Below are 56,187 nucleotides of genomic sequence, written 5' to 3'. Positions count from 1 at the left end.
ACCGGGGGCCCCGGGGCGGGGGGGGGGGGGGGGGGGGGCGGGGGGGGGGGGGGGGGGGGGGGGGGCGGGGTGGTGCACCGCCCGGCCGCCCCGCCGTGGGCGGAACCGCCGCGCCGTTACGCCGAGTACGTGACGCGGTCACGGCCGTGGCCGTAGGGGCGCCTATCATCGCGCCATGGCCACCGCTGAGCTGATCCGCATCGTGTCCCGCTCCTCACCCATGGCACTCGCCCAGGTCGACCGGGTCCGCGCCGAACTCGCCGAGCTGCACCCGGGGTTGCGCACCGAGGTGGTGCCGGTCACCACCTCCGGCGACCGCTGGACCGGGGACCTCGCCGCCCTGGGCGGCAAGGGCGCGTTCACCAAGGAGGTGGACGCCGCGCTGCTCGCCGGGGAGGCCGACGTCGCCGTGCACTGCCTCAAGGACGTGCCCGCCGACCGCCCGCTGCCCGCCGGCACCGTCTTCGCCGCCTACCTGCGCCGCGACGACATCCGCGACGCACTCGTCCACCCCGGCGGCCTGACCCTGGCCCAACTCCCGCCCGGCGCCCGGATCGGCACCTCCTCCGTCCGCCGGATCGCCCAGCTCGCCGCCTCCCACCCGCACCTGGAGTGCGTGCCGATCCGCGGCAACGCCAACAGCCGGCTCGCCAAGCTGGCCGCCGGGGACGTCGACGCGCTGCTGCTCGCCGTCTCCGGGCTGGAGCGGATCGGCGAGCGGGCCAGGATCACCGAGGTCCTGCCGGTCGAGGAGATGTGCCCGCCGATCGGTGCCGGCATCCTCGTGCTGCAGTGCCGCGAGGACGACGCGGCGACCATCGAGGCCGTCACCGGGCTCGGCCACCACGACACCTGGCGCGAGGCGGCGGCCGAGCGGATGTTCCTGCACGTGCTGCAGGGCCACTGCAACAGCCCGATCTCCGGCTTCGCCAAGGCGGAGGCGGACGGCCGGCTCTCGCTGCGCGGCCGGGTCTTCACCCCCGACGGCAAGCGGGTGCTGGACGCCCACGAGTGGGCCGGCGCGCTCACCCCGGAGGACCTCGGCACCTCGGTCGCCCTCGCGCTCAAGCGGCAGGGGGCGCACGAGCTGATCTTCTCGATCCCGCACTGAGGCCCGTGCGGGCCGCTCCTCGCCCCGAGTGCCTTTCCTTCGGTTCTTTGCCTTCGTGATCTGGCCCCGCAGGCGTGCTGCTGAGATGATTCCCCGTGCGGGGAACGGCAACTGACATGTGCTCAACTGCCGTCGTCCCCGCGGAACGTGGAACGCGCACGCCGGGGGTGGACGTGGAGGCGTTGAGACCCACCGACCCGAGGACGGTCGGCGGCCGCTACCGGCTGCTGGCCCGGCTCGGCAGCGGTGGGATGGGGACCGTGTACCTGGGGCGCTCGCCCGGCGGGCGGCTCGTCGCGGTCAAGTGCGTGCACTGGGACCTCGCCACCGACCCCCACTTCCGGCTCCGCTTCACCCAGGAGATGGAGGCCGCCCGGCGGGTCGGCGGCTTCCACACCGCCCAGGTGGTCGACGCCGACCCGGACGGCGACCCGCCCTGGCTGGTCACCGCCTACATCCCCGGCCCGTCCCTGGAGTCGGCCGTCGCCGCCCACGGCCCGCTGCCCGAACCCGTCCTGCGGGTGCTCGGCGCCGGACTGGCCGAGGCCCTGGCGGCGATCCACGCGGTCGGACTCGTCCACCGCGACCTCAAGCCCTCCAACGTGCTGCTCAGCGACGACGGGCCGCGGGTCATCGACTTCGGCATCGCCCGCGCCCTCGACGGCGCCTCGATCACCCGCACCCAGACCGTCATCGGCACCCCCGGCTACATGGCGCCGGAACAGATCGCGGGCGAGCCGCTCAGCCCCGCCTGCGACCTGTTCAGCCTCGGCCGGGTGCTCTGCCACGCCGCCGGCAGCGCCCCGTACGGGCACGGCGGCAACCCGCAGGTGCTGCTCTACCGGATCATGCACACCGAGCCCGACCTCGGCGAGGTGCCCGAGGCGCTGCGCCCGCTGGTCGCCGCCTGCCTGGCCCGCCGCCCGGAGGACCGGCCCACCCCCGCCGAGCTGGTGGAGCGGCTCGGGCCGCCCGGGTACGAGGGGCCGACCGGCTCATGGCTGCCGGAGGCGCTGCGGGTGCGGCCCGCCGTCCCGGAGGCACCGCTGCTGGCGCCCGGCCCGGGCCCCGGGGTGGCGCCGCCCGGGCGGGTGCCGTCCACCCGGGTGCCGACCCTGCTGGGCGCGGACCCGTACGGCGCCGGTGGCTGGGTGCGCACCGAGCCCTCGGAGGCGGCGGCCCGGAGGCGCCGGGCGCGGCGGCTCCGGATCGTGCTGCCGAGCGCGCTGGTGCTGATCGCGGCCGCGGTGCTGGTGCCGGTCTACCTGCGGCACGAGGGCGGCGGCGGCACCGGGCTGGACAACGGCGGCTTCGTGGTCGCCAAGGACGACGGCGGTTCGCCGGACTGCGTGACCGGCGGGTCCTCCGGCGCGTCCGGTTCCGCCGGCGGTACGGGCGGTGACGCGAGCGCCTACCAGGGCCCGCCCGCGGCGGTGCCGAACGGCACCCCGCACGCCTCCGGCCTGCTCACCCCCGCCGACCGGGACACCCTGACGCTGGGCCGCTCGCTGACGCTCAGCTGGGACAAGGCCGGCGCGGTGACCAAGGTCTTCACCCGGCGCGGCAGCCTGCCCTGGCAAGCCTCCGGCTGGCTCACCTCCGCCGCCTGCACCTTCAAGCCCACCGAGGCGGGCGTCTACCAGTGGGCCGTGGTCGGCGCCAACGCCTCCAGCGGCAGCATCGGCAGCGGCTGGAGCGCCACCCGCTACCTCAACGTGCAGACCGACCAGGACCAGGCGGCCAACCCGGTCAAGTCCGCCCCTTCGGCCCCCATCCCGGTCTTCCCGAAGGACCAGCAGGTCGTCCCGGTGGGGAAGCCGGTCGAGTTCAGCTGGGCGAGCGCCGGCACCACCTCCACGGTGAACATCCTGACGCCGGGCGCCACCGACTGGGACCACCGGCCCTGGCAGACCGCGCTGAGCATCACGTACACGCCGAAGCTGCCCGGGGTGTACATCTGGACCGTCTTCACCTCGGGGCCGGGCGACTGCACCGGCGGGCCGGCCACCGGCGGGGGCTGCGTCAGCGGCGGGAGCGAGCAGCGCTACCTGGTCGTGCAGTGACGGCCGCTCAGGGCGCCGCCGCCCGGGCCCGGGCCACCCGCCGGACCACCGGCGCCAGCGCCAGCCCCACCGCCGCCCCCAGGACGACCCCCTGCACCCCGTCCCAGACGTTCTGCACGTCGCAGGCCCGCCCGATCGACGGCACCGCGTACTGCACCGCCGACACCGCGAACGGCAGCACCGCCGCGCCCAGCAGCGCCACCACCGCCCGCCGCCTGGTCCCGGCCAGGGCGGCGGCGAAGCCGACCGGGGCGTAGGTCGCCAGCTTGAGCTCGATGTGCCGCACGTGCATCAGCTCGTACGGCGAACGCGGCCGCGCGCCCTGGACGGTGCAGTGCCGCACGGCGTCCGCGGACAGCCGGAACGCCTCCGGCAGCAGCGTCGCCACCAGGACCCCGCCGAGCCCGAGCAGCAGCAGGAAGCCCACCACCCAATGGGCCCGCAGCAACCGCCCCACCGGCCGGTTCAGCAGCGCGGCCGGCACCAGCGAGAGCAGCAGTCCGGGCCAGAACATCGGCATCCCGCCGAGCACCGCACTGATCACGCCTCAAACGGACGCACCGAACGTCCGTCCGGTTCTGGTGCCGCGCCGGTGGCCTCAGTGCCCTTCCAGCAGGGGGAACAGCCGGGTGACGGCGGCGACCGGTCGGGCCCCGGCGGGGCGGGCGGCCGGGTCGGCCTCGCGGTCGCGGTAGCGGGCGAGGATCCGGCGCACCTCCGCGCCGACGGAGGCCAGTTCGGCCGGGGTGAGGTGGACGACGGCGCTGAACGCCTCGTCCCGCTGCCACTCGGCCGGGGCCTCGGAGCGCCGGGCCAGCCAGCGCCGGTGGCTCTCGTCCTCCAGGCCGCGGGCGAGTTCGCCGAACTCCTCCTCGCCCGGCTCCGGGCTCTGTTCCGATCCCCGCTCCGGGCTCTGCTCCGGTCGGGCCCGGGGGAGGCGCCAGGGTCGGGCCCGGCCGTCGAGGGCGGGCGCCTCCTCGATCAGCCCGTAGTGGGCGAGCCGGCGCAGGTGGAAGGAGCAGAGTCCGGAGCTCAGCCCCAGGTGTGCGGCGGCCTCGGTGGAGGTGAGGGTGCCGTGTTCGGCGAGGAGTGCCAACAGGGCGGTGCGCACCGCGTGTTCGGCGAGGGCCTCGGATCTGACGACGTCTTCGGTCACTTTGCAAAGTCTGCTACTTTGCAAAGCTGACAGCAAGTCCATCGAAGGGGAGCACCCGTGTCCGAGCTGCGCGAGCGTCCGACCGTCCTGAGGATCACCGAGATGGGGGAGGAGATCCTCCGCCGCACCTGCCGCACGGCGACCGAGCAGGACTTCGGCAGCGAGTGGCTGGCCCGGCTGGTCGACGACATGTTCGCCACCATGTACGTCGCCGACGGCTGCGGCCTCGCCGCCAACCAGGTGGACGTCGACCTCAGGCTGTTCGTCTACGACTGCACCGACGAGGACGGCGTGCGGCACGTCGGACACGTGCTCAACCCGGTGGTCGAGGCGCAGGAGCCCGGCCGCCGGCTGGTCGAGGACGTCGAAGGCTGCCTGTCCGTGCCCGGTGCCAACACCCAACTCGCCCGCCCCGCCCACGCGGTGGTGCGCGGAGTCGACCAGCACGGCGAACCCGTGGTGATCGAGGGCGCCGGCTACTTCGCCCGCTGCCTCCAGCACGAGACCGACCACCTGAACGGCGGCCTCTACCTCGACCGGCTCTCCGCCCGCGACCGCAAGCGGATGATGAAGCAGACCGCCGACCGCCGCGAGAAGGTCTTCGCCGAGCGCGCCGCCCGGGCCGCGAAGCCTGGTGCGGCGCGGTGAACCACCCTGCTCGCCCCGCCCACTCCGACCACTCCGACCACCCCGCTCACCTCGCCGCCGTCCGCGACTCCTACGACACCGTGGCCGCCGACTACCTGCGCCGCGTCGTGCCGCCGGAGGGCATGGACCCGCTCTCGCGCGCGATGCTCGCCGCCTTCGCGGAACTGGTCCGGGAGGCGGGCGGCTCCGAGGTCGCCGACCTCGGCTGCGGACCGGGGCGGGTGACGGCGTACCTGAACGGGCTGGGGCTCCGCGCCCACGGCGTCGACGTGTCGGGCGCGATGATCGCCCTCGCCCGCGGCGCGTACCCCCGACTGCGCTTCGCCGTCGGCTCGATGGCCGCCCTGGACGCCGCCGACGGCAGTCTCGGCGGCATCCTCGCCTGGTACTCCGTCCACCACACCCCGGAGGCCGAACTACCCGCGCTGCTCGCGGAGTTCCACCGGGTGCTGGCCCCCGGCGGGCACCTGCTGCTGGGCGGGCACACCGGCGACGAGGAGTCCCGGCCGAGCTCGGCGTACGGGCACCCGGTGACCTGGGCCTCCCACCTCGTCCCGGCCGACCGGCTGGTCGCGCTGCTCGCGGGAGCCGGGTTCACCGTCACCACCCGGCTGGAACAGGCCCGGCCGGAGCGCCCGGACCGGGGGTACGTCAGCCTGCTGGCGAGGGCGTGACCCGGGGCGCTCTCGGGGGTGCACCCCGACGGAAGATCAGGGGGCGGCGGCGGTCCGACCCTGATGATCGGGGCGCGGCGGGTCGGCAGACTCGTCGGTGAGCCGGACGCGCCGGCTCGCCGACGACCAGTCTGGAGCTGCAGAACCCGTGAACGCCTCCACACACCGCACCCGTTGGGCCGCCGTCGCCGCGGCCGGAACCCTGGCGGCCGTGCTGACGGTCGGGGCCGGTGCACCCGCCCTCGCCGCCCCGGCCGCTCCCGCCGCGGGCGCGGCCGGGGCCGGAACTCCGGCACCGCTGGACCGGGCGGCCGTCCGGGCGGCACTCGCCGGGCGGCCGGCCGCCGACGTCTCCGCCTCCTTCGTCCGCGTCACCGGCTCCACCGGCCGCTTCGAGGGCAGTTCGGCGGAGGACGGCATGGCGGTGGACCCGCACGGCAGGTTCCGGATCGGGTCGGTCTCCAAGGTCTTCACCACCACCGTCGTCCTCCAACTCGTCGCCGAGGGCCGGATCGACCTGGACGCCGACGTCCGGCGGTACCTGCCGGACTTCCCCTACCAGGGGGTCGAGGTCGGCCAGTTGCTCAACCACACCAGCGGGCTGCCGGACGGCTCCAACGCGCCCTGGGGCGACGGGACGACCACCTGGTTCGAGGCCCACCGGTTCGACTCCTTCACCCCCGAGCAGGTCCTCGCCACCATGCACGGCTACCCGCTGGGCTTCACGCCCGGCACCGAGCAGCAGTACAACGGCATGAACACCTTCGTCGCCGGGCTGGTCGTCCAGGAGGTCACCGGTCGCAGCTTCGCCGACGAGCTGAACGACCGGATCATCCGGCCGCTCGGCCTGCACGACACCGCCCTCCCGGACGCCGACGACCCCTCCCTGCGCCACCCCGCCACCCGCCCCTACCTGACCGTCCCCGACGCCGGCGGCGGCACCCACCGGGCGGACGTGACCGAGCAGAGCGCCTGGCCCTGGGTCGAGGGCGGCATGGTCTCCAGCGCCGACGACCTGGACCGCTTCATGACCGCCCTGTTCCGCGGGCGCCTCCTCCCCGCCGCCCAGCAGGAACTGCTCTTCACCGTCCCCGACGTCCCCGCCACCGCCCACAGCACCCACTGCCCCGGCGGCAAGGCCTGCATGAGCACGGGCCTGGAGCGCCTCCAGGCCCACGGCATCACCGCCTGGGGCAAGACCGGCTCCCGCCCCGGCTCCACCAGCGGGGTCTTCGCCACCCGCGACCTCTCCCGCAAGGTCGTCTACTCCGTCGACCCGACCTCCCTGAACGGCGCCGAGTCGACGTACGTCCTCGGCCTGGTGGCCACCTCCTTCGGCATCAGTTCCGTGTTCTGACGCCCCCGCGCCCTCCTCCCGCAGGGTGAACCGCGGTTGGCTCTCCCGGGGGAGGAGCTCCGGTCGCGCGGTCGAGGCGGGGGAGGGGCGGTGGCGGCGAGGGTGGACGCATGGTGATGAACATCCCGGTCGGTGATACCGAACGCCCAGTGCCCCGTTGGGCCCTGCGCCTGGCCAAGGCCCTGCCCTTCGTCCTCCTGCCGCACTGCCTGTGGCGGCTGCCGTTCGCCTTCGACTTCGCGATGGGCACGGTCGACCCGGACCGCCCGCCCTGGGTCTGGTGGGCGACCCCGTACGTGTTCGGACTGAGCCTGGTCACCGAGGGGCTGGCGCTGCTCACCCTGGGCCTGGTCAGCGGCTGGGGCGAGGTGTTCCCGCGCTGGGTGCCGTTCCTGCGGGGGCGCCGGGTGCCGCCGTTGGGGCCGCTGGTCGCGACGGTGCTGGGCGGGCTGGTGCTGTTCGGACTGTTCGGGCTCCAGCCGCTCGCCTGGGCCGGCGTGGTGGACGAGGTCGGGTTCAGCAACGGCTGGTGGGAGGCGCTGTGCCGGGTCTGCGTCAGCCCGGCGGCGCTGTGGGGGCCGATCACCATCGCCCTCGGTGTCGCGTACTACCGCCGCCGCACCGCCTGAGCGCCCGGTCGGCGCGGGAAGCCGGACCGGCCGGCCTCCCGTGCCGACCGGGTGGGCGTCAGTGCGTCCGGTAGTACTCGCCGACCGCGGTGAAGGCCTCCTTCGGGTCCCAGGGCAGGCCGGGGAACCTGCTGCCCGGGCGGTCCTCGTACACCTTGACGATGCCGTAGCTGGCCAGGTCGAGGTCCTCGCGGGGGTCGCCGTCCGGGCGGTGGACGAAGTCGTACAGCGCGAAGGTGAACACGAAGGCGGCGTCGATGCCGCCCTCGTCGAAGGCCGTCAGCAGCTCGCGGACGTACCCGGCCTGGGCGGGCTCGTCGCGCTCGTACCTGCCGTCGAGGCGCACCGGGCCGTCGGCGTCGTACTCGACGACCTCCAGGCCGAGCGCGCCCCGGTCGCCCGCGCCGCGGTAGGTGGCGGAGCCGAACTCGGTGACGGCGACCGGCTTGCCCTGGGCCGTGAGGTCCCGGACGCCGTCGGCGAAGCGGTCGGCGATCCCGGCGGAGCGGTACAGGTCGAGGGAGATCCGGTCGAAGGGCGTCCAGTCGACCCGCTCCAGCGGGACGGCGGCGTAGGTGACGGGCCCGTCGAAGTGCGCGCGGACGGTGGCCACCGCCTCGCCGAGGAAGGCGTTGACCTCGGCGCTGACCGCCCCGAGGTGCTGGCGCACCTCCTCCGGCCGGGCGAGCAGCGCGACCCGCTCGTCCGTGGTGGCGCCGGGCAGGAAGCCGGGGTTCATCAGGCTCAGTTCGGCACCGGCCACGAACACCACCTCGGCCCCGCCGCGCCGCAGCCGCTCCGCGCGCCCGGCGCAGTCGGCGAACAGCCGCAGCATCTCCTCGGTGGTCAGCTCCAGCGGGTACGGGGAGAACCAGACCTCCAGCCCGAGTCCGGCGGCCAGCCCGGCGGCGAGCTCGATCCGGTCCGGATCACCGCCCATGATCCGGACGGCGGTGCAGTGCAGTTCGTCGCGGATGATCCGCAGCTCGCGTTCGACGGTCTCCGGCTCGAACAGCTTGCGGGAGTACGACCCGTCCCTGACGAAACCGGTGTCGTAGCTGATTCCCTTGGCGCGCATGGTCCCCTGCCTTCATGGCGGATCGGAAACGTACGGAATTTACGGTACGGCCAGTACCGTAGTTGCCGTCGGGGTCGGAGGGCAAGTAAGCATGGGGGCGGTACGGGCGACAGCGAGGGCGGAGCGGGAGCATGGCCGGGCAGACGCGGCGGCGCGGGGCGGCGCTGGAGGAGGCGATCCTGGCGGCCGCGGTCGCGGAGCTCGCCGGGTCCGGGTACGCCGGGCTGACGATGGACAAGGTCGCCGCCCGCGCGGGCACCAACAAGAACGCCATCTACCGGCGCTGGCCGAACCGCCTGGCCCTCGGCATCGCCGCCTACAAGCAGCTCGCCAAGGCCGCCCCGCTCCCCGACACCGGCGAACTGCGCGGTGACGCGCTGGAGTTGCTGCGCCAGGCGAACCGGCACTGGAGCTCCCCGCTCGGCGGAGTGCTGCGCGAACTGCTGGCCGCCGCGGGCGGCGCGAGCGAGTTCCTGGCGCAGTTGCAGGACCAGTCCGGCGACGCCGCGGCCGCCCCCTGGCTCACCGTGCTGGGCCGGGCCGTCGCCCGCGGCGAGGCGGAGCCCGAGGTGCTGCACCCGCGGGTGGCGACGGTGGCGGTGGTGCTGCTGCGCAACGAGTTCGTGGTGCGGGGGGTGCCGAGCGCGCCCGACGACGTGCTGGTGGAGATCGTCGACGAGGTGTACCTGCCGCTGGTGCGGCGCCGGGGCGTGCCCGGTTAGTCGTTCCCGGTGACCAGGGTGTCGGCGAGCCGCTCGGCGACGGTCGGGTCCAGCGGGCCGTGGCCGAGCAGGAAGCGGTACCAGAACACCCCGTAGACCTGGTCCACGATCAGGTCCAGGTCGGCGTGCTCGGCCAGTTCGCCGCGCTCGCGCCCCCGGGCGAGCAGCTCGTGCAGCGCGTCGCGCCGGGTGGCGGTGAAGGCCTGCATCAGTTCGGCCAGGTGCGGGTCGCGGGCGGCCTCGCGGACGAGGGTGCGCAGCGCGGAGGCCGTGGTGCTCTGCTGGGCGGCGTCGAAGGTGGTCTCGACGAAGGCCCGCAGGTCGGTGCGGAGTGCGCCGGTGTCCGGGTGGTCGGTGACGTCCTGGTCGGCGCGGTCGGTGAGGGCGTCCAGCAGGACGGCGCCCTTGGAGGGCCACCAGCGGTAGACGGTCTGCTTGCCGACGCCGGCCGCGCGGGCGATGGCGTCGATGGTGACGGGCGTGCCGTCGGATTCCGCGAGCAGGTGCAGTGCCGCGTCCAGGATCGCCCGGTGGGCCGCCTCGTTGCGGCGGCGGCCGGTGTGCGGCCGGGCGGCCTGGGGGTCGGTCTCGCTCATGGTGGTGTCCCTTTCCTCCGGTCCCCGTTCTTCCTCCCCCACTTGACAAGACTAGCAGTCTCGGCAAACATCATTACCGGAACCGATGGTCTCGACAAGTTCCTGATCAAGCCGGAAGGGCCAGAACCATGAGCACTGCATCGAACCTCTTCACCGGACAGCGCGTCGTCGTCATGGGCGGCAGCTCGGGCATCGGCGAGGCGACCGCGACCGCCTTCGCGGCCGACGGCGCCGAGGTCGTGATCACCGGCCGCGACCGCGCGAAGCTGGACGCCGCCGTCGCCCGGATCGGCGGAAAGACCGAGGGCGCACAGCTGGACGCGACCGACCCGGCCGCCCTCGCCGCCTTCTTCACCGGCGCCGGCACCGTCGACCACCTGGTCGTCGCGGTCAGCGGCGCGGCCGGCAGCGGCCCCTTCGCCCAACTCGACCTCGCCGACCTCGCCCACGGCTTCGACGCCAAGTTCTGGCCGCAGGTGCGCGTCCTCCAGGCCGCCCTGCCGCACCTGCGCGAGGACGGCTCGGTCACCCTGATCACCGCCGCCTCGGCCCGCGCCGCCATCCCCGGCACCGCCGGACTGGCCGCCATCAACGGCGCCCTGGAGGCGATGGTCCCGCCGCTGGCCGTCGAACTCGCCCCGCTGCGGGTCAACGCCGTCTCGCCCGGCGTCATCGACACCCCGTGGTGGGACCGCGTCCCCGCCGAGCAGCGCACCGCGCTCTTCGACGGCCTGGCCGCCACCACCCCGGTCGGCCGGGTCGGCCGCCCCGAGGACGTCGCCCGGGCGATCCAGATGTTCGCCGCCAACACCTTCGTCACCGGCGTGGTGCTCGACTGCACCGGTGGGGCCAACCTGCCGACCGGCCGCTGACCGCTGACCGCTGACCGCTGTACGGCGCGACGGCCCGCCCGGGAGCACCCCGGGCGGGCCGTCCTCGCAGGTCGGGCCTAGGGTTCGAGCATGAACGTACCCGCACTGATCCCGATCCGGCGCGAGCCGGACTGGCGCACGGACACCATCGGCCGCTGGCAGGGCGGCCAGTTCCTGGCCTCGGCCGTCGTGGCCGAGGGCCGACCGTACGCGGTGCTGCACCGTTTCGACCCGGCGGGGCAGCACCTGGAGTCGAGCATCCGGGCCGTCGGCACGGCGGCGGAGGCCCGTCGGCTGCTGGACGAGTGGCTGGACGCCCTGCCCGAGCGCGCGTACGGGGACATCGCGATCGCGCAGTTCTCCGTGGAGGTCGACGGCGTGCTCTTCGGGCTCCTCCTCGACGAGGAGGAAGCCGACGAGGACGACGAGGAGGGCGAGGAGGAAGGGCCCTGGGTCGAGCTCCGCCCCGACGGCCTCGGCTTCCACGCGCCGTGGGACGGCTGCTACGACACCTGAGCCGTCACCGCCCGCGGGCCGTCACCACTCCGCGACCCGGTAGTCCTTGAGGAACACCCCCGACACCGGGTGGCCCGCCTCGCCGCGCACGATCGGGTCGTACACCCGGGCCGCGCCGTCCACGATGTCCAGCGGGGTGCGGAAGCCCCGGGCGGCGATCCGGGTCTTCGCCGGCGCCGGGTTCTCGTCGGTGATCCAGCCGGTGTCGACGGCGCACATGTGCACGCCCCGTGGGGCGAGTTCGGCGGCGCTGGTGCGGGTGAGCATGTTGAGCGCGGCCTTGGCCATGTTGGTGTGCGGGTGGCGCGCGGTCTTGTTGCGGACGGCGAACCGGCCCTCCACCGCCGTGACGTTGACGATGTAGCGGGCGGGGTGCGGGGAGGCCAGCAGCAGCGGCAGCAGCCGGTCGCAGAGCAGGGCCGGGGCCAGCGAGTTGACCAGCTGGGTCTCCAGCAGCTCCGCCGGGTCGAGCGAACCGAGCGTGGCGGACCAGGAGTTGGTCGGTGCCAGGTCGGGCAGCAGCCCGGCCTCGTCGGTGAGGTCCAGCAGGGAGCCCGCCCCGGACGGGAGTTGGGCCGCGACGGCGGACGGCCGGAAGCCGGGAGCGTGGGTGACGGCCCGGCGGTCGGCGCCCGGCAGGGCCGCGGCCTCGCTCGCCGCCAGCAGGGCGTAGGACTCCGGGGGGCGGCGCAGGGTCTGCGCGGCGTTGTTGACCAGGATGTCCAGCGGTCGGCCCTCGGCGCGCAACTGCTCGGTCAGGCCCAGGACTTGGCGCGGGTCACGGAGGTCGATGCCGACCACGGTCAGCCGCTCCCACCACTGCGCGCTGCCCTCGGCGGCGCGGAAGCGGCGGACGGTGTCCTGCGGGAAGCGGCTGGTGACGGTCAGCTCGGCGCCGTCCCGCAGCAGCATCAGCGCGAGCTGGAAGCCGATCTTCACCCGTCCGCCGGTGAGCAGCGCCCGGCGCCCGCGCAGGTCGGTGGAGAGGCCGCGGCGGGCGGTGTTGTCGGCCGCGCAGTCCGGGCACAGCATGTGGTAGAAGCCGTCGACCCGGCGGTACGGCTGCTTGCAGACGTAGCACTTGCGCGCGACGACCAGTTCGCCGACCGGCCCTCCCGGAGCCGTGGCGAGCGCTGTGTCCTCGCGGCGCTGCCGGGCGCCGGTCGCGGTGGCGGCGAGCAGTGCGGCGTCGGCCTGCCGGACGGCGTCCTTGGCCTCCTGGCGGCGGCGCTTGCGGCTCTCCATCACGAAGGAGCTGAGCTGGCGCTCGGCGACCAGCCGGGTGCGGTCGTGCGGGGGGAGGCCGCGCAGCCGGCCCAGGGTGACGCTGAACGCGCTGAGTTCCTCGGGGGTGAGGCCCGCCGCACACGCGGCTTCGCTGGTCGTGGTGGTGGTGATCAGCTGGTGGTGGTCGTCCCGGACCGTCATGTCCGCCCCCTCGTTCCGTACAGGTGGGAGGGACTGTAGTTGACGGTCCGGGACGATGAGATGCCAATTTCTTCCGGCTGCCCGAGCCGCCCGTGCCACCCGAGCTACCCGAGCTGCCCGAGCTGTCCGTGCCGCCCGAGAGTGTCGGCCCGGCCGTGACGCACAGAGGCGCCGACGGCCCCCTGGCCCGTCGGCGCCCCGCGGGGTCGTGGCGTCAGCCCGTGTACTTGCTGAAGATCTTCGCGAACTCGTACGGCTGCTGGGTGATGTTGGTGCACTTGGCCAGCGAGCCGGTGCAGGCGTTGGCGTCCCGGGTGGCGTCCCAGAAGGCGAGCAGGCCGAGGTGGTTCTGCTGGGCGAAGGTCGTCAACTGCTGGGCGGCGGCCTGGTTGTAGATCTGGTGGTCGTCGTTCTCGCCGATCATCGGGGTGACCCCGACCATGGCCCACAGCTGGGCGTCGGTCTTCGCCGGGTAGAGCGCCTTGAGCTGGCCGAAGGTCGCCTGCGCGGCCTGGACGGCGGCGTTGCCGTAGTCGCTGCCGGAGCGGTAGTAGTCCATCGCCATGATGTTCACCAGGTCCAGGTTGACCCCGGCGTCCCGGGCGGACTTGACGATGGCGACGCCGTCGCTGGTCAGGCCCTCGGGCAGGACGGGCAGGGTGAGCGAGACCTTGAGGCCGGGGTGGGCCTGCTGGAGCTTGGCGAGCGCGGCGGAGCGGCGGTCGTTGGAGGCGGTGTCGGCGATCGCCGCGCCCTCGATGTCGTAGTCGACGTAGCGCAGGTTGTAGGCGTTGACCACCGCGTCGTACTCGTTGAACAGCGAGTCCACCGAGGTGCAGGCGGCGGCGAGTTCGGTGCCGCTGGCGCCGCCGAAGGAGAGCTTGACGTCGCCGCCGGCCGCGCGCAGCGCGTCGACCTGGTCCTTGGCCCAACCGGTGCGCGGGTCGTAGGCGTTGAACCAGCTGGCCTTGCAGCCGACGCCGGTGACGAAGCCCATGGTGTAGCCCTTGACGCCGCCGGCCTTGGCCATGTCGGGCATGGACGGGGTGGGCCAGGCGCCCATGTCGATGTACGGGGCGACGGGGAGGGCGACGTTCGGCGGCGGGGTGGTCGGGCCGCCGGTCGGGGTGGAGGTCGGCGGGGTGGTCGGGGGAGTGGTCGGTCCGCCGCCACCGGGGCCGGTGAGGGTGACGTCGTCGGCGAGGTAGGCGCCCTGCCCGTACCAGCCGTGCAGGTAGACGTTGACGCTGGTGGTGCTCGGTCCGGTGGTGAAACTGGCGGACAGCTGCTGCCAGTTGGCGCCGCCCGGGGTCCACACGGCGGGGTCGGTGACGCCGCTGCCGGTGGCGCCGAGGTAGACGTACTGGCCCTGGACCCAGGCGCTCAGGGTGTAGGTGGTGTTGGGCTGGACGCTCACGGTCTGGCCGCACTGCGCGGTGTCGCTCGCGCTCACCGCCCCCTTGAGGGCGTCGGTTCCGCTGTGGGCGCCGGAGGTGACGATGCTTCCGGTGCCGGCGGAACAGCTCCACGGGGCGAGCGTGCCGCTCTCGAAGCCGCCGTTGGCGAGCAGGTTCGCGTCCGCGGCGCCGGCGTTCCCGGCGAGGGCGGCGAGACCGCCGGCCGCGAGCGCGGTGGCGGCGGCGAGGCTCAGCAGGGTGGTCCGGCCGGCGGGGCGGCGGCGGGTGGGGGCGTGCTGGGGCGCGCTGGGCATGGGGGTGCCTCTCGGAGCGTGGGGCCGCCCGCGCCGCGAAGGGGGGAGACGCGGGGCGGGCGGCAGCATGGGGGCTGTTCCGGTGCGGGAGGAGCGCGGTGCTGAGGATCAAACTGGACTAGACCAGCTGTGCACGTCAAGCACTTCCCGGGGTTCGGGAGCCTTCCGAGAGCAGGTTTTAGGGAGGGTTTAAGGAGGGCGGGTCGGCCCGTGACGGCCCGTCAGCCGGTCAGCCGCCGCAGCAGGGCTTGCACTCCTTCACCTGGACGTCGTCGAGCACCGGCCCGAAGGCGCCCCGCACGGTGCTCTCGAAGGTCAGCGTGGTCGAGGAGTTGTACGCGACGAAGCTGAACTGCCGTCCGACGTAGCCCATGGCGGCGCGGGTCTTGCCGGTGACGTCGAAGGAGAAGTCCTGGAAGTCCTGTCCGTCGATCAGCACTCGGCCGGTCCGCAGGGCGGGCCCGCCGCCGGGGTTGCCGGCCAGTGCGTAGCTCACCGAGTAGGTGGCGCCGGGGATCGTGGTGAAGGTCTGGGCGATGGCGCCGCTGTCGGCACCGTTGAGGTCCACCGACTGGTCGCCCTCGGCGGCCTGCCAGAACCCGGCGCCGATCAGGTCGACGCTGCCGCTGGTGACCAGCCACGGGCCGATGCTCTGGCCGGTCACCGGCTCGGTGAAGGTGTTCGGCGCGATCTTGGGGGACTCGAAGCTGCCGTCGTCGAAGCGGCTGAGCGCGCGGTGGCCGGCCGCCTGGGCCGGGGCGGCGAGGCCGGCGGTGGTCAGCGCGGTGGCGGCGGCGAGGGTGAGGGCGAGGGCGGCGGTGCGGGTGCGCGAGAGCGACATGGGTTCCTCCCCGAGGCGGGCGACGTCTTCGGTCGCCTCCGTGGCGGCGGGCCGGGTCGACCGGCCGCGGACCGAGCCTCGACCGTCGCGGCGAGCCGTGCCAAGACCGGACCGGCGGCGCCAGGTGGCGCGATGATCCCGCGACCGGGCCCCCGCGCGCCGGTTTGGCGGGGCGGACGTCCGCCGGGCCCGGGCGGACCGTCCGGGGGCGAACGCCCGGGCCGACGGCCGGGTGCGGGAGCCCGGTGGTGAAACCGGAGGCGCGCGCCCCGTTCGCGCCGCACGGCGGTCCGATGACCGTACCGGAGGCGGGGGTTGACCTCGGAAGGCTTGACCTCGAGTGCACTCCAAGGGGGAAGCTGGCGGCGTTGATCCACTTCGGCTCAGCGGAACCACAGAGCGGAACCACAGAACGGAGCACCGTCATGCGCAGCGCCTTCTTCGGCAGCGGCGGCCCGGAGGTCGGCGTGATCGGCCTCGGCTGCATGGGGATGACCCACGCCTACGACGTCCGGAGCCGGGACGACGAGAGGTCCGTCCGGGTCATCCACCAGGCCCTGGACCTCGGCGTCACCCTGATCGACACCGCCGACGTCTACGGCCCGTACAGCAACGAGGAGGTGGTCGGCGCCGCCCTGGCCGGCCCGCACCGCGAGCGCGCCTTCCTCGCCACCAAGGTGGGCATCGTCCCGGGCGGCGGCGGCCCGAACGTGCGCGACGGCCGGCCCGAGCACGTGCGCCGCTCGATCGACGACAGCCTGCGCCGGCTCGGCACCGACCACGTCGACCTGTACCAGCTGCACCGGGTCGACCCGGCCGTCCCGATCGAGGAGACCTGGGGCGCGCTCGCCGAGGCCGTCCGGGCCGGAAAGGCCCGCCGGATCGGGCTCTCCGAGGTCGGCGTCGAGGAGATCCGGCGCGCCCAGGCGGTGCACCCGGTGGCCTCCGTGCAGTCCGAGCTGTCGCTGTGGACCAGGGACGTGCTGGCCGAGGTGCTGCCGTACACCGAGGAGCAGGGCATCGCCTTCCTGCCCTTCTCGCCGCTCGGCCGGGGCTTCCTGACCGGCAGCATCTCCTCCTTCGACGAGCTGCCCGAGGACGACCTCCGCCGCCGCCTGCCGCGCTTCCAGCAGGACGCGCTCAAGGCCAACCTGGCGCTGGTCGGCAGGGTCCGGGAGATCGCCGAGCGGCTCGGCACCACCCCGGCGCGGGTCGCGCTGGCCTGGGTGCTGGCGCAGGGCCGGTACGTCCTCCCGATCCCGGGCACCAAGACGCCGCGCTACCTGGAGGACAACGTGGGCGCGGCCGCGGTCGAGCTCTCGGCGGCCGACCTGGCCGAGCTGGACGCGCTGCCGGCCCCGGAGGGCGGGCGCTACTGAGCGCCCCGGGCGTCGCCCGCCCCGAGGGCCCGGGCCGTCACCGCTCCATGACCCAGACCAGCTGCCGTCCGGTCTCGCCCGGGGCCCGGACGGCGGCCTCGGTGACCCGGTCCAGCCGGTAGCCGAGCTTGCGCGGGACGGCCGCGCTGGCGGTGTTCGCCCGGTCGCAGCGGATCTCCACCCGGGCGATCCCGGGCAGCGCCAGCGCGGCCTGGGTCAGCGCCCCGGCCGCGGCGGTGGCGATGCCGCGGCCGACGTGCCGGGCCGCGACCCAGTAGCCGATCTCCAGCGCGCCCGGGCCGAGCCGCGCGTGCAGCCCGAGGGCGGCGACCACCCGGCCGGGGGCCTCGTCCAGGTCGGCGAGGTACATGAAGTCCGTCCCGGCCTCCCAGGCGGCGGTGCCGGCCCTGGTCCGTTCGGCGGTCCGGGCCCGGGTGGGGACCTCGGCCGCCCAGTCCAGCCAGGGCCGCAGGTGCTCCAGGTTGGCCCGGACCGCCCGGTGCAGCGCGGGTGCGTGGGCGCTGCGGCGGCGGTGCAGGCAGAGGCCGCCGGGCAGCCGCAGCAGTTCGGGCGGCCGCCCGGTGGTCACCTCGGGTGCCGCCCGGACGGGCTCGCAGGACTGCGGCAGTGCGGGGCTCATGGCGGCGATTATGTCCTTGGCCCGGACCTGCCACATCCGGACGGGGGCGCATCCCGTCCCGCCGACCGGCGGGGGCGGGCGGGAGCGGGAGAGGGGCGGGAGGAGGCGGCCTCCGGCGCGTCAGAGCCGGACCATCACCTCGTCCAGCTCCTTGCGCCGCAGGTCCGGCACCCGCGCCCCCTCGGCGGGGTAGCCGACCGGGATCACGTACGCGGCCCGCTCCTCCGCCGGGCGCCCGCACACCTCGTTGAGGAACCGCATCGGGCTCGGCGTGTGGGTCAGTGTGGCCAGCCCGGCCTGGTGCAGCGAGGCCAGCAGCAGTCCGACCGCGATCCCCACCGACTCCTTGGTGTAGTACGGGCGCGGCGAGTCGGGGCCCTTGTGCACCTCGAAGACCACGATCACGGCCGGCGCGTCCTCCAGGAACGGCTTGTGCCAGTCGGTGCCGATCGGCGCCAGCGCGGCCAGCCACTCCTCGGACGCCCGGTGGCCGTAGAACTCGCGCTCCTCCGCCTCGGCCGCCTCGCGCAGCAGCCGCTTGCGCTCCGGGTCGGTGATCACCACGAACCGCCAGGGCTGGACGTGGGCGCCGCTGGGCGCGGTGCTCGCGGTGCGGACGGCCCACTCGACCACCCCGTCCGGGATCGGTTCGGTGGAGTAGTCGCGGACGGTCCGGCGCTGCGCCATCACGTCGTGGAATGCCTTGCTGCGGGCCTCGGCCTGGTGGGCCGGCACCGTCATCGGGGTGAGCGGGACGGTCGGGTGGGGCGTCCCTGCCACTGCGCTGTCAACCATGGCCGACAGCACAGCACATGACGGCCGCTCCGGGAAGAGGTAGAGACCAATTCCCGGGGCGGCCGTCCGTGTCTCGAAGGAGCCTAGAGCTCGTGCACCCGGCCGCCCCGGACCTCGATCCGCCGGTTCACCGCCACCGTGTCCAGCATCCGCCGGTCGTGGGTGACCAGCAGCAGGGTGCCGGTGTACGAGCCGAGCGCGGACTCCAGCTGCTCGATCGCGGGCAGGTCCAGGTGGTTGGTGGGCTCGTCCAGCACCAGCAGGTTGACCCCGCGGGCCTGCAGCAGCGCCAGCGCGGCCCGGGTGCGCTCGCCGGGGGAGAGGGTGCCCGCCGGGCGCAGCACGTGCACCGCCTTGAGGCCGAACTTGGCCAGCAGGGTGCGCACCTCCTCCTCGGTGAGCTCCGGCACGGCGGCCGCGAAGGCGTCCGCCAGCGGCTCGCCCCCGAGGAAGAGCCCGCGCGCCTGGTCGACCTCGCCGACCACCACGCCGGAGCCCAGCACGGCACTGCCGGAGTCGAGTGCGAGCCGGCCGAGCAGGGCCGCCAGCAGGGTGGACTTGCCCGCGCCGTTGGCCCCGGTGATCGCGACCCGGTCGGCCCAGTCGATCTGCAGGTCCACCGGGCCGAAGGCGAAGTCGCCGCGCTGGGCGACGGCCGCCCGCAGGGTGGCCACCACCGAGCCGGAGCGCGGCGCGGTGGCGATCTCCATCCGCAGCTCCCACTCCTTGCGCGGCTCCTCGACCACGTCCAGCCGCTCGATCATCCGCTGGGTCTGCCGGGCCTTGGAGGCCTGCTTCTCGGTGGACTCGGTGCGCTTCGCCTTGGCGTTCTTGTCGTTGTCGCCGCCCTTGCGGCGGGCGTTGCGGACCCCGTGCTCCATCCAGTTGCGCTGCATCTGCGCCCGGGCCTCCAGCGAGGACTTGGTGTCGGCGTAGTCCTCGTACTCCTCGCGGGCGTGCCGGCGGGCCACCGCCCGCTCCTCCAGGTACGCCTCGTAGCCGCCGCCGTACAGGTTGACCTGCTGCTGGTGCAGGTCCAGCTCCAGCACCTTGGTCACGGTGCGGGCCAGGAACTCGCGGTCGTGGCTGATCAGCACGGTGCCGGCGCGCAGGCCCTTGACGAAGGCCTCCAGCCGCTCCAGGCCGTCCAGGTCGAGGTCGTTGGTGGGCTCGTCCAGCAGGAACACGTCGTAGCGGGAGAGCAGCAGCGAGGCCAGGCCCGCGCGGGCGGCCTGGCCGCCGGAGAGCGCCGTCATCGGCAGGTCGAGGGAGACCTTGAGGCCGAGCGAGTCGGCCACCTCCTCGGCCCGCTCGTCCAGGTCGGCGCCGCCGAGGTCCAGCCAGCGGTCCAGGCTCGCCGCGTAGGCGTCGTCGGCGCCGGGGCGGCCCTCGACCAGGCCCTCGGTGGCCTCGTCCAGCTCGGCCTGGGCGGCCGCCACGCCGGTGCGCCGGGCCAGGAAGCCGCGCACCGACTCGCCCTCGCGCCGCTCCGGCTCCTGCGGCAGGTGGCCGACGTTGGCGCTCGCCGGGCTGAGCCGCAGCGACCCGCCCTCGGGGGTGTCCAGCCCGGCCAGCAGCCGCAGCAGGGTCGACTTGCCGGCGCCGTTCACGCCGACCAGGCCGATCACGTCGCCGGGGGCGACGACCAGGTCCAGGCCGGTGAAGAGGGTGCGTTCGCCGTGGCCGGCGGCGAGGTCCTTGACTACGAGTGTCGCGCTCATGATGGAGCCGATTGTAGGAGGACCGGGCCCCGAGCCGGAAAAGGCGGCGGGGCCGCGGCTGCCTTCCGGCAGTCGCGGCCCCGCACGGGACCGGGGCGGGTCTCAGCCGCCGATCACTTGGCCTTCTTGGAGAAGTAGTCGAACATGTGCGCCGCGACGTCCTCCAGGTAGGGGCCCGCCTCGTAGGTGTTGGCGCCGTTGCCGACGGAGGTGTCGCTGACCAGGGCCGGCTTGCCGTCCTTGGTGGTGTACCAGCCGCCGCCGCTGCTGCCGCCGGTCATGTTGCAGCCGATCATCAGCATCGCCGGGCGGCTCGGGTCACCGGGCTTCGCGGCCGGCTTGCCGCCGTCGCAGTGCTCCAGCTCGACGCCGTCGAAGGGCTTGCCCTCCGGGAAACCGTAGTTGGCGACGGAGGCGAGCTGGTCGCGCGGGGCGTTGAACCACAGCGGCACGGAGCCGCCGACGGTCTCCTCCAGCGACTTGCCGCTCGGGTCGGGGTTGGTGACCTTGATGATGCCGAAGTCGTACTGGCTCCACGGGCCGCCCTTCTCCGGGTCGGCCTCCTGGGTCCACTGCGGGGAGACCATGCCGGCGGTCGCGCCCCACTCGCCGTACGGCTCGGCGTCGTCCAGCTTGGACTTCTGCTTGTTGCCGTTGCTCAGCACGCCGTTGCTGTTGAAGGCGGGGGCGAAGGTGATGTCGGTGTAGTACTTGTTGCCCTTGCCGCCGTGCAGGCAGTGGCTCGCGGTCCACACCAGGTTGCTCTTGCCCGGGTTGGCCGGGTCGGAGACGACGGTGCCGGAGCAGACGTAGTCCTCGTTGCCGTCCTTGAAGAAGATCTTGCCGTTGACGTGCATGTTCTTCGGGAAGGGGTGCGCCACGGGCTTGGCGGCGACGACCGGGGGCAGCTGGTCCGGGCCGGTCGGCGGCTGGGCGGCGGTGGGCTGGGCCGGGGCCGCGCTCGTCGGCTGGGCGGTCGGCTGCCCGGTGGGCTGGGCCGGCGCCTGCGGCAGCGGCTTCGGCTTGGCGTTCAGCAGCTTCTGCAGGGTCCAGTAGCCCTTGGCCGCCGGGGTGATCACGTTGGCCTGGGCCCATTTGTCCCAGTCGTCGAGCTTCCAGGTCTTCAGCTCTTCGACCGTCGGCAGCTTGATCGGAGCCGCGCCCGGCTTCCCGGAGGCACTGGCCGCGACCGACGGCGCGGAGGTCTGGGCGCCGGCCGGGTCGCTGTTGTCCGGGCCGCAGCCGCTGGCGACCACCATGGTGAGCGCGGCGACGGTGGCGCCGAGGACGGCACGGCTCGGCCTGGATATCGGTGACATGATTTCAAATCCCCCTGTTGACTACCGCCATACGGCCCGGTCCTCGGGTGCGGCCGACCGGGGCCGCAGGTATGGCAGGTGAGGAGTCTGCCATGCGGATAAGGAACTCCTTACAGGCGCCCCCGGCCGGTACGAGGCCGTCACCGGATCGGCACCGGATCGGCACGGGGCCGCGTTCGGCCCGGCGCGCGGGCGGTCCGGAAAACCGGTTGCGACCGTTCGCCGACGTGCCTAGCGTGGTTCGCGTCATCCGCCAGACAAGGAGAAGGCCGTTGCTCTACTGAGGTCCCGGGACACCGCCCCCGCCACGCAGGCCCCGCTGCCGCTGTCGTTCTGACGGCCGCAGTTGTCGCCGCAGTCGCAGTCGCAGCCGTAGTCATAGCTGTAGCTGTGGCCCTTGCCGCGTGGTGTGCGAGTGTGCGACCTCAGTCACGGCCCGTGGCGCGTCATCGCGCCGTCCTGTCCTCCGGCCGTCCCGGTTCCGCACCCGCGGTGTCTCCCCGTGTTGCTCGTCACCCCTTCAGCAACCACCCGGGAGGCCTTGCATGGCACAACCCACCACCGCCGTCCTCTGCACCGACCTCGCGTTCGAGTGGCCCGACGGCAAGTCCGTCCTGGACGGCTTCCACCTCGCCGTCGGCCCCGGCCGCACCGGACTCATCGGCCTCAACGGGGCCGGCAAGTCGACCCTGCTGCGGCTGATCGCCGGCGAACTCACCCCCACCGGCGGCACCGTCCGGGTCGAGGGCGAACTCGGCCACCTGCCGCAGGGCCTCACCCTCGACACCGGCCTGCGGGTCGACGAGGCGCTCGGCATCCGGGCCGCCCGCGAGGCCCTGCACGCCATCGAGTCGGGCGACACCGACCAGCGGCACTTCGACGCCGTCGGCGACGACTGGGACGTCGAGGAGCGCGCCCGCGCCACCCTCGACAAGCTCGGCCTGCGCCGCCTCGGCCTCGACCGCACCACCGGCGAACTCTCCGGCGGCGAGGCGGTGTTGCTGCGACTGGCCGCCCTGCTGCTGAGCCGCCCCGACGTGCTGCTGCTGGACGAGCCCACCAACAACCTCGACCGGGCCGCCCGCGAGCGGCTCTACGAGACGGTGGCCGGCTGGCAGGGCGCCATGGTGATCGTCAGCCACGACCGCGAACTGCTCCGGCACGTCGACCAGATCGCCGACCTCCGGGACGGCGGGGTGACGTGGTACGGCGGCAACTACGACGACTACGAGCGCACCCTCGCCGCCCAGCAGGAGACGGCCGAGCGGCTGCTGCGCAACGCCGAGGCCGACGTCCAGCGCCAGAAGCGGGACTTGGCCGAAGCCCGCACCAGGCTGGACCGCAGCGCCAGCTACGGCAAGAAGCGCGCGGTCACCCGCAACGACCCGCACATCTTCGCCGGGATGCTCAAACGCAAGGGCCAGGAGACGGCCGGCCGGCTCACCGGCATGCACGCCGAACGCCTGGAGGAGGCCAGGGCGCGGCTGACCGCCGCCGAGGAGGCGGTGCGCGACGACGCCGAGATCCGGATCGACCTGCCGCGCACCGAGGTGCCGGCCGGGCGCACCGTGCTCACCCTGCAGAAGGTCCGGCTGCCCTTCGGCGCCACCGTCGACCTCGACCTGCGCGGCCCCGAACGGATCGCCCTGGTCGGGCGCAACGGCTCCGGCAAGACCACTCTGCTGCGCACCATCGCGGGCGAACTCTCCCCGCTGGAGGGGCAGATCACCACCCCGGAGGGGCTGCGCCACCTGCCGCAGCGGCTCGACCTGCTGGACGACGCACTCACCGTCGTGGAGAACGTCAAGCGGTTCGCCCCCGCCGCCGGGGACAACGCGATCCGCGCCCGGCTGGCCCGCTTCCTGTTCCGGGGCGCCCGGGCCGAGCAGCCGGTCGGCACGCTGTCCGGCGGCGAACGCTTCCGGGCGACGCTGGCCGCCCTGCTGCTGGCCGACCCGCCGCCGCAGCTGCTGCTGCTCGACGAGCCGACCAGCAACCTGGACCTCGCCAGCGTCCACCAGCTCACCCAGGCGCTGGCCGCCTACCGGGGCGCGCTGATCGTGGTCAGCCACGACCTGCCCTTCCTGCGCGGCCTGGGCCTGACCAGGTGGCTGGAGCTGGACGGCGAACTGAGGGCGGTGGATCCGATGTAGCGGCTCCTGCTACCGCTGCCGCAGGGGGCCCTGGTCGCCCCGGGCGTCCTCGGCGAGCACCCGGCGGGCCGTGCTCAGGGCGGAGTCCTTGAGCGCGGCCAGCTCCTCGGGGCTGTACACCGGGGTCCGGAGGTCCGGCGCGATGCCCGGGCCGTCGAAGGTGCTGCCACTTCGGGTGAGGTACTTCTCGTTCGGCAGGACGACCGCGAAGTCCGGCGAGAGCGGCTTGATCAGGACGTCCGAGTAGACGCCCTGGGTGTTCTCGCCGATCCGGGTCACGTGCGGGGAGCGGCCCATCAGCGCCTGGGTGAAGGTCTCCGCCGCGCTGGCCGAGATCGAGGAGGTGAGCAGGGCCACCGGCCCGGTGAAGTGCTCGCCGTCCGAGGGCTCCACGGGGACGGGTACGGGCCGGGTGAACTTCGTCGGGTCGGCCGGGTCGTTCCGCGCCACCTTCCGGTAGGCGAGGTACGGGCGGTCGGTGAGCCGGGCGGCGATGTGCAGCCCGAGCGCGTCCGAGCCGCCGCCGTTCAGCCGGACGTCGAGCACCAGCCCGGTGAGCCCGTCCGGGTCGGCGAGCAGGGCGTCCAGCGCCCTGTCCAGCTCGGCGACCTGGCTGCGGTAGTCGCCGCCGGTGTAGCCGTCGAAGCTGCCCACCCGCAGGTAGCCGACGTCGTCGGGAAGCCGGCCCACGCCGAGCTTCCCGGCGGCGAAGAGCTGCTCCGGCCCGGTGAGCTGGGCGGCGACGGCCTCCCCGGCCCGGGTGGTCAGCTCCTTGGTGCGCACCGTCGAGCCGGGCCGCCGTCCGCCGAACACCCCGGTCGGCTGCCCGTCGACGATCCGCGCCAGCCCGGTGTGGGCGTCGCCGAGCGGCCGCAGCATGTCGACGAACACCTCCTGCAACTGGTCGGTGGTCGTCGTCGGCGTGATCCGTCGCCGCTGCTCGTCCCGGACGGCGTGCCAGTCGATCCCCTTGGCCGCGAAGAAGGGGTAGTTCTCCTCGAAGTCCTCCCAGAACCGGTCGAAGACCGCGAGCGGGTCGTTCGGTGCCGGGGTGGTGCACAGGGCCGGCAGGGCGGGGAGCCGGTACAGGTCCTTGGTGCCGACCCCGCCCTCCTCGCGGTCGACCAGCCGGTCACGGCCCTTCGGGGTGAGGGTCACCGCGTTGCTGCCCACGACGTAGCGGACGGTGCCGTCCGGTCCCGGCGGGCCGGCTTGCGTCGCGGTGATCCAGCCGGGCACGCAGCTGTGCGCGGTCACGTCGTAGGTGGTCAGCTTGCCCCCGTCGACGGCGACCACCGTGCCGTAGCCGTCCATCCGCCAGACTCCGGTCGGACTCCCCGGCCGCCCCTCGGCGGCGGCCGCCGTCCCCGCCGCCGGCCCGACCGCCGTGGCGAGCACCAGTGCCGTCGCCAGCGCCGTGGTGGTGGCCGCCGCCCTGGCGACCTTCCGGGACCTCGCCCTCGGCCCCCGCCGTCCCTGTTCGAGGTTCGGCCTCCGCCGACCCCGCTCGATGTTCGACCCCCGCCGACTCTGCTGCATGTCCGGCCTCCGCCGAGTGTCCGGCCTCCCCCGCGGAACCCCTCCGCCACCGTGCCCACGACGCTACGGTCGCCCGCACCGCCCGGTCGTCATCCGACGCGCCGCTCCCGTCCCCTCCTCCGGGCCCACTCGCACGCCCGGTCGAACCACCTCGGGAGGGATGGACGGCAAACCCTTTTGACGGCGGGTGGAAATCCGTCGTGGCGGATCCGAGGCCGGCCGCGTCCGCCTCTCCTACTCCTGCGCCTCTTCCCGCTTCCACCTGTCCGCGACCAGGGTGCCCAGCCGGTCCAGCCCGACGACGGCCGCGCCGAGCACGATGAACTCGACCGTCAGCTGGGCTATCTGGCCCCAGACGTAGCCGTAGCCCTTGGTCGTCGGGTCGAAGAAGAAGTACGGGTAGGGCCTCGGGAAGTCGGCGAACAGCGCGTTGCGGGCGAGCACGATCGCCGCGTAGCCGAGCGGGAAGGCCAGCCAGAGCGGGAGGTTCTTCCAGGTCGACGCATTGCGCGGCTTCAACGCCACCCAGTCGACCAGCACCATCACCGGCGTGACGTAGTGCAGGAAGAAGGAGGACCAGTGCGCCAGCCGGTCCGGCCCGTCGACCAGTCCGGGCAGCGGGCTGGCGCCGTGCTGGAGCAGGACGTGCGAGACCAGTCCGGTGATCAGGATGTACAGCGTGGCGGCCCCGCGCAGCCGGGGCGCGGGCGCGTCCACGGTGTCGCGCTGGAGCATCCAGTACACCGCGCCGATGAAGTAGCCGAGCACGATGACGTTGCTCTGCACGGTGAAGTACACCAGCGACGCGTCCCCGAGGGTCAGGCCGAGGCCGGCCGAGAGCACGATGCCCATGCGCCACCACAGCGCGGGACGGGTCCGGACGGTCATGCGGCCACCAGTTCGTTCCAGGCGATACGGGAGGTATCGGACGTTCGGAGGGGAAGATCGCACTCTACTCGGTGGTACCCGTCGAGGGAACTTGTGTACGAACTTCCGCCGCCGAACCGTCGCGGAACCGCCGCCGAACCGTCGCGGAACCGCCGCCGAACCGTCGCGGAACCGCCGCCGAACCGTCGCGGCCCCGCTTCGGTCACCCCGGCAGGACGAAGCCCGACTCGTAGGCCGCGATCACGGCCTGGGTGCGGTCCCGGGCGCCCAGCTTGGCCAGCACGCTGCCGACGTGGGTCTTCACCGTCTCCTGGCTCACCACCAACTGCCGCGCGATCTCCGCGTTGTTGAGTCCGGTGGCCATCAACCGCAGCACCTGGCCCTCCCGTTCGGTCAGCCGCCCGATCGGCCCCCGGTCCGCGGCGGCCTCCCGGCGGCCGTCCGCACCGTGCCGCAGCGCGAGTTCGCGCACCGCCGCCGGGAACAGCAGCGAGTCACCGCGCGCGACCAGTCGCACCGCCTGCACCATCTCCTCGGCCCGGGCCCGCTTCAACAGGAAGCCGGCCGCGCCCGCGCGCAGCGCGTCGTACACGTGGTCGTCGTGCTCGAAGGTGGTGACCACCAGGATTCGCGGCGGCTCGGCCATCCCGCGGACCAGCTGCTCGGTGGCCCGGATCCCGTCGATGCCGGGCATCCGGACGTCCATCAGCACCACGTCCGGGCGCAGTTCGCGCGCCAGCGGTACGACCTCGGCGCCGTCGGCGGCCTCGCCGACCACGGAGAGGTCCGGTTCGGCGTCGATCACCACCCGCAGGCCCATCCGGACCAGGCGCTCGTCGTCCGCGATCACCACACGGATGGGCCCGCCCTCCGTGCCGCCCCGCGCGCCGTCCCCCGTACCGTTGCCGTCGTTCATCCCCCAGTCCCTCCCAGCGGCAGCCACACGGCCAGCCGCCACGTCGTCCCGTCCTCGCTCGGCCCGACGGCGCTCCCGCCGCGCAGGGCCGCCGCCCGTTCCCCGATCCCGCGCAGCCCGCGCCCGCCGCCGGGGCGGCTCGGGCGGGCCGCGCCCAGCGGGTTGGTCAGTTCGATCTCCAGTCGGCCCGCGTCCAGCGCGACCCGCAGCCCCGCCGGGGCGGGCCCGGCGTGCCGGAGCACATTGGTCAGGCCCTCCTGGACGATCCGGTACGCCTCGCGGGAGACCCCGGCGGGCAGTGCGCCCAGGCCGGGCGCCAGCTCGGCGTCCACCGTCACGCCGGTGCGGGCGAGTTGGCGCAGCAGGTCGTCCAGCCCGGCCAGCGTGGGCCCGGCCGGTCCGGTGCCACCGTCCTCCTCCTCGCGCAACAGCCCCAGCACGGTGTCCAGTTCGGCGACGGCCCCGCGCGCGGTCTCCTCGATCGCGCACAGCGCCTCCGCGGCGAAGTCCGGGTCGGTGCGCAGCACCCGGGCGGCCGCCGAGGCCTGGATGCCGACCGCGCTGAGCGCGTGCCCGACCGAGTCGTGCAGTTCCCGGGCCAGCCGGTTGCGCTGGGCGAGCACGGTGGCACGCCGTTCGGCGGCGGCCAGCCGCTCCTCCGGGGTGGGGCCGAGCAGCCTGGGCGCCCAACGGGCCAGCAGCGCACCGCAGCCGGCGTTGCTGACGACGATCAGCAGCAGAACGGCCAGGCCCAGTGCGGGGCCGGTGAGCATCCAGCCGGGGAAGCGGTCCGTCCAGTAGCCGGAGAGGTCCTCGGACCCGATGAGGCCGAACATCAGCACCACCGCGAAGGGCGCCCCGGCCAGCGTCATCCCGGCGACCACCCCGCCGGTGAACAGGTGCAGCACGAAGAACGCGGCGGTCCGCCACCGGGCGGCCCAGGACCGGGACGGCCCGGTGGCCAGTTCCTCCGGCCGGGCCACCGCGCACAGCGCCCGGGCGGCCGCGCCCTCCAGCCCCCGGACGGTCGGCACCAGCGCGGTCACCGCGGCCATCGGCAGCGAGGTGAACAACGACAGCATCTGCAACAGCAGTTGGCGGGCGTGGCCCTGGTTCGGGTTGAGCGCCCCGAGTCCCACCGTCGACAGCAGGTAGTAGGGCATCAGCAGCGCGCCGCCCAGCACCAGGTGCACCCAGCGCAGTCGGGCCCGCCGTCCGAACAACACCTCGCCCGCCCGCCGGATCCGGCGGCCCCCCGTACTCACCCGGGCGACTTTACGTCAGCACCGCCGGGGCCGTCAGTGCCGTCGGGCCCGTCAGTGCCGTCGGGTCCGGCTCCCCGGCCGGGCGCGGCCCCCCGTTCGGTCAGGGCCACCGCGCCCGCGGCCAGCATCAGGGCCCCGGCCGTGAACTGCCCGGCCTCCACCAGGGCCAGGAACCCCGGTACGGCCCGCGGCAGGTCCGGCACCGCCGTCGAGGTCCCGAACGCCACCAGCAGGAAGCCGCCCCAGCCGAACAGCGAGCCCGCGCCGGTCCAGGCCACCAGCAGCGGCACCCGCAGCCGCCGTCGCGGCCCGATCCGGAAGACCAGCACCAGCAGGGCCAGGGCCGCGGCGACGGCGGTCACGGCGGTGGCCGCGTCCATCGTCGCCATCGACCGGTCGTACTCCTCGGCCATCCGCAGCGGCAGTCCCACCGTCCCGCCCGCCGCCCAGTACGCCCGGGCCGTCGCGACCCCCAGCGCGACCAGCGCGGCCACCACGGCGAAGGCCCGCTGCACGTTGCGGGTGGGGGAGTCGGGCAGGTCGCCGATCCGGTCGTGGAGCAGGCCCGTCCAGCGTCGGCGGGCGTACAGCGCGAACGCGGTGAACAGGGCGGCGCCCTGCACCCCGAAGCCCCCGTAGACCACGGCGTACACCCACCCCGCGAGGCCGTCGTCGGCCTGCTGCGCCGCCGTCCGGTGCTCCGCCCCGAACGCCAGTGAGCCCAGCAGGTCCAGCGGGACGACCACCAGGATCGTCCCCAGCAGCCCGGTCGCCACCCACATCGGGAACGCCACCAGCGCGGCCGGGGCCCGCCGCCCCCACGGCCGGACGAAGGCGAGCGCGAGCAGCAGCGCGACCACCTCCATGCCGAAGGTGAGGAGGTTGAGCGTCCACAGCCCGTCCAACGCCTTCGCGTCGCGCACGCCCACGGGGGAGCCGGACAGCCACAGCAGTTTCAGCGTCAGATAGGGCACCGTGGCGGCCATCGCGATCCCGGCCGCCGCCCCCCGCACCACGTCTTCCTTGCGCCTCATGCCCCCTACGCTGCCGCCCCACCCCGGGCCGCGGCCTCGGCCCGGGGTGCGATCCCCCTCCCCCCGGCGGGGGATCTCCGGCCCCTCCCTACGCCATCCGGTGGATCAGCCGGTCCTCCTGGTCGACCCGCCCGTCCGGGTCCGGCACCAGCCCGAGCCGCTCGGCCAGCCGGCGCGACGGCAGATTGTCCGCCCTGATCAGCGCCGTCACCGGAATCCCGGGGAACCGCGGCAGCGCCTCCGCCATCGCCGCCCGGCACGCCTCCGCCGCGTACCCCTTGCCCCACGCCGACGGCCGGAACCGGTAGTACAGGTTGAACACCGGCTCCCCGTCCAGCGAGTGCAGGAACAGCCCGGCGACCCCGATCACCACCCCCGGCTCCTCCCGGGTCGCCACCATGCAGTACCCCACCCCGTCCCGCGGCCAGTCCGCGATGAACCCGGCCAACTGCTCCCGCGCCGCCCCGAGATCCCGCTGCGGCCCGTCCGGGTTGTACCGGTTGGTCTCCGGATCCCCGTGGATCGCGAACATCGCCTCCGCGTCCCCCTCCTGCGGCCGGCTCAACACCAGCCGCTCGGACACGGCGACGACCGTGCGGGCATCGGTGGGCAGATCAGTGGTGGTCATGGAGGCTCCCCCTGCGGTGCGTAATGGTCCTATGGCACGATAGGCCATTACGCCGACACCCGCCCGTCCATTTCCTACAGGATCGGCTCACACCCGATCGCCTTGCCCCCGGCGACGAGGAACTGCTTCCAGGTCTCGTCGCCGTTGGGGACGAGATCCCAGAGACCATCCGGTTTGAACCGGAAGCGGGTGGGGCGTCCCTGGCAGGTTGTCACCGCCTCGAACGTTCCCACTTCCTGAGCTCGGCCAAGTGTGGGCCCGGGGTCGCCGGTCGGTGCCGCCACGAGTCTGGGATCGGTGCCGATCGTGAAGGTGATCGAGGACCTGGGGTCCCTGTCCGAATGGATGAGGCAGGTCCACAGCGGGTCGGTCGCGGACGTCACGGTCGCCCGGTAGGCGGGGCCGCCGGGCGTGTCGGGCATGGTCAGTCCTGGCAGGCCGCAGGCGGCGTTGCGGTCGAGCGCGCGGTCCGTGCCCGCCGGGGTCAGCTCGTGCGGGGCGGGGAGCGGCGCCTTGCCACAACCCTGTTGTTCCGCAGCATGGTTGGCCACCGAGACGGCGAGCCTGGCGAGCCCCTGGGCGTCGGATGAAACGGACTTGGCCGTCGCCTGTTGCCCGCTCTTGCAGTCCGCCGGGAACAGCGCGAAGGCGAAGGACGAATCGCGCACGGCGCCGGCCGAGCCGCCGTTCGCCGAAGCGGCGAACAACCGCGACCCCGCGTCGACCGCGAACGGGGTGAGGTTCCCGCTCCTGCGGAGGTCGACGGCGACGAACCGGTCGTCTCCGAAGACCCCTCTGCTCACTTTCGCCACGCAGGACGAGCCGTCGGCCTTCAAGGTCTTTCCGTCGCCGTACATGGTGTCGCTGACCTTGCCCCATCCGAGGGCGTCGTTCACCGCGTCCGCGCTCACCGCACCACCGCACAGGCTGTCCGGCCCGAAGGCATTGGTCAGGTTGTCCGCCAGGAACGCGGCCCCGCCGGTCAAAGCCGCCAGGGCGACCGTCGCGATGACGGCGGCCCGCAGTCGTCGGGGGCGGGGCTCGCCGGGGGCGTCGGCCTTCCGGTCGTCGTTGATCGCCACGGTCACCCCTTGCCGAACGCCGCGTGGTATGCGGTGTTGATCCCGTTGTCGTAGAAGGGTCCCGCGTCGAGCAGCAGATGGTTCGTCACCGTGCCGGCCCGGGCCGCATCCTTGGGGTCTATGCCGTACTGGCTCGCCTTGCCCACGAGCATCGCGTCCAGCTCGGAGCGCCCCGCCGAGTAACGGTCGCTCACGCTCGCAGAGGTGGCGCTGTCGATCGGGGCCTTGGCCTGCTCGGCCCACGCGGCGGTCCCGACGTCGACGAGGCGCTGCGCCGCGTCTCCCAGCGGGATCACCTTCGAGACCCCCGGCATCAGGAAGTCCGGCGCCAGGTTCACGGGTGTTCCGATCGCGTGGTAGAGCATCCGCTGCTGCCAGTCGATGCTGGCCTTCTCAGCGTCACCGTGATCGGTGGCCGCGTTGACGAACGCCGCGTCGAGCCCGCCGAGAACCTTGGCGGACTGCTCCGAGAAGGCGGACAGGACGTGGTCCGGACGTCCCGTGGCATCGGGCTTGAAGTCCTCCGGCCGGAATGCGTCGAGGCGGCGGGCGATCTCCTCGGTCTGCGCCTTGTGCATGATCTGGAACGTGTCCGGGTCCTCCAGGGTGCCGCGGACCATGCGCAGGAGCTGCTCCGGCTTTGCCGTCAGCCCGTTCGGCTCGGACGGGGTCTGCAGGCTGTTGCCGAGGATCTGGTACATGTCCGGGGCGTAGTCGGCGAGCATCCTGGCCACCGGCTTGCGGAGGATCGCCGCCACCGACGTCCGGTCGTCGGGGGTGGTGCCGCCGAGGGTCTTGACCGTCTCGTCCATGATCCGCTGGCTGACCGGGTCGTGCGGGGCCGGGTGCTGGTTCCGGTCGGGGCCGTGGCTGGTGGCAGAGTCTTCCAGCATGTCGGCGAACAGCTTGTGGGCGGTGTCGCCCAGGACGTCTGCGGGGAGCTTGCGTTCCTGGTCCTGGTCGAGCCAGTCACGGTCCTTGAGCAGGTGGACGAGGTTCTTGTTCTCGCTGGGGTCGAGGAACGCCTGGACGGTCTCCCGGTCGCCCTTCATCATCCTCAGCAGCGGGGCCAGCGGGTCGGCGTTGCGGGGGTCGTAGGAGAACTGCGGACCCCAGAGGTCGTCGCCCTTGAGCTTGGTAGAGGCCTCGTAGTCGAGCAGATCGGTGCCGACCCTGCGGACGAAGCCCTTGTCGAACGTCCCCTTCGCTGCCATGAGGGCGGTGAGCGCCGGGTAGTTGTCGTTCATCCCGACGGCCCCGGCGCTGGGGCGGCGGGCGGCTGCGAAGAGGTCGGCCTCCCAGTCCTTGCCCATGCCGCCGTCGCGGGTCGCGGTGGCGAGCAGCATCGACAGGTTGCCGTATACGTCCTGGTAGCCCTGGGCGTTGTGCTTGCCGTGGGCGAAGTCGCCGTAGATCTTGGTGTACTCCAGGAAGGCGCCCGGGCCCTTCTTGCCGCCGTAGTTGAGCCCGCTGAGCAGCGTCGTGGCGAAGTCCTTGTTCTCCGCGTTGGCGGCCAGCAGGGTCTGCAGTTCCTTGAGCTGGTCGCCGGTCAGGCTGCCGGCCTTCGACATCAGGTCGGTGGCGCGTTTGGCGTCGGCGATCGGGCCGGTGCCGCCGGGGGTGGGGTTGAAGGCGGTGTTGCTGGTGCCGATGTCGCTCTGGAGGTGGAGCGTAGCCCGCTGGTCGGCGGCGGTGGCCTTCTCGACGGCCTTGGCCAGGCGCTCCGAGATGGCCTTGGACTTGGCGGCCATGTCCCGTGCGAGAACCTCACTGTCCGGATCGTTCCTCGCCTCCTTCGGCAGCGTCCAACTGACCGTGCCGTCCGCCGAGACCGTCAGGTCCTGTGCCTGGGCGTCGTGGAGTGCCGTGTCGAGGTCGCGGCGGGCGGCGGCGAAGTCCTCGGCAGCGGTCTTCATGATCGCGGCGAGGGCGGTGGCGACGGCCGAGGCCTGTTTGAAGTCGCCGTCGATGCCCTGCATCACCTTGGTCGCCTCGTCGGCGGCCGCGCCCTTCCAGCCGGCCCGCTGCGGGGTGCTGGTGAGGTCCTTGGTGACCCGGCCGTCCAAGGCGGTGAGGGCCTTGGCGACCCCGGCCCACGCCTCGGCGGCGTCGGAGACCGCGGAGAACTCGGCCTCGTGAAGTTCCTTGAAGGACACCATCTCTCTGTTCCCCCTGTCTTTCTAGCGGGCCGCGCGGAGGTCGGCGACGGTGGTGATCTCGTTGCCGTGGTAGTACTCGCGGGTCCGGTCGAGGCTGTTGGCGGCACCGGTGACCTTGTCGTGCAAGGTCTTGCACTGCTGCAGCCACCGTTCGGTGCTGCCGGTGAGGGCGCCGCCGAAGGAGAAGCCGCGGATCTTGGTCGAGGCGGTGCTCGCGTACTCGGTGAGGCTGTGCGCGCCGGGCCCGGCCTTGCTGTTGGCGCCGTCGAGGTCGGTGGCGATCTGGCGGGCCAGTCCGGCCGAGGCGGTGAGCTCGTACGGGGTGTCCAGTTGGGTGGTCGGCTTGCCCGGGGGGATCAGCGGGAAAGGGGGCACGGTGTTGCCGCCGTCGCCCGGGGCCGCCGGGTTCGCGTACGGCGACTTCTTGGCCGTCGTGCTCGGCATCGGGTCCGTGGCCGGGGCGACCGGCCCGGTGGTGAAGTACGGGCTGCCCATGTCTGTGTGTTCCTCCCCTGGTCGGCGGGGGTTCGCACACCCCCTTCGGCATGACGACCGTACAGGTCGGCTCCGTCAGTACACCGACGCACCCTCCGTGCCGCCGGTTGCACTGGCTGTGATCGGCTCCATCAAGGTTTCGTCAGGGGGGAGTTGGCGGGTGTCCGGCGACGCGGCCGCGGGGCCGAGGGCTTGTTACCGGCCGGTCGCTTCCCTATCATCGCGAGTGTTACAGCTTTACTGTCAAACCCCGGAGGGTCTGCAGCCAGTGCGTGACACAACCAGTACGGCCGCCGGCTCCGGCCCGTTGGCAGGGGTGCGGGTGGTCGAACTCGCCGGGATCGGGCCGGGGCCGTTCGCGGCCATGCTGCTGGGTGACCTCGGGGCGGACGTGGTGCGGGTGGACCGCCCGGAGCCCTCGCCGCTCGGGACGGACCCGGCGTACGACCTGACCAACCGGAACAAGCGGTCGGTGCTGGTGGACCTCAAGTCGCCGGAGGGGCCCGGCCTGGTGCTGGGCCTGGTCGAGCGGGCCGACCTGCTGATCGAGGGCTACCGGCCGGGGGTGGCGGAGCGGCTCGGGGTGGGCCCCGAGGTGTGCCTGGCGCGCAATCCGGCCCTGGTGTACGGGCGGATGACCGGGTGGGGCCAGCACGGTCCGCGGGCCGCCACCGCCGGGCACGACCTCGGGTACGCGGCGGTGGCCGGGGTGCTCGGGCTGGTCGCTGCGGAGGGCGGGGCCGAGGCGCCGCCCGGGATCCCGGCGAACCTGCTCGGCGACTACGCGGGCGGCTCGCTCTACCTGGTGGTCGGCCTGCTCGCCGGGCTGCACCACGCCCGAGTCACCGGTGCCGGGCAGGTGGTGGACGCCGCGATCGTGGACGGCGCGGCGCACCTGGGCAGCATGCTCTGGGGCCTGCTCGCGGCCGGTCACTGGCAGGACCGCCGGGGCGTCAACCTGCTGGACGGCGGCGCCCCGTTCTACGCGCTCTACCGGGCCGCCGACGGCGGGCACCTCGCGGTGGGCGCCCTGGAGCCCCGGTTCTACGCGGAGTTCGCCCGCCTGCTGGAGCTGGGCCCGGACGCGCCCGGCCAGTACGACCTCGCCCGCTGGCCCGAACTGCGGGCCCTGATCGCCGCCCGCTTCGCCATCCGGACCAGGGCCGAGTGGGAGGCCGTCTTCGCGGGCTCCGACGCCTGCGTGGAACCGGTGCTGACGATGCGTCAGGCCGCTGCCGAGGAACACCTGTTGGCGCGCGGTACGTACGTCGAGGCGGACGGCGTCACCCAGCCCGCCCCCGCCCCGCGGTTCTCCGCCACCCCCGGGGCGCTGCGCCGCCCGCCGACCCGCCCGGGCGCGGACACCGCGGAGGTGGCCCGGGACTGGGGCCTGCCGGCGCTCCACCCGCCGGCCGCCACCACCGAACCTCTCAACTCCGCGACCGAACAAGGGGAGTAGCGTTGCAGCGCGAGATCTTCACCGAGCAGCACGAGGACTTCCGGGCCACCGTGAAGGCCTTCCTCGCCAAGGAGGTGCTGCCGCACTACGACCGCTGGGAGAAGGCGGGCATCGTCGACCGCTCGGTCTGGCTGGCGGCGGGCCGGCAGGGCCTGCTGGGCATCGCGGTGCCCGAGGATTTCGGTGGCGGCGGTTCGCCCGACTTCCGCTACGCCGCCGTGGTGGCCGAGGAGTTCGCCCGGGCCGGTGCGTCGGGGCTGGCGATCGGGTTGCACAACGACATCATCGGCCCGTACCTCACCTCGCTCGCCACCGAGGAGCAGAAGCGGCGCTGGCTGCCCGGCTTCTGCAGCGGTGAGCTGATCACCGCGATCGCGATGACCGAGCCCGGCACCGGTTCCGACCTCCAGGGCATCCGCACCCAGGCGGTGGACCGGGGCGACCACTTCGTGCTGAACGGCGCCAAGACCTTCATCTCCAACGGCATCCTGGCCGACCTGGTCGTCGTGGTCGCCCGGACCACGCCGGAGGGCGGTGCGCACGGGCTGAGCCTGCTGGTGGTCGAGCGCGGGACGCCCGGGTTCGAGCGCGGCCGCAACCTCGACAAGATCGGCCAGAAGGCCCAGGACACCGCCGAGTTGTTCTTCGAGGACGTCCGGGTGCCGAAGGAGAACCTGCTCGGCGAGCTCAACGGCGGCTTCGTCCACCTGATGCAGAACCTCGCCCAGGAGCGGCTCACCATCGCCGCCGCGGCGATCGCCGGTGCCGAGTACCTGGTCGAGATCACCACCGACTACGTCAAGCAGCGCGAGGCCTTCGGACGGCCGCTGGCCAAGCTCCAGCACGTGCGCTTCGAGATCGCCGAACTGGTCACCGAGTGCGCGATCACCCGGACCTTCGTCGACCGCTGCATCACCGAGCACAACCGCTACGCGCTCACCCCGGCGGACGCCTCGATGGCCAAGTGGTGGGCCACCGAACTGCAGAAGCGCACGGCCGACCGCTGCCTCCAACTCCACGGCGGCTACGGGTACATGAGCGAGTTCCCGGTCGCCCGGGCGTTCACCGACGGCCGCATCCAGACGATCTACGGCGGCACCACCGAGATCATGAAGGAGATCGTCGGCCGCTCCATCCTCGGCTGATCCCTCCGCCGACCCCGCTCCGCCCCGTCTCGCCCCGCCCCGTTCAGCCAACCCCGCTCCGCTCCGCCCGGCCCCGCCCCGAAAGGCATCCCCATCGTGACCACCGAAGCGTACGTCTACGACGCGATCCGCACCCCGCGCGGCCGCGGCAAGGCCACCGGCTCGCTGCACGGCACCAAGCCGATCGACCTGGTCGTCGGCCTGATCCACGAGATCCGCCGCCGCTACCCCGAGCTGGACCCGGCGGCGATCGACGACATCGTGCTGGGCGTGGTCAGCCCGATCGGCGACCAGGGCTCCGACATCGCCCGGATCGCCGCCATCGCGGCCGGCCTGCCCGACACGGTGGCCGGCGTCCAGGAGAACCGCTTCTGCGCCTCGGGCCTGGAAGCCGTCAACCTGGCCGCCGCCAAGGTCCGTTCGGGCTGGGAGGACCTGATCCTGGCCGGCGGCGTGGAGTCGATGTCCCGGGTCAAGATGGCCTCGGACGGCGGCGCCTGGTTCGCCGACCCGATGACCTCGTACGAGACCAACTTCGCCCCGCAGGGCATCGGCGCCGACCTCATCGCCACCATCGGGGGCTTCTCCCGCACCGACGTGGACGCCTTCGCCGCCGAGTCCCAGGCGCGCGCCGCCAAGGCGCAGGCGGACGGCCTGTTCGACCGCTCGGTGGTCCCGGTGCGCGACCGCAACGGCCTGGTCGTGCTGGAGCGCGACGAGTTCATCCGCCCCGGCACCACCGTCGAGACCCTGGCCGGCCTCAAGCCCTCCTTCGCCGCGATCGGCGAGGCCGGCGGCTTCGACGCCGTCGCCCTGCAGAAGTACCACTGGGTGGAGGCCATCGACCACGTCCACCACGCGGGCAACTCCTCCGGCATCGTGGACGGCGCCGCCCTCGTCGCGATCGGCAACCGCGAGGTCGGCGAGCGGTACGGGCTGCGCCCGCGCGCCCGGATCGTCTCCGCGGCCGTGTCCGGCTCCGAGCCGACCATCATGCTGACCGGCCCCGCCCCGGCCACCCGCAAGGCCCTCGCCAAGGCCGGGCTCACCGCCGCCGACATCGACCTGGTCGAGATCAACGAGGCCTTCGCGGCGGTCGCCCTGCGCTTCATCGGCGAACTCGGCTTCCGGCCGGACCAGGTGAACGTCAACGGCGGCGCGATCGCGCTCGGCCACCCGCTCGGCGCGACCGGCGCGATGCTGCTCGGCACCGTCGTCGACGAGCTGGAGCGGCGCGACCTGCGCTACGGCCTGATCACCCTGTGCGTGGGCGGCGGCATGGGCGTCGCCACCATCGTCGAGCGCGTCTGATCCCCCTCTCCCCCCGGTAGACCTGGAGACCTTGAACCCATGAGTGACACCACCACCATCCGCTGGGAGCAGGACCGGGACGGCGTGGTCACCCTCGTCCTCGACGACCCCACCCAGTCCGTCAACACCATGAACGAGGCCTTCACGGCCGACTTCGAGGCCACCGTCGAACGGCTGGCCGGCCTCGGCGACGCGTTGCGCGGCGTGGTGGTCACCTCCGGCAAGAAGACCTTCTTCGCCGGGGGAGACCTGCGGATGCTGTCCGCCGCCCGCCCCGAGGACGCCGAGGCCGTCTTCGAGAAGTCCATGCGGATCAAGCGCTCGCTGCGCAAGCTGGAGACCCTCGGCAAGCCGGTCGTCGCCGCCGTCAACGGCAGCGCCCTCGGCGGCGGTCTGGAGATCGCCCTCGCCTGCCACCACCGGATCGCGCTGGACACCCCCGCCAGCCGGATCGGCCTGCCCGAGGTCACCCTCGGCCTGCTCCCGGGCGGCGGCGGCGTGGTCCGCACGGTGCGGCTGTTCGGCATCACCGACGCCCTGCTGAAGTTCCTGCTGCAGGGCCGCCAGTACCGCCCGGCGCAGGCGTTGGAGCACGGACTGGTGCACGAACTGGTCGACACCCCGGAGGAGTTGACGGCCCGGGCGAAGGCGTGGATCGAGGCCAACCCGACCGCCGTCCAGCCCTGGGACGTCAAGGGCTACAAGATTCCCGGCGGCACCCCCGCCACCCCCGCCTTCGCCGCCAACCTGCCCGCCTTCCCGGCCAACCTGCGCAAGCAGCTCAACGGCGCGCCCTACCCGGCCCCGCGCAACGTGCTGGCCACCGCGGTGGAGAGCAGCCAGGTCGACGTCGACACCGCGATGGTGATCGAGGCCCGCTACTTCACCGAGCTGGCCTGCGGGCAGACCAGCAAGAACATGATCCAGGCACTGTTCTTCGACATGCAGGCGGTCAACTCCGGCGCTGGGCGGCCCAAGGACGTCGAGAAGCAGCTGGTCCGCAAGGTCGCGGTGCTCGGCGCCGGGATGATGGGCGCCGGCATCGCCTACGCCTGCGCCAAGGCCGGCATCGAGGTCGTGCTCAAGGACGTCAGCACCGAGGCCGCCGAGCGCGGAAAGGCCTACTCCGAGGGCCTGCTGAACAAGGCGATCGCCCGCGGCCGCTCCACCGAGGCGCAGCGCGACGAGCTGCTGGCCCGGATCACCCCCACCGGCGACGCCGCCGACCTGGCCGGCTGCGACGCGGTGATCGAGGCCGTCTTCGAGAACACCGAGCTCAAGCACAAGGTGTTCCAGGAGATCGAGGGCGTGGTCGCCCCGGACGCGCTGCTCTGCTCCAACACCTCCACCCTGCCGATCGGCGTGCTCGCCGAAGGCGTCCGGCGCACCGGCGACTTCATCGGCCTGCACTTCTTCTCGCCGGTCGACAAGATGCGCCTGGTCGAGATCATCCGGGGCCCGCAGACCGGTGACGAGGCGCTCGCCCGCGCCTTCGACCTGGTCCGGCAGATCGACAGGACCCCGATCGTGGTCAACGACTCCCGGGGCTTCTTCACCTCGCGGGTGATCGGCCAGTTCCTCAACGAGGGCGTCGCCATGGTCGGCGAGGGCATCCACCCGGCCTCCGTCGAGCAGGCCGCCGCCCAGGCCGGCTATCCCGCCAAGGTGCTCTCCCTGATGGACGAGCTCACCCTCACCCTGCCGCGCAAGATCCGCGACGAGTACCGGCGCGCGGTCGAGGCCGCCGGCGGCACCTGGACCCCGCACCCGGCGGACGCGGTGGTGGACCGGATGGTCGACGAGTTCGGCCGCCCCGGGCGCAGCGGCGGCGCGGGCTTCTACGAGTACGGCGCGGACGGCAAGCGCGGCCGGCTCTGGCCGGGGCTGCTGGAGCACTTCGCCGGTGGCACCGGACCGGTCGACCCCGCTGAGGTCCCGTTCGAGGACCTCAAGGAGCGGATGCTGTTCAGCGAGGCGATCGACTCGGTGCGCTGCCTGGAGGAGGGCGTGCTCACCTCGGTCGCCGACGCCAACGTGGGCTCCATCCTGGGCATCGGCTTCCCGGCCTGGACGGGCGGCGTCTTCCAGTACATCAACGGCTACCCGGGCGGCCCGGCCGGCTTCGCGGCCCGCGCCCGCGAGCTCGCCGCCGCCTACGGCGAGCGGTTCGCGCCGCCGGCCCTGCTGGAGCGGATCGCGGCGGAGGGGCGGACCTTCACCGACTGATCGTCACCGACTGATCGTCACTGACTGTTCGTCACCGACTGCCCGGGACAGGGCGGGCGGGCCGGGTGGGGGCGTGCGCGCGAGGGCGCGGCCCCACCCGGCTCCTGCTAGTTGCCGGTTTCCCCGCCCGACTCCTCGCCCGACCTCTCGCCCGACCTCTCGATCGGCTCCTCGCCCAGCTCGTCGCCCAACTCCTCGCGCAGGAAGCGTTGGAACGCGGTGACCAGCGCCTGCGCCACCATCGGCTGGATGTGGTCGGTCAGCTCCTTCATCCGGGCCAGCTCCGCCGGATCCGGCTCGCTCTCCCGGTACGGCTTCCAGACCGTCTCCCGGAACAACCGCTGCAACTCCCGCGCGGTCGCCCGGCTGTGCTCCACCACCACCGCCCGGGCGGCCAGCAGCGTCTCCAGCGGGATCGGCACGTCCAGGATCCGCACGCCCAGCGGCAGCAGGCCCGGATCCGTCCGGAACACCTCCGGGTCGGCGGTGCGCTCCAGCGCCCCCATCGCGACCAGGCGTTCCACCTGCTCCTCCGACAACCCCCGACCGGCCCGCCGCTCCAACTGGGCGCGGCCCACCTCCTCGGCGGTCTCCGGCGTCCAGGACGCCACCAGCGCCCGGTGGATGGCCAGGCCCAGCGGGGTGCTGTCCTCCGGCAGCCGGGCCAGGTAGCGCTCGATCGCGGCCAGGGTCAGCCCCTGCCGCTGCAACTCCTCGATCAGCCCCAGCCGGTCCAGGTGCGCGGCCCCGTACAGCCCCACCCGCCGCGGGCCCAGTTCCGGCGGCGGGAGCAGCCCCTTCGTCCCGTAGAACCGCACCGTCCGCACCGTCACCCCGGCCCGCGCCGCCAACTCGTCCACCGTCAGCCGCACCTCGCCCACCCCGGCGCCGTGCTCCCCCATCTGCTGCCTCCCGCGCTGGCACACTCCTGCTGTGACAGCTGCAGTGTGACAGTGCGGTGCGATCAGGTCCATCGGACGGGGTGGGCGGCCCGGGGACAGCGAAACGGGGACGGCCGTCCGGGAGCGGCGGTCCGGGAGTCGCGGCCCGGAGACGGCGAACCGGCGCCGGCCCCGGTGTCGGGGCGGGCGCCGGTTTCGGGTCGCCTGTGGGTCCCGCGCGGGCGGTGGGTCCTCGCAGGCGGTGGGTCCCTCGCAGGTGGCGGGTCAGGCGAGGGCGGCGTGGTGGCGGCGGGTGACCTCGGGGTGGGCCCGGGTGTAGCCCTTCCACTCGTTGAAGCCGAAGTCGGCGAAGAGGGGGTTGGCCGGGTCCTCGGTGGCGCCGGGGGCGTGGTGGGCGAGGGGGAAGTCGAGCGGCTCGACGTGGGCGTCGAGGCGGGGGTTGTAGAAGAACGGGACGGAGTAGCGCTCGCGGGCTCCGGCCGGGCTGACCACGCGGTGGCTGGTCGCCTTGAGGTAGCCGTCGGTGGCCACCTCCAGCAGCTCGCCGAGGTTGACCACGAAGGCGCCGTCGAGCGGCGGGACGTTCAGGAAGGTGCCGTCCGGGCGCTCCACCTGGAGGCCGCCGACGGTGTCCTGCAGGAGCAGGGTGATGAACCCGTAGTCCTTGTGGGCGCCGACGCCTTGGCCGGCGCCGTCCGGTGCGGTGCCCGGGTAGCGGACCAGTTTGAGCCGCAGGTGGGGGTGGCCCGCGAAGGCGTCGTCGTAGAAGTCGGGGCGGGCGCCGATCGAGGCGAGGAGCTCGTGCAGCAGGCGGCGGGCGACCGCGCCGAGGTGGTCGATCCAGCCGAGCGCGGCGGTGCGCAGCTCAGGCAGCGCGGCCGGCCACTGGTTGGGGCCCTCCAGCCACCAGTACGGGGGCTCGCCGCTTCCGGGGGTGTGCGGGGGCAGCTCGGCGCCGATGTCCAGCTGGTCGCGCCAGTCCTGGCTGCCGCCGGTGCGCTCGTCGCCGGTGCGGGTGTAGCCGCGGTAGTGGGGGGAGTTGAGGTTGCTCACGGAGAGCCGGTCGGCCTCGGGGAGGGCGAAGAAGGCGCGCATGGCTCCGGTGAGCGCGGCCGTCTCCTCCGGGGTGATGCCGTGGCCGACGAGCTGGAAGAAGCCGACGCCGGTGGCGGCGGCGCGGAGCTCGTCGTGCAGGCGGCGGCGGTCCTCGGGGCTGCCGTCGGCGAGCGAGAGGTCGATCACCGGGAGGGCCTCGGGGTGCGCCTCCGGGGTGGAGCCGGTACCGGATATGGGCGTGTACTGCTGCGTCATGTGTGACATCCGCTGGTCTCGTCCCGGCTGGTCCCGGTGGTCGACCAGGGAAGGCCGGAGCCGCGCCTGGTGCGGCGGGTGCTCCGGGTAGCCGGGAGGTGGTGGCGGCCGCGTCGGGGCTGCCGTGAGGGTGGGTGGCGCGAGGTTCAGCCGGAGCGTCGACAGGACATGGTCGTCACGCGGAGCAGGTCCACGTGGCGGCGGCGAACAAGGATGAGCACCTCACCAGGGTAGATGACCCGTTCGGTGGAGGGCGAGCCCCCTGGCGCGGAGGGGCACCCCTCACTTGTCCGTGCTCAATCAACCACAGCTGCTTCCCTTCCTGTCTGCTTCGTCCCGCTGCCTCTCGTCCTTGCCTCCTCCCTCGTGCTCCAGTCCTTCCGGGGCCGTCTCCTTCCGGGGCCGTCGAGGCCCTCAGGAGTTGTTGAGGTAGGCCAGGACGGCCAGGACCCGGCGGTTGTCGTCGTCGGAGGGCTGGAGGTCGAGACGGACGAAGATCGACGCGGTGTGCTTGGCGACCGCCCGCTCGGTGATCACCAGCTGCTGGGCGATCGCCGCGTTGGAGCGGCCCTCGGCCATCAGCGCCAGCACCTGCCGCTCGCGCGGGGAGAGGGTGGAGACCGGGCCGGCCGAGGAGTTGTGGGTGAGCAGTCGGGTGATCACCTCCGGGTCCATGGCCGTACCGCCCTGGGAGACCCGGCGGACGGCGTCGAGGAACTGGGCACCGTCCAGCACGCGGTCCTTGAGCAGGTAGCCGATCCCGCCGGAGCTGCCGGCCAGCAGCTCACGGGCGTAGAGCTGCTCCACGAACTGTGAGAGCACCAGTACGGGGAGTCCCGGGTGGGCCTGCCGGGCCGCGAGTGCCGCGCGCAGCCCTTCGTCCGTGAAGCTCGGCGGCAGCCGCACGTCGACCACGGCGATGTCGGGCCGGTCGGCGGCGATCGCGGCGAGCAGCTGCTCGCCGTTCTCGACCGCAGCGGTGACCTTCATGCCGTTGGCCTCCAGCAACCGGGTCAGCCCGTCCCGGAGGAGGAAGAGGTCTTCGGCGATGACAACGCGCACGGGATCTCCAGGTTCACGATGGTCGGTCCGCCGGACGGACTGCTGATCGCGAGTACCCCGTCGAAGGCGGCCAGTCGGCGTTCGGTTCCACTGAGGCCGGTGCCCTGGGACGGGTCCGCGCCTCCGCGCCCGTCGTCGGTGACCGATATCCGCAGCAGCCCGTCACTGTGCCCTATCTCGATCCACAAGTGCGAGGCCCCGGCGTGTTTCACCGCGTTGGCCAGCAGTTCGCTCACTGCGAAGTAGGCGGCCGACTCCACCGGGGCCGGCGCCCGGCCGGGCAGCCCGCCGGTGAAGGTGACCGGAAGGGGCAGGTCCAGCGCGGTGGCTTCCACCGCGTCGGCCAGGCCTCGGTCGGCCAGGACCGGGGGATGGATGCCCCGGACCAAGTCCCGTAGCTCGCTGAGCGCCTTGACCGAGGACGTCCGCGCCTCGGCGAGCAGCGGCCCGAGGGCGTCCGGGTCGTGCTTCACCTGCTCGGCGACGGTCAGCAGCATGCCCAGCGCCACCAGCCGGGCCTGCGCCCCGTCGTGGAGGTCCCGCTCGATCCGGCGCAGCTCGGCCGCCCCGGCGTCGATGGTGTCCGCCCTGGTGCGCGCCAGATGGCTGACCTGGCGGGCGAGTTCGGTCTGCCGGGAGGGCCCGAGCAGGGACCTGGCCGCCCTCTCGTGCACCCTCAGGACGGGCGGTGCGGCCCACAGGAGGGCGAACGGGGCCACCCAGAGGCCCATGCCGTAGACGATCATCAGCGGGAACAGCAGCCCGTTCCGGCCGAAGACCTCCATCGCGAGCGGTGTCAGCACCACGACCGCGGCCGTCAGCAGTACGGCGGATCCGGTGAGGAGCGTCCAGGCGAGGTCCCGCCAGGTCGCCGGGTCGGCCAACCAGCCGCCGGCCCGCAGCCGTTGCCAGGCGCCGGCGTCGCCGACCGGGCGGTGGTACGGCGCCGGGACCGGCCGCCCGCTCCACCGCTCGACGACGCGTCGGCTCTCGGTGGCGATCCAGCGCGCGCCGAACAGCCCGAGCACCAGCAGCGACGGTGCCAGCCAGAGCGAGACGGACCGGCCGCCGGGCGCGGCGCCGCCGTACAGGTGGGTCGCCGTCACCGCGAGCGCGCCCGGGGCGAACAGCACGGCCCCCACCGCCCGGCCGGAGCCGCCGGTGGCCCAGCAGAGCGCCCAGAGGGCGACCGGCCCCAGTGGCACCGTCAGGATCAGCGGCCCGCCCGGCCCGAAGTGCCCGGACTCGTCCGGGCCGAACAGCGCGGAACCCAGCACGATCGGCCCGGCCAGCAGCGAGATCAGCCCCGTCACGGCCATCGTCGCCACGTACCAGGCGCGCACACCGTCCGCGCAGGCCCGGCCCAGCCGTCGAGCCACCCCGGTGATCACTCCCACCCCCATGTCGGCCCCCTTTCCGTCCCGGGCCCCGCGGGGCCCGAAGTCTGTGTTCCGGAGCCCTCGGTGGGCGTCCGTCCCGATCTTCCGCGGAGTCAGTCTGCCCGGCGTGATCGTCCGGCGCTCTAGGCCTGAACACCCAGTTCGGGGTGTATCTGGATACACCCCCAGGAGGCCGCCCAGACGGCTGTCCGGGCCCGGTCGCGGCTTCGTAGCGTGATGTTCCGTCAGCCGGTCCCGGGCCTCCCGGAGCCGGACCCCGAACCGTGGAGGGCCCGTGAACGCGCCGATCATCAGGATCCGCGGCGTCAGCAAGACGTACGAGCGATCCGACGCAGCCCGTCCCGCCCTGGCCGGGCTCGACCTCGAGGTGCGGGCCGGCGAGGCGGTGGCCGTGCTCGGCCGCTCGGGCAGCGGCAAGTCCACCCTGCTGAACCTGGTCGCCGGCCTCGACCGTCCGAGCGAGGGCGGCGTCGAGGTGGACGGCGTGGCCGTCCACGAACTCGGCGAGGCCGCGCTCGCCGAGTACCGGCGGACCAGGATCGGCATGGTGTTCCAGTTCTTCAACCTGCTGGACGACCTGAACGTCGAGGACAACGTGCTGCTCCCGGCCCAACTCGCCGGGATGCGGCGGGAGGCGGCCCGGGCCCGGGCGGGGGAGCTGCTGGAGCGGCTCGGGGTGGCCCGGCACGCCAAGGCCTTCCCGGGCCGGCTCTCCGGCGGCGAGCGCCAGCGCGTCGCGGTGGCCCGGGCGCTGATGAACCGTCCGCCGCTGCTGCTGGCCGACGAGCCGACCGGGGCGCTGGACACCGCCTCCGCCGCCGACGTCCGCGAGCTGCTCCGCGGGCTCAACGCCGAGGGCCAGACGATCCTGCTGGTCACCCATGACACCGCGCTCGCCGAGGCCTGCGCCGACCGGACGATCGAGCTGCTCGACGGCCGCCTGGTCAGGGACACGGCCGCCGCGTCGCTCCCCGGCGACCGGAGCGGGGTGGGCGCATGAGTGTGATGGGCAAGGTGGTCCGGGCGGGGGTGGGCCGCAAGCGGGTGCAGACCCTGGTCATGGTGCTCACCACGATGATGTCCGTGACGGCGTGCATCCTCGCCCTCGGGCTGGTGGTCGCCGCCCAGGGCCCGTACGAGCGCGCCTTCGCCGACCAGCACGGTGCCCACCTCAACGTGCTGTACGACCCGACGAAGGCGAGCCCCGCCCAACTCGCCGCGGCCGCGTACGTGCCCGGGGTGACGGCCTCGGCCGGCCCCTACCCGGCGGTCACCCTCCAGCCGCGGGCCGGCCAGGACAGCAGGATCCCGCCGGCCGGCAGCCTGCTGCCGCCGATGACGCTGGTCGGCCGGGCCCAGGACGGCCCGATGGACGACCTGCGGGTCACCAGGGGCCGCTGGATCGCGGGCCCCGGCGAGGTGGTGTTCCTGAACGGGCGCTCCCCGCTGTCGGTGGGCGACACCGCGCAGTTCCCCGACCTGCCCGGGCGCCCGACGCTCAAGGTCGTCGGCCTGGCCGACTCGGTCTCCTGGAGCGCGGACGGCTGGGTCGCCCCCGAGCAGGTGGCGGGGCTGACGGCGCCCGGCACGACGCCCGCCGCCCAGTACCTCTACCGCTTCGCCCACGCGGGCAGTGACGCCGAGGTGGACGCCGACCACGCGGCGATCGCCGCCGCGGTGCCGAGCGGTGCGCTCACCAAGGCGACCACCTACCGGCCCGCCCGGGAGGAGGCCAACCGGACGGCGTCGACCTTCGTCCCGTTCGTCACGGCCTTCGGAGTGCTCGGCCTGGCCATGTCGGTGCTGATCATCGGCGTGGTGGTCAGCGGCGCCGTGAGCGCCGCCACCCGGCGGATCGGCATCCTCAAGGCCCTGGGCTTCACCCCGGCCCAGGTGGCGCGCGCCTACGTCGGCCAGGCGCTGATCCCCGCCGGGGTCGGCACCGCACTCGGCGTGCTCGGGGGAAACCTGCTGTCCGTACCGGTGCTGGGAGTGGCCCGCAAGGCCCTGCGCGGCGGTCTGCTCGGCATCCCGGTCTGGGTGGACGTGGTGGTCGCGGGCGCGGCCCTGGCCGCAGTGGTCGGCACCGCGCTGGTGCCGGCGCTGAGGGCCGGACGGCTGCGCACGGTCGAGGCGCTCGCGGTCGGCCGGACGGCGCCCGGCACCAAGCGGGCGGCGGCCAGGGGTACGACGGGTCGGGCCGGTCCGGCGGGCCTCTTGTCCGCGGCGCAGGACCTGATCGGCCGGCTTCCGGTGCCGCGAGCGCTCAGCCTCGGGCTGGCGTCCCCGCTGAACCGGCCGGGCCGCTCGGCGACCACCGCCGCCGCGGTGGTGCTCGGCACGGCCGGGGTCACCCTCTGCGTCGGGCTGACGCTCTCCCTGGGGTCGATCCAGGACGGCCTGGCGGCGGACGGCGCGGGCAAGGTCCTGGTCCAGGTCCCGGTCGACGGCTCCGCCCCGGTCGACCACGTGGACGAGGCGGCCGTGGTGAAGGCGATCGAATCCCGTCCCGGGACCAGGGCCTGGTACAGCACCGTGCCCGCCGCGGCCACAGTGGCCGGGGCCACCGATCGCTACGAACTGGTCGCCTTCACCGGCGACGCCTCCTGGAGCGGCTTCCAATTGGTCACGGGCCACTGGTTCCACGGCCCCGGCGAGACGGTGGTCAGCGCCGCCTTCCTGCGGGCCAACCAGAAGAAGGTCGGTGACACCGTCACCCTCACCGACCACGGGCGCACCACCCCGGCGAAGATCACCGGGGAGGTCATGACCACCCAGGACGTGGTGTTCGTGGACCGCGCCTCGCTGGAGCCACTCGGCGGCACGATCCACGCCGAAGCGGTCTCCTTCCACATCGACCTCACCTCGGGCACCGACGCGCCGTCCTACGCCGACGGACTGGACGCAGTGGTGAAGCCGATGGGGCTGAGCGCCGACCCCGGTGAGGGCCGCCTCAACATCGTGGTGCTGGCGATGAACACCCTGGCGGGCACGCTCACCCTGCTGCTCGCGGTGGTCGCGGGGCTCGGGGTGCTCAACACCGTGCTGCTGGACACCCGGGAACGGGTGCACGACCTGGGGGTGTTCAAGGCCCTCGGGATGTCGCCCCGGCAGACCGTCGGCATGGTGCTCACCTCCGTCTGCGGCAGCGGGCTGGTGGCCGGGCTGATCGGGGTCCCGATCGGGATCGGGGTGCACCACCTGGTGATGCCGGCGATGGCCCGCGCCGCCGGCATCGGGGTGCCGGACGCGGACCTCACGGTGTTCGCCCCGTCGGTGGTGGGGCCGCTGATATGCGGCGGGGTGGCGCTGGCCCTGCTCGGCGCCCTCCTGCCCGCGACCTGGGCCGCCCGCACCCGGACGGTCACGGCCCTGCGGACGGAGTGACGCCGGGGCGTCCCCGGGGCGACTTCCGGCGGGGTGGCCGACCCGGACCGGGACGGCCACCGGGGGGCGGGGGCTGCCGTGCGGACTGCTGTGCGGACTGCCCGATGGGGGCGGCTCCGCCGAGCCGCCCCCGCCCCACCGGGCGGGGTCGGGCCGCCGGTCCGAGCCCCGTGCCTCGGCTCAGGAGAGCCGAGCCGCCGCGTACGCCTCCATGGCGGCGCGCTGGTAGGCGGCCAGCCCGGGAGCGATGGCCTCGTACGCGGCGCTCCACTGCTCGTTCTCCGTGCACGAGCGGGCGAGGGCGAGGTACTCGTCCAGCGGAACACCGGTCCGCAGACCGATGAGCACTCGGTAGTCCTCAGCGACCATCTGCTGCGTGCGCTCGCCCTCGGCCGGGTGGCCGGCGGCCATCAGTTCCGCCAGGCGGACCATCCGCGCGGTCCGCTCGCGCTGGCCGGCTTCGATCTCCGCCGGGGTCATCCCGGCGGTCGCGAGCCGGGTGGCCTCGATGTGCTCGGGGAAGTCCCGCAGGCTGCTCTCGATGTCGGCGGGCTGGATGCCGTCGAACAGGTTCTCGGGCCGGTTGATGCTGGTCATGGGTGTGCCGTCCTTCCGGGAGCGTTCCAGGTCGGCGATCGTGCGCGAGACGGTGGCGGCCAGGGTGTCGAGCCGGTCGCGCTCGGCGACCAGTCGGCGGTGGTGGCCCCGCAGGGCCTCCAGTTCGTCGACCTGGGCGCCGACGATCCGGGAGATCTCGGTCAGCCCCACGCCCAGTGCCCGCAGCACGAGGATCTGCTGCAGCTTCAGCAACTGCCGCTCCTCGTAGTAGCGGTGGCCGTTGGAGCCGATCCAGGCCGGGGGCAGCAGCCCGATCTCGGCGTAGTGCCGCAAGGTGCGGGCCGTCACGCCCGACATCCGGGCGACTTCCGCGATCGGCCAGGCCATCGCCGTCTCCTCTCCTGCGGGGCTGTCGCCCCGTTCCGTCACCGTGCACGTCCGCTCGGACCGGGGCCGGTTCCTCCGGCCCCGGTCACGACCGTAGGAGTTGCCGCTGCGGCAACTTCAAGTCCGACCGCCGCCGCCCGATCACCGCCCGCACCGCCTCCGTCGCCCACTCCGCCGACAACCCACCCCCCCCGCCACCTACACCGTCCGCACCGCCGACGCGGGAGCTGCCACCGATCGGAGTGCTGCCACCAGCGCCCCGAGCACCGGCTGCCCCCAGGCACCCTCCCGTACGGCGGCGTGCAGGGTCCGTACCGGCTCCGGGCCGCGCACCCGGCAGACCGTGACGCCCGGGTGGCGCTGCGTCAGGCCCAGTTCCGGAAGCAGCGACACTCCCAGCCCCGCCGCGACGAAGCCCTGCGCGGTGACGTAGTCCGCGCCGTCCACCGCGAGTGCCGGACGGAATCCGGCCGCGTCGCAGGCGTCCTCCACCAGGCTCCGACAGGGGCCGGGCGGCTCGGCGCCGACCCAGGGCTCCTCCGCCAGCTCGGACAGGTCCAGCACGCGCCGCCCGGCCAGCCGGTGGCCCCGGGGCAGTACGGCGCGGTACGGATCGTCCTGCAAGTGCACCAACCGCAGCCCGGTCGGGGCGTCCTCGGCCCGGAACACCACCGCGAGGTCGGCCCGGCCGTCCCGCACCTCGATGAGCGGGTCGACGGGGTCGGTCAGGCCCAGGTCGAGCCGAACGCCCGGGTACTCGCGGCGGAAGACGGCCAACGCGGGTGCCACCAGGGCGGAACCGGCCGTGGTGAAGTACCGGACGGTCAGGCAGCCGGTCCGTCCGGCCCGCAGGTCGGCCAGTGCCGCGCCCGCCTCGGCGACCTGCCGGTCGATGGCTGCCGCGTGCCCGGCGAGCAGCAGTCCGGCGGCGGTCGGTCGCACGCCGCGCCCGATCCGTTCCAGCAGCGCCGTCCCGGTCTCCCGCTCCAGCGTCGCCACCTGCTGGCTGACGGCGGACGGGGTGTAGCCGAGTGCGCCGGCGGCCGCGCTCACCGAGCCGTGGTCGACCACGGCGCGCAGCACCTGCATCCGGCGGACGTCGAGTGAGGCAATCATGCAGCGCAGCTTAAAGGTGGTTCAGAACTTTTCGCTTGTGCTAAGTGATCACCGCGCGCGACCGTCATCGGGCACCCCGAAACCCGACCGACACCACCATCGACAAGGAGCTGGACCGTGCTGCGGATGGCCGTCCTCGCCCTGCTCTGGGGCTCAGGCTTCCTCTGGATCAGGATCGCGCTGCAGCACGGGCTCACCCCGGTGCAGATCACCGTGCTGCGCGCCGCCCTCGGCGCCGCCGTCCTGCTGTTGCTCGCCCGCTCCGCCGGGCAACGTCTGCCACGCGGCGGCGCGCTCTGGCGGCGGCTCGCCGTGGCCGCGTTCTTCTGCAACGCCCTGCCGTTCCTGCTGACTGCCTACGGCGAACGCAGCGTCGGCTCCGGCCTGGCCGGGGTGCTGCACGCGACCACCCCGCTCTGGTCGCTGCTGATCGGCTTCGCCTTCGGGACCGAGCGGGCCCGGGGCCCACTGCGCCTGGTCGGTCTGCTGCTCGGCTTCGCCGGCGTGCTGCTGATCCTCGCCCCGTGGCGCGACGGCGGCGGAATCGGTGACGGGATCGGCGGCGGCGCCGGCGGGGGCATCAGCATCCCCGGGGCGCTCACCCTGCTCGGCGCGGCGGCGAGTTACGCCATCGCTTTCGCCTACATGGCCCGGGCATTCGCCGGGACGGACACCGCCCCGCTCGCCCTCTCCGCCGCCCAGCTCTCCGCCGCCGCCGGGCTGAGCGCGATCGCCCTGCCCACGGTCGGCCCGCTGAACCCGCTCGCCGGCGCCGATCCGCTCGGCCTGGCCGCCGTCACCGTCCTCGGCATCGCCTGCACCGGGCTGACCTTCCACCTCAACTACCGCCTGATCGCCACCGAGGGCCCGACCGGTGCCGCCACCGTCGGCTACCTGCTGCCGGTCGTGTCCACCGCGCTCGGCGCCCTGTTCCTCGGTGAGCAGCTGACCGCACGGGCGGTGGCCGGGATGGCCGTCGTCCTGGCCGGGGTGTTCCTCGTGAAGCACCGGCCGAAGCCCGCCCCCGCCCCGGCCTCCGCCCCCGCCCCCGTCCTCCCGGACCTCGCACGTGACTGAACGGACCATGCGCCCCGACTCCCTCTGGCGGATCCCCGACTTCCGCACCCTCTTCACCGCCACCGCTCTCACCCAACTCGGCACCAACGTCGGCTACGTCGCCGTCCCCCTGGTCGCCGTCGAGGCCCTCGGCGCGGGCCCCGGCCAGGCCGGTCTGCTCGCCACCCTGAGCACCCTCGCCTTCCTGCTGATCGGGCTGCCCGCCGGCGCCTGGGTCGACCGGATGCACCACCGCCGCGTCCTGATCGTGGCCGACCTGGTGAAGGCCGCGCTCTACGCCTCCGTCCCGCTGGCCTGGTGGCTCGGCGGGCTCACCCTCGGGCAGCTGTACGCGGTCGCGCTGCTCACCGGCGGTGCCACGGTCTTCTTCGACGTCGGCTCGCAGAGCGTGCTACCCGGGCTGGTCGGCCGGGAGCATCTGGTGGACGCGAACTCCGCCGTGGTCGGGCTGATGGCGGTCGGCAACGTCGCCGGACGCGGTGCGGGCGGGATGCTGGTCCAGTTGCTCACCGCGCCACTGGCGATCGCGGTGACCGCGCTCAGCCACCTCGGCTCCGCCCTGCGGCTCACCGCGCTGCGCCGCACCCCCGCCGATGACGTCCCCGCCGCCGACATCCCCGCCGATGACGTCCCCACGGCCGCCCACCCCGACACCGCCACCCGCCCCGTCATCCCCGTCCCCGTCCCCGGCCCCGGCCTCGGCGCGCAGATCGCCGAGGGCCTGAGGCACGTCCTCGGCAACCCGGAGCTGCGGGCCCTGGCCGCCACCGCCTCCCTCAACAACCTCGGCTCGCAACTGGTCAACACCCTGCTCCCGGTGCTGTTCGTCCGTGAACTGAACCTCCCGGCCTGGGCGTTGGGCCTGTTCTGGGCGGTCGGCGGGGTCGGCATCCTGCTCGGTTCGCGCTGCGCCCGCCCGGTCTCGGCCCGGTTCGGTGACGGTCGCACCCTCGCCCTGGCGGGTCTGTGCCTGGCGCCCGCCGGACTGCTGGTGCCGATGATCGTCGGCGGGCCGTGGCTGTTCCTGGCCGGGGCGGGCTGGCTGCTGGTCTCGCTCAAGACCGGCATGGACAACGTGCTCGGGGTGAGCCTGCGTCAGCGGATGACCTCGGACCACCTGCTCGGCCGGATGAACGCCACTTTCCGTTTCCTGCTCTTCGGCGCGCTCGCGATCGGCTCCGCGCTCTCCGGGCTGCTCGGCGAACTCCTCGGCCTGCGCACCACGCTCTGGCTCGGCGGGGCCGTCCTCGCGACGGCCTTCCTGCCGGTCTACCTGTCCCCGCTGCGCACCCGCCGCCGACCGCCCGCAGCACCGGTGAGCACGGCCACCAGCACCGCCCTCAGCGGCGCGGCCCCCACCGCCCCCACCGGCACAACCGCCTGCGCGCCTACCAGCCCGGCCCGGTACCGTGCCTCGGCTGCCAGTCCAGCCCCGGGTCCGGACGCGGACGGACGGTGTGCACCAGCGCGATGACCGACCAGACCACCACGGTCAGCAACGCGTAGAACAGCAGCAGCGCCCAGAACGGCGTGGTGGACAGGCTCCGGTCCTCGAACCGGCACCAGGCGTCCGGCGGGAGCCAGGAGGCGCCCGTCTCCAGCAGCCGACCGCCGCCCGATACCAGGCCGCGCTCGCAGCGCTCCCCGTAGTCCAGCGACCGCACGTACAGCAGGGCGTACAGCGCGCCCGCCGAGGTGAGGGAGAGGCCGGCGCCGATGCCGAGGAGCACCACCCGTCTTCGCCCGGCCGCCGTACGGATGTTCGTCACCGGGGCAGCGTACCGGCGCGGCGGCGCCGGCCGAGGGAGGAGCGTCCCCCCGGCGTTCAGCCGAGCAGCCCGCCCAGGTGCCCGTCCTCCGCGAGCAGCCGCCAGGACCGCCCGGGCGAGGCGAAGGCCTCCGGGTCGACGCCCTCGACCAGCCGGTCCACCACGGTGCTCAGCAGCGACTGCGGGTCGAACACCGCCCAGGTGTCCCGACCCCGGCCGTGCTCGCCACCGTGCTCGCGGCCGTGCTCGCCGCCGCGTTCCCGGCCGTGCTCCCAGCGCTCCCACTCGGCGCGCAGCCGCTCGTACGTCCACAGGGCGTAGAGCAGGGCGGTCAGGTCGCGGTTGAGGTAGGCCTCGGGCTGCCCGTCGTCGTACCAGTCGGGCAGTTCCAGCCGCCCGGTGGCGCCGTCCAGGGCGATGGTGAGGTCGGACGGCCAGTCCCCGAGCGCGAGGTAGTCCCGCTGGTACGGGCGTTCCTCCTCGCCGTCGAAGTACTCGGGGTACGCCTCCGCCATGGTGACCAGCGGCTCCTCGCACACCCCGAACATCGCGCCGCCGAGCGGCAGGCCGACCTCGGTCAGCAGTCGGCGGGTCGGCTCGTGGGTGAGCGCGGCGGGCAGCGACTCCGGCCGGAACCGGTGCACCCGGCCCGCCCCGCCGTCCTCGTCGGTCAGCGCCGCGAGCTCGGCGACCAGTTCGGTGTCGACCCGGTACGCGGGGCCGCCCGGGCCGCCGGGCAGCGCGCCCCAGCCCAGTGCGCGGACCAGCAGGGCCGTACTCCAGTGCGCGGGCGTGGCGTCGCGCCCGAACAGCCCGGGGTCGATTTCCCGCATCCGCCGCTCGGCACCGGCCGTCACCTCGGCCACCACCGCGGGCCCGCGCCGTCCGTCCAGCGCCTCCGGGCGCCGGGCCGCTTCGCCCACGGCCTCCACCTCCCGTACCAGCGCGGCCAGTGCGGGCAGGTCGGAGGCCAGCAGGTCCCGTCGGGGGCCGCCGTTGCCGAGGAGCACCTCGCCGGTGGTCCCGTCCAGCAGCACCAGGTCGCCGACGGGGGCGAAGGGGGTGCAGTAGTCCGTCTCCCCGAGGATGAAGAGCCGCTCCGCGCCGGCGGTCGGGAAGGCCTTCAGCGAGCCGCCGCCGAGCACCCGGAAGTCCAGGAACGCCCCGGCCGCCGGCAGCCCCTCCCGCACCAGGAACTCCCGGCTCCCCTCGTGCACCACGCCACCCGGCACCCCGGCCACCCGCACACACTCCACGTGCCCCGCCCTTCCCCGTTCCGCCCCCTGTTCCACCCGACCCTAGCGGGCCGACCCGACAGCGCCACGGCGGTTTCCCCGGCCGGCAGCCGGCCCCCGGGTCCGCCCCCTCGAAGCTGCGAGTCCGCACCCACCCCTTCGTGCCGGTGCCTACGGGTGCACCACCTCGTCCACGTTCCACCGCTCCGGCAGGTCCGCGTCGCAGAAGACGCAGACGTGGTGCCCCTCCCGGACGATGCCGCACCGCCCGCCCGTCCAGGCGGCGAACTCGCCCTCGGCGCGTACGGGTCGGCCGCCCGGATTCCCGGGGGCCTACGGCCGCAATTCCGACGGCTGCATCCCCGCTGGCCGCAACTCCGCCGACCGCGGCCCCGACGGGTACAACTCCGGCGGCCCCACATAGCGGTACGCCCGCCCGAAGCCCTCCTCGACCTCCGCCGCGACACCCCGCTCAGCCAGCTGCACCTGCCACCACGCCATCTCGACGGCCGTCCCACTCAGCCCGAACTCCCGTAGTTCGTCGAGCAGTTCGTGAGCCTCGTGGAGCGTGACCCCGGCCCCGTCCCGCAGCACCCGCAGGGCCGCCACCGGATCCCCGAGCGGATCCCCGAGCGGATCGCCGGGCGGATCGTCGGGCGGACCGGAGAGCCGCAGTCGGGCCGGACCGTGGGCGGCCAGCAGCGCCGCCCGGACGTCCGTCGGCATCGCCTCCGGGCCCGCGTGCTCGCACAGGTGCGGGCCGCAGGACGGGCAGTGCAGCTCGGCGTCCCACCACAACTCCCGCCCCTGGTGCAGGAACTGCCCGATGCTCCGGACGGCGGCGCCCCCGCACTGCGCGCACCGTACGGACGTCCTGACGCCCGCCCCGTGTCCGCCCCCGCCCCCGCCCCTGTCCCCATCCCTGTCCCCGCTCCCACTCCCGCCCCCGGGCTCAAGCGAGTCCGCCGGCCCGTCGGGCCGCCTGCTCCACCCGGTCGTGGTGGGCCCGCCACCACGAGGCGTCGCCGGGGGCCGTGTTGGCGCCGTCGGACCGCTGGCCGGTGGCGCCGTCGATGAGTTCGCGGACCAGGTCGGCGTGGCCGGCGTGCCGGTGGGTCTCGGCGATCAGGTGGACGAGTACCCGGTGCAGGGTCTGCTGCGGGCGGTCGCCGAACGGGAGCCGGCCGACGGCGTCCAGCGGCAGTGCCTCGATGGTGGCGTCCGAGTGCGCCCAGACCCGGCGGTAGCGCCCGAGGACCTCCTCGGTGCTCTCCTCGGCCCGGGCCCACAGGTCGCCGTTCGGCTCGTCGGTGCCGACGAACCACAGCGGGGTCGGTTCGGGGAAGGGGCGCCCGAAGGTCTCGCCGAGGTACAGCGCCTCGGCCCCGGTGACGTGCTTGACCAGCCCCAGGAGGTTGGTGCCGGTGGGTGTGAGCGGTCGCCGGAGGTCGTACTCGGAGAGGCCGTCCAGCTTCCACAGCAGGGCGTCGCGGGCGTCCTGGACGTAGATCCGCAGGTCGTTCTTGTCGTCGTTCGCCGTCATGGGATCAGTCTGGTGACGGCCGGGAGCCTGTCCACCGGTTTAAGACCGACCGGTTCAAGCGTGACGGGACGTCAGCCCTCCTGCCCGGTCAGCCCCGCCGGATCACCGCCGTGCCCCGGGCCAGGTCCACCCCGGTGGGGTTGCGCGGTGCGCCGTTCTCGTCGTCGTCGCGCTGCATCAGCGAGGACTGCCGCTCCTTGAGCTCGTGCTGCTTGCCCGCCGAGAAGCTGGCGTGCAGCTGCTCGAAGCCGGTGGCGGAGATCTGGCCCTGTCGCGCCGGGGTCCGCCAGGGCAGCAGCCCGGCCCGTCCGGCGCGCAGCAGCAACTGGTCGACCAGGGCCAGCACGGTGAGCAGCACCACCAGCCCGGGCAGGGTGACGAAGACGAGGAGTCCCATGGGTCGAGTATCCGTGTCCCCAGCGGTCCGCAACAGGCCCGGGCGCCGGGAACGCACGCCGGGAACGCCGGTCAGCGCACGACGTCGAAGATCTGCTTCTGCAGGCCGTTGCCGTAGACCTGGTGCTCGACCAGCTCCAGCTTCTGGGCGTCCTTGTCCGTGGCGCTGAACAGGCGCTTGCCCGCGCCGAGCAGCAGCGGGTAGACGAGCAGGTGGTAGCGGTCGATCAGGCCGGCGTCCGAGAGGCTGTGGTTCAGGGCGGCGCTGCCGTGCAGGATGATCGGCCCGCCCTCGGTCTCCTTGAGGGCCGCGACCTGGTCGACCGAGCGCAGGATGGTGGTCTCGCCCCAGTTCGACACCAGGTCGTCCTCGGTGAGGGTGGTGGAGACGACGTACTTCGGCAGCGTCTTGTAGCGGGCGAACTCCGGCATGTCCGGCCAGACCGGGCTGAACGCCTGGTAGCTGACCCGGCCCAGCAGCATCGCGG

51 protein-coding genes (1 of these 51 only partly in view) are annotated in these 56,187 nt (G+C 73.7%); 19 read left to right on the top strand and 32 right to left on the bottom strand.

Annotated elements, in window-relative coordinates:
* Positions 1-175: 175 nt before the first annotated feature.
* Together hemC and ACFXOZ_RS08840 are read left to right on the top strand one after the other, a co-directional pair.
* Positions 176-1,111 (top strand): hydroxymethylbilane synthase, encoded by a 936-nt coding sequence (hemC, locus tag ACFXOZ_RS08845; protein WP_380588686.1) that lies wholly within the window; start codon positions 176-178, stop codon positions 1,109-1,111.
* A gap of 182 nt (positions 1,112-1,293) precedes the next feature.
* Entirely contained in the window at positions 1,294-3,174 is a 1,881-nt protein-coding gene (locus tag ACFXOZ_RS08840; protein ID WP_380588683.1) for a serine/threonine protein kinase, read from the top strand.
* A gap of 7 nt (positions 3,175-3,181) precedes the next feature.
* On the opposite strand, the gene ACFXOZ_RS08835 is transcribed toward ACFXOZ_RS08840, so the two are convergent.
* Together ACFXOZ_RS08835 and ACFXOZ_RS08830 are read right to left on the bottom strand one after the other, a co-directional pair.
* Entirely contained in the window at positions 3,182-3,718 is a 537-nt protein-coding gene (locus ACFXOZ_RS08835; RefSeq protein ID WP_380588680.1) for a hypothetical protein, read from the bottom strand.
* A gap of 54 nt (positions 3,719-3,772) precedes the next feature.
* Positions 3,773-4,330: a helix-turn-helix domain-containing protein gene (locus ACFXOZ_RS08830; RefSeq protein ID WP_380529668.1), complete on the bottom strand. Its 558-nt coding sequence runs from the start codon at positions 4,328-4,330 to the stop codon at positions 3,773-3,775.
* 57 nt (positions 4,331-4,387) lie between these two features.
* Here ACFXOZ_RS08830 and def point away from each other — a divergent pair, with 57 nt between their 5' ends.
* From def to ACFXOZ_RS08810, 4 genes are all read left to right on the top strand, one after another.
* Entirely contained in the window at positions 4,388-4,978 is a 591-nt protein-coding gene (gene def, locus ACFXOZ_RS08825; RefSeq protein ID WP_380588678.1) for a peptide deformylase, read from the top strand.
* On the top strand, positions 4,975-5,652 hold the full coding sequence (locus ACFXOZ_RS08820) for a class I SAM-dependent methyltransferase (protein ID WP_380588675.1): 678 nt from the start codon (positions 4,975-4,977) through the stop codon (positions 5,650-5,652). The genes def and ACFXOZ_RS08820 overlap by 4 nt, the downstream gene beginning before the upstream one ends.
* A gap of 148 nt (positions 5,653-5,800) precedes the next feature.
* Positions 5,801-7,009, top strand: coding sequence for a serine hydrolase domain-containing protein (locus ACFXOZ_RS08815; protein WP_380529663.1), 1,209 nt, complete (start codon positions 5,801-5,803; stop codon positions 7,007-7,009).
* A 149-nt stretch (positions 7,010-7,158) separates the two neighbouring features.
* Positions 7,159-7,638, top strand: a complete 480-nt coding sequence (locus tag ACFXOZ_RS08810) for a hypothetical protein (protein ID WP_380588672.1) — start codon at positions 7,159-7,161, stop codon at positions 7,636-7,638.
* A gap of 58 nt (positions 7,639-7,696) precedes the next feature.
* Here the strand turns inward: ACFXOZ_RS08810 and ACFXOZ_RS08805 are convergent, their stop codons facing one another.
* Positions 7,697-8,716 (bottom strand): hypothetical protein, encoded by a 1,020-nt coding sequence (locus ACFXOZ_RS08805; RefSeq protein WP_380588669.1) that lies wholly within the window; start codon positions 8,714-8,716, stop codon positions 7,697-7,699.
* A gap of 131 nt (positions 8,717-8,847) precedes the next feature.
* On the opposite strand from ACFXOZ_RS08805, the gene ACFXOZ_RS08800 reads away from it, so the two are divergent.
* Positions 8,848-9,438: a TetR/AcrR family transcriptional regulator gene (locus ACFXOZ_RS08800; protein WP_375891138.1), complete on the top strand. Its 591-nt coding sequence runs from the start codon at positions 8,848-8,850 to the stop codon at positions 9,436-9,438.
* Here the strand turns inward: ACFXOZ_RS08800 and ACFXOZ_RS08795 are convergent.
* On the bottom strand, positions 9,435-10,034 hold the full coding sequence (locus tag ACFXOZ_RS08795) for a TetR/AcrR family transcriptional regulator (protein WP_380588667.1): 600 nt from the start codon (positions 10,032-10,034) through the stop codon (positions 9,435-9,437). The genes ACFXOZ_RS08800 and ACFXOZ_RS08795 overlap by 4 nt on opposite strands.
* A gap of 128 nt (positions 10,035-10,162) precedes the next feature.
* Between ACFXOZ_RS08795 and ACFXOZ_RS08790 the strand changes: the two genes are divergently transcribed.
* Complete coding sequence (locus tag ACFXOZ_RS08790; RefSeq protein WP_380588664.1) at positions 10,163-10,906, top strand: SDR family oxidoreductase; 744 nt, start codon at positions 10,163-10,165, stop codon at positions 10,904-10,906.
* A gap of 90 nt (positions 10,907-10,996) precedes the next feature.
* Entirely contained in the window at positions 10,997-11,422 is a 426-nt protein-coding gene (locus ACFXOZ_RS08785) for a hypothetical protein (protein ID WP_375891143.1), read from the top strand.
* A 21-nt stretch (positions 11,423-11,443) separates the two neighbouring features.
* On the opposite strand, the gene ACFXOZ_RS08780 is transcribed toward ACFXOZ_RS08785, so the two are convergent.
* From ACFXOZ_RS08780 to ACFXOZ_RS08770, 3 genes are all read right to left on the bottom strand, one after another.
* Positions 11,444-12,850, bottom strand: coding sequence for an SDR family NAD(P)-dependent oxidoreductase (locus ACFXOZ_RS08780; protein ID WP_380588661.1), 1,407 nt, complete (start codon positions 12,848-12,850; stop codon positions 11,444-11,446).
* A gap of 214 nt (positions 12,851-13,064) precedes the next feature.
* Positions 13,065-14,561: a carbohydrate binding domain-containing protein gene (locus ACFXOZ_RS08775; RefSeq protein ID WP_380588658.1), complete on the bottom strand. Its 1,497-nt coding sequence runs from the start codon at positions 14,559-14,561 to the stop codon at positions 13,065-13,067.
* A 229-nt stretch (positions 14,562-14,790) separates the two neighbouring features.
* Positions 14,791-15,402 carry a choice-of-anchor C family protein gene (locus ACFXOZ_RS08770; protein ID WP_380588656.1) on the bottom strand — a complete coding sequence of 204 codons (612 nt, stop codon included), beginning with the start codon at positions 15,400-15,402 and terminating at the stop codon, positions 14,791-14,793.
* 425 nt (positions 15,403-15,827) lie between these two features.
* On the opposite strand from ACFXOZ_RS08770, the gene ACFXOZ_RS08765 reads away from it, so the two are divergent.
* On the top strand, positions 15,828-16,781 hold the full coding sequence (locus ACFXOZ_RS08765) for an aldo/keto reductase (protein WP_380403183.1): 954 nt from the start codon (positions 15,828-15,830) through the stop codon (positions 16,779-16,781).
* Positions 16,782-16,818: 37 nt separating this feature from the next.
* Here the strand turns inward: ACFXOZ_RS08765 and ACFXOZ_RS08760 are convergent, their stop codons facing one another.
* From ACFXOZ_RS08760 to ACFXOZ_RS08745, 4 genes are all read right to left on the bottom strand, one after another.
* Positions 16,819-17,421, bottom strand: coding sequence for a GNAT family N-acetyltransferase (locus tag ACFXOZ_RS08760; protein WP_380523582.1), 603 nt, complete (start codon positions 17,419-17,421; stop codon positions 16,819-16,821).
* 120 nt (positions 17,422-17,541) lie between these two features.
* Positions 17,542-18,216 (bottom strand): nitroreductase family protein, encoded by a 675-nt coding sequence (locus tag ACFXOZ_RS08755; RefSeq protein WP_375891153.1) that lies wholly within the window; start codon positions 18,214-18,216, stop codon positions 17,542-17,544.
* 83 nt (positions 18,217-18,299) lie between these two features.
* The gene (locus ACFXOZ_RS08750; RefSeq protein ID WP_375891155.1) at positions 18,300-19,937 is read right to left on the bottom strand and encodes an ABC-F family ATP-binding cassette domain-containing protein; all 1,638 of its coding nucleotides are present in this window, start codon (positions 19,935-19,937) and stop codon (positions 18,300-18,302) included.
* Between the two features lie 113 nt (positions 19,938-20,050).
* Complete coding sequence (locus tag ACFXOZ_RS08745) at positions 20,051-21,256, bottom strand: trypsin-like serine peptidase (RefSeq protein ID WP_380523578.1); 1,206 nt, start codon at positions 21,254-21,256, stop codon at positions 20,051-20,053.
* Between the two features lie 545 nt (positions 21,257-21,801).
* Between ACFXOZ_RS08745 and ACFXOZ_RS08740 the strand changes: the two genes are divergently transcribed.
* Positions 21,802-23,409, top strand: coding sequence for an ABC-F family ATP-binding cassette domain-containing protein (locus tag ACFXOZ_RS08740; RefSeq protein WP_380588652.1), 1,608 nt, complete (start codon positions 21,802-21,804; stop codon positions 23,407-23,409).
* Positions 23,410-23,418: 9 nt separating this feature from the next.
* Here the strand turns inward: ACFXOZ_RS08740 and ACFXOZ_RS08735 are convergent, their stop codons facing one another.
* From ACFXOZ_RS08735 to ACFXOZ_RS08695, 9 genes are all read right to left on the bottom strand, one after another.
* Positions 23,419-24,948, bottom strand: a complete 1,530-nt coding sequence (locus ACFXOZ_RS08735; protein ID WP_380588649.1) for a S41 family peptidase — start codon at positions 24,946-24,948, stop codon at positions 23,419-23,421.
* A gap of 234 nt (positions 24,949-25,182) precedes the next feature.
* Positions 25,183-25,836, bottom strand: a complete 654-nt coding sequence (locus ACFXOZ_RS08730) for a Pr6Pr family membrane protein (RefSeq protein WP_380588646.1) — start codon at positions 25,834-25,836, stop codon at positions 25,183-25,185.
* 202 nt (positions 25,837-26,038) lie between these two features.
* On the bottom strand, positions 26,039-26,752 hold the full coding sequence (locus tag ACFXOZ_RS08725) for a response regulator (protein ID WP_380588643.1): 714 nt from the start codon (positions 26,750-26,752) through the stop codon (positions 26,039-26,041).
* The gene (locus ACFXOZ_RS08720; RefSeq protein ID WP_380588640.1) at positions 26,749-28,017 is read right to left on the bottom strand and encodes a sensor histidine kinase; all 1,269 of its coding nucleotides are present in this window, start codon (positions 28,015-28,017) and stop codon (positions 26,749-26,751) included. The genes ACFXOZ_RS08725 and ACFXOZ_RS08720 overlap by 4 nt, the downstream gene beginning before the upstream one ends.
* Positions 28,014-29,051 carry a hypothetical protein gene (locus ACFXOZ_RS08715; RefSeq protein WP_380588637.1) on the bottom strand — a complete coding sequence of 346 codons (1,038 nt, stop codon included), beginning with the start codon at positions 29,049-29,051 and terminating at the stop codon, positions 28,014-28,016. Before ACFXOZ_RS08715 ends, ACFXOZ_RS08720 begins: the two co-directional genes overlap by 4 nt.
* 88 nt (positions 29,052-29,139) lie before the next feature.
* A complete protein-coding gene (locus tag ACFXOZ_RS08710) occupies positions 29,140-29,679 on the bottom strand; it encodes a GNAT family N-acetyltransferase (protein WP_380523565.1) in 540 nt (179 codons plus the stop codon).
* 74 nt (positions 29,680-29,753) lie between these two features.
* Positions 29,754-30,761 carry a hypothetical protein gene (locus ACFXOZ_RS08705; RefSeq protein WP_380588634.1) on the bottom strand — a complete coding sequence of 336 codons (1,008 nt, stop codon included), beginning with the start codon at positions 30,759-30,761 and terminating at the stop codon, positions 29,754-29,756.
* 2 nt (positions 30,762-30,763) lie between these two features.
* Positions 30,764-32,920 (bottom strand): hypothetical protein, encoded by a 2,157-nt coding sequence (locus tag ACFXOZ_RS08700; RefSeq protein ID WP_380588631.1) that lies wholly within the window; start codon positions 32,918-32,920, stop codon positions 30,764-30,766.
* A gap of 21 nt (positions 32,921-32,941) precedes the next feature.
* A complete protein-coding gene (locus ACFXOZ_RS08695; protein ID WP_375891174.1) occupies positions 32,942-33,415 on the bottom strand; it encodes a hypothetical protein in 474 nt (157 codons plus the stop codon).
* A 316-nt stretch (positions 33,416-33,731) separates the two neighbouring features.
* Between ACFXOZ_RS08695 and ACFXOZ_RS08690 the strand changes: the two genes are divergently transcribed.
* The 4 genes from ACFXOZ_RS08690 to ACFXOZ_RS08675 all read left to right on the top strand — a co-directional run bounded on the left by ACFXOZ_RS08690 (position 33,732) and on the right by ACFXOZ_RS08675 (position 39,556).
* The gene (locus ACFXOZ_RS08690) at positions 33,732-34,874 is read left to right on the top strand and encodes a CaiB/BaiF CoA transferase family protein (RefSeq protein WP_380588694.1); all 1,143 of its coding nucleotides are present in this window, start codon (positions 33,732-33,734) and stop codon (positions 34,872-34,874) included.
* Positions 34,875-34,876: 2 nt separating this feature from the next.
* Entirely contained in the window at positions 34,877-36,019 is a 1,143-nt protein-coding gene (locus tag ACFXOZ_RS08685) for an acyl-CoA dehydrogenase family protein (protein WP_380588628.1), read from the top strand.
* A gap of 96 nt (positions 36,020-36,115) precedes the next feature.
* Positions 36,116-37,330 carry an acetyl-CoA C-acetyltransferase gene (locus tag ACFXOZ_RS08680; protein ID WP_375891177.1) on the top strand — a complete coding sequence of 405 codons (1,215 nt, stop codon included), beginning with the start codon at positions 36,116-36,118 and terminating at the stop codon, positions 37,328-37,330.
* Positions 37,331-37,369: 39 nt separating this feature from the next.
* Positions 37,370-39,556, top strand: a complete 2,187-nt coding sequence (locus tag ACFXOZ_RS08675) for a 3-hydroxyacyl-CoA dehydrogenase NAD-binding domain-containing protein (protein WP_380588625.1) — start codon at positions 37,370-37,372, stop codon at positions 39,554-39,556.
* Positions 39,557-39,663: 107 nt separating this feature from the next.
* Here ACFXOZ_RS08675 and ACFXOZ_RS08670 read toward each other — a convergent pair whose 3' ends face one another.
* From ACFXOZ_RS08670 to ACFXOZ_RS08655, 4 genes are all read right to left on the bottom strand, one after another.
* Positions 39,664-40,458 carry a MerR family transcriptional regulator gene (locus ACFXOZ_RS08670; RefSeq protein ID WP_380588622.1) on the bottom strand — a complete coding sequence of 265 codons (795 nt, stop codon included), beginning with the start codon at positions 40,456-40,458 and terminating at the stop codon, positions 39,664-39,666.
* Between the two features lie 264 nt (positions 40,459-40,722).
* On the bottom strand, positions 40,723-41,769 hold the full coding sequence (locus ACFXOZ_RS08665) for an isopenicillin N synthase family dioxygenase (RefSeq protein WP_380523551.1): 1,047 nt from the start codon (positions 41,767-41,769) through the stop codon (positions 40,723-40,725).
* 414 nt (positions 41,770-42,183) lie between these two features.
* Positions 42,184-42,831, bottom strand: a complete 648-nt coding sequence (locus ACFXOZ_RS08660; RefSeq protein WP_375891184.1) for a response regulator — start codon at positions 42,829-42,831, stop codon at positions 42,184-42,186.
* Complete coding sequence (locus ACFXOZ_RS08655; RefSeq protein ID WP_380523549.1) at positions 42,783-44,234, bottom strand: histidine kinase; 1,452 nt, start codon at positions 44,232-44,234, stop codon at positions 42,783-42,785. The genes ACFXOZ_RS08660 and ACFXOZ_RS08655 overlap by 49 nt, the downstream gene beginning before the upstream one ends.
* A 271-nt stretch (positions 44,235-44,505) precedes the next feature.
* Here ACFXOZ_RS08655 and ACFXOZ_RS08650 point away from each other — a divergent pair, with 271 nt between their 5' ends.
* Both ACFXOZ_RS08650 and ACFXOZ_RS08645 read left to right on the top strand, forming a co-directional pair.
* Positions 44,506-45,231, top strand: coding sequence for an ABC transporter ATP-binding protein (locus tag ACFXOZ_RS08650; RefSeq protein WP_380403129.1), 726 nt, complete (start codon positions 44,506-44,508; stop codon positions 45,229-45,231).
* Positions 45,228-47,618, top strand: a complete 2,391-nt coding sequence (locus ACFXOZ_RS08645; protein ID WP_380588620.1) for an FtsX-like permease family protein — start codon at positions 45,228-45,230, stop codon at positions 47,616-47,618. Before ACFXOZ_RS08650 ends, ACFXOZ_RS08645 begins: the two co-directional genes overlap by 4 nt.
* 180 nt (positions 47,619-47,798) lie before the next feature.
* Here the strand turns inward: ACFXOZ_RS08645 and ACFXOZ_RS08640 are convergent, their stop codons facing one another.
* Both ACFXOZ_RS08640 and ACFXOZ_RS08635 read right to left on the bottom strand, forming a co-directional pair.
* A complete protein-coding gene (locus ACFXOZ_RS08640; protein WP_380523543.1) occupies positions 47,799-48,563 on the bottom strand; it encodes a MerR family transcriptional regulator in 765 nt (254 codons plus the stop codon).
* Between the two features lie 198 nt (positions 48,564-48,761).
* Positions 48,762-49,652 (bottom strand): LysR family transcriptional regulator, encoded by an 891-nt coding sequence (locus tag ACFXOZ_RS08635; RefSeq protein ID WP_380523598.1) that lies wholly within the window; start codon positions 49,650-49,652, stop codon positions 48,762-48,764.
* A gap of 153 nt (positions 49,653-49,805) precedes the next feature.
* Between ACFXOZ_RS08635 and ACFXOZ_RS08630 the strand changes: the two genes are divergently transcribed.
* Both ACFXOZ_RS08630 and ACFXOZ_RS08625 read left to right on the top strand, forming a co-directional pair.
* Positions 49,806-50,756, top strand: a complete 951-nt coding sequence (locus ACFXOZ_RS08630) for a DMT family transporter (protein ID WP_380588691.1) — start codon at positions 49,806-49,808, stop codon at positions 50,754-50,756.
* A gap of 7 nt (positions 50,757-50,763) precedes the next feature.
* Entirely contained in the window at positions 50,764-52,230 is a 1,467-nt protein-coding gene (locus tag ACFXOZ_RS08625; RefSeq protein WP_380588689.1) for an MFS transporter, read from the top strand.
* Here the strand turns inward: ACFXOZ_RS08625 and ACFXOZ_RS08620 are convergent.
* From ACFXOZ_RS08620 to ACFXOZ_RS08595, 6 genes are all read right to left on the bottom strand, one after another.
* A complete protein-coding gene (locus ACFXOZ_RS08620) occupies positions 52,145-52,525 on the bottom strand; it encodes a hypothetical protein (RefSeq protein ID WP_375891194.1) in 381 nt (126 codons plus the stop codon). The two genes, ACFXOZ_RS08625 and ACFXOZ_RS08620, sit on opposite strands and share 86 nt — an antisense overlap.
* Before the next feature lie 56 nt (positions 52,526-52,581).
* Complete coding sequence (locus ACFXOZ_RS08615; protein ID WP_380588617.1) at positions 52,582-53,781, bottom strand: SUKH-4 family immunity protein; 1,200 nt, start codon at positions 53,779-53,781, stop codon at positions 52,582-52,584.
* 312 nt (positions 53,782-54,093) lie between these two features.
* Entirely contained in the window at positions 54,094-54,558 is a 465-nt protein-coding gene (locus ACFXOZ_RS08610) for a hypothetical protein (protein WP_380523538.1), read from the bottom strand.
* Between the two features lie 154 nt (positions 54,559-54,712).
* The gene (locus ACFXOZ_RS08605; protein WP_375891200.1) at positions 54,713-55,303 is read right to left on the bottom strand and encodes a DinB family protein; all 591 of its coding nucleotides are present in this window, start codon (positions 55,301-55,303) and stop codon (positions 54,713-54,715) included.
* An 88-nt stretch (positions 55,304-55,391) separates the two neighbouring features.
* Entirely contained in the window at positions 55,392-55,700 is a 309-nt protein-coding gene (locus ACFXOZ_RS08600; RefSeq protein WP_375891202.1) for a DUF6191 domain-containing protein, read from the bottom strand.
* A 71-nt stretch (positions 55,701-55,771) separates the two neighbouring features.
* Positions 55,772-56,187, bottom strand: partial view of a dihydrofolate reductase family protein gene (locus ACFXOZ_RS08595; protein ID WP_375891204.1) — the 3' portion only. It continues 157 nt past the right edge of the window; 416 of the gene's 573 nt are visible here — the last part of the coding sequence; the start codon falls outside the window, past its right edge — the gene reads right to left on this strand; it ends in the stop codon at positions 55,772-55,774.

Source organism: Kitasatospora sp. NPDC059160 (assembly GCF_042755465.1).
In the GTDB taxonomy this organism is placed as follows: domain Bacteria; phylum Actinomycetota; class Actinomycetes; order Streptomycetales; family Streptomycetaceae; genus Kitasatospora.
This window is presented reverse-complemented; position numbering and strand designations above follow the sequence as displayed.

Bases quoted from the DNA above. Each gene is read 5' to 3' on its own strand.
- hemC (WP_380588686.1), top strand. From the start codon at position 176: ATGGCCACCGCTGAGCTGATCCGCATCGTGTCCCGCTCCTCACCCATG.
- ACFXOZ_RS08805 (WP_380588669.1), bottom strand. From the start codon at position 8,716: ATGCGCGCCAAGGGAATCAGCTACGACACCGGTTTCGTCAGGGACGGG.
- ACFXOZ_RS08800 (WP_375891138.1), top strand. From the start codon at position 8,848: ATGGCCGGGCAGACGCGGCGGCGCGGGGCGGCGCTGGAGGAGGCGATC.
- ACFXOZ_RS08795 (WP_380588667.1), bottom strand. From the start codon at position 10,034: ATGAGCGAGACCGACCCCCAGGCCGCCCGGCCGCACACCGGCCGCCGC.
- ACFXOZ_RS08790 (WP_380588664.1), top strand. From the start codon at position 10,163: ATGAGCACTGCATCGAACCTCTTCACCGGACAGCGCGTCGTCGTCATG.
- ACFXOZ_RS08785 (WP_375891143.1), top strand. From the start codon at position 10,997: ATGAACGTACCCGCACTGATCCCGATCCGGCGCGAGCCGGACTGGCGC.
- ACFXOZ_RS08780 (WP_380588661.1), bottom strand. From the start codon at position 12,850: ATGACGGTCCGGGACGACCACCACCAGCTGATCACCACCACCACGACC.
- ACFXOZ_RS08775 (WP_380588658.1), bottom strand. From the start codon at position 14,561: ATGCCCAGCGCGCCCCAGCACGCCCCCACCCGCCGCCGCCCCGCCGGC.
- ACFXOZ_RS08770 (WP_380588656.1), bottom strand. From the start codon at position 15,402: ATGTCGCTCTCGCGCACCCGCACCGCCGCCCTCGCCCTCACCCTCGCC.
- ACFXOZ_RS08765 (WP_380403183.1), top strand. From the start codon at position 15,828: ATGCGCAGCGCCTTCTTCGGCAGCGGCGGCCCGGAGGTCGGCGTGATC.
- ACFXOZ_RS08760 (WP_380523582.1), bottom strand. From the start codon at position 17,421: ATGAGCCCCGCACTGCCGCAGTCCTGCGAGCCCGTCCGGGCGGCACCC.
- ACFXOZ_RS08755 (WP_375891153.1), bottom strand. From the start codon at position 18,216: ATGGTTGACAGCGCAGTGGCAGGGACGCCCCACCCGACCGTCCCGCTC.
- ACFXOZ_RS08750 (WP_375891155.1), bottom strand. From the start codon at position 19,937: ATGAGCGCGACACTCGTAGTCAAGGACCTCGCCGCCGGCCACGGCGAA.
- ACFXOZ_RS08745 (WP_380523578.1), bottom strand. From the start codon at position 21,256: ATGTCACCGATATCCAGGCCGAGCCGTGCCGTCCTCGGCGCCACCGTC.
- ACFXOZ_RS08740 (WP_380588652.1), top strand. From the start codon at position 21,802: ATGGCACAACCCACCACCGCCGTCCTCTGCACCGACCTCGCGTTCGAG.
- ACFXOZ_RS08735 (WP_380588649.1), bottom strand. From the start codon at position 24,948: ATGCAGCAGAGTCGGCGGGGGTCGAACATCGAGCGGGGTCGGCGGAGG.
- ACFXOZ_RS08730 (WP_380588646.1), bottom strand. From the start codon at position 25,836: ATGACCGTCCGGACCCGTCCCGCGCTGTGGTGGCGCATGGGCATCGTG.
- ACFXOZ_RS08725 (WP_380588643.1), bottom strand. From the start codon at position 26,752: ATGAACGACGGCAACGGTACGGGGGACGGCGCGCGGGGCGGCACGGAG.
- ACFXOZ_RS08715 (WP_380588637.1), bottom strand. From the start codon at position 29,051: ATGAGGCGCAAGGAAGACGTGGTGCGGGGGGCGGCGGCCGGGATCGCG.
- ACFXOZ_RS08710 (WP_380523565.1), bottom strand. From the start codon at position 29,679: ATGACCACCACTGATCTGCCCACCGATGCCCGCACGGTCGTCGCCGTG.
- ACFXOZ_RS08700 (WP_380588631.1), bottom strand. From the start codon at position 32,920: ATGGTGTCCTTCAAGGAACTTCACGAGGCCGAGTTCTCCGCGGTCTCC.
- ACFXOZ_RS08695 (WP_375891174.1), bottom strand. From the start codon at position 33,415: ATGGGCAGCCCGTACTTCACCACCGGGCCGGTCGCCCCGGCCACGGAC.
- ACFXOZ_RS08675 (WP_380588625.1), top strand. From the start codon at position 37,370: ATGAGTGACACCACCACCATCCGCTGGGAGCAGGACCGGGACGGCGTG.
- ACFXOZ_RS08670 (WP_380588622.1), bottom strand. From the start codon at position 40,458: ATGGGGGAGCACGGCGCCGGGGTGGGCGAGGTGCGGCTGACGGTGGAC.
- ACFXOZ_RS08665 (WP_380523551.1), bottom strand. From the start codon at position 41,769: ATGACGCAGCAGTACACGCCCATATCCGGTACCGGCTCCACCCCGGAG.
- ACFXOZ_RS08655 (WP_380523549.1), bottom strand. From the start codon at position 44,234: ATGGGGGTGGGAGTGATCACCGGGGTGGCTCGACGGCTGGGCCGGGCC.
- ACFXOZ_RS08645 (WP_380588620.1), top strand. From the start codon at position 45,228: ATGAGTGTGATGGGCAAGGTGGTCCGGGCGGGGGTGGGCCGCAAGCGG.
- ACFXOZ_RS08640 (WP_380523543.1), bottom strand. From the start codon at position 48,563: ATGGCCTGGCCGATCGCGGAAGTCGCCCGGATGTCGGGCGTGACGGCC.
- ACFXOZ_RS08635 (WP_380523598.1), bottom strand. From the start codon at position 49,652: ATGCAGGTGCTGCGCGCCGTGGTCGACCACGGCTCGGTGAGCGCGGCC.
- ACFXOZ_RS08630 (WP_380588691.1), top strand. From the start codon at position 49,806: ATGGCCGTCCTCGCCCTGCTCTGGGGCTCAGGCTTCCTCTGGATCAGG.
- ACFXOZ_RS08625 (WP_380588689.1), top strand. From the start codon at position 50,764: ATGCGCCCCGACTCCCTCTGGCGGATCCCCGACTTCCGCACCCTCTTC.
- ACFXOZ_RS08605 (WP_375891200.1), bottom strand. From the start codon at position 55,303: ATGACGGCGAACGACGACAAGAACGACCTGCGGATCTACGTCCAGGAC.
- ACFXOZ_RS08600 (WP_375891202.1), bottom strand. From the start codon at position 55,700: ATGGGACTCCTCGTCTTCGTCACCCTGCCCGGGCTGGTGGTGCTGCTC.